43 protein-coding genes, 1 pseudogene and 1 riboswitch are annotated in these 48,255 nt (G+C 51.0%); of the genes and pseudogenes, 16 read left to right on the top strand and 28 right to left on the bottom strand.

Going from position 1 to position 48,255, the window contains the following annotated elements; genetic code table 11:
* The 7 genes from AC1DWB_RS06845 to AC1DWB_RS06815 all read right to left on the bottom strand — a co-directional run.
* Nucleotides 1-889, bottom strand: an 889-nt coding sequence (locus tag AC1DWB_RS06845) for an NUDIX hydrolase (RefSeq protein WP_477540286.1), incomplete at its 3' end; no start/stop codon positions are given.
* Between the two features lie 74 nt (nucleotides 890-963).
* Nucleotides 964-1,464 carry a hypothetical protein gene (locus tag AC1DWB_RS06840; RefSeq protein ID WP_477540285.1) on the bottom strand — a complete coding sequence of 167 codons (501 nt, stop codon included), beginning with the start codon at nucleotides 1,462-1,464 and terminating at the stop codon, nucleotides 964-966.
* A gap of 161 nt (nucleotides 1,465-1,625) precedes the next feature.
* Nucleotides 1,626-2,585: an acetylxylan esterase gene (locus AC1DWB_RS06835; protein WP_477540284.1), complete on the bottom strand. Its 960-nt coding sequence runs from the start codon at nucleotides 2,583-2,585 to the stop codon at nucleotides 1,626-1,628.
* The gene (locus AC1DWB_RS06830; protein WP_477540283.1) at nucleotides 2,582-3,427 is read right to left on the bottom strand and encodes an amidohydrolase family protein; all 846 of its coding nucleotides are present in this window, start codon (nucleotides 3,425-3,427) and stop codon (nucleotides 2,582-2,584) included. Before AC1DWB_RS06830 ends, AC1DWB_RS06835 begins: the two co-directional genes overlap by 4 nt.
* Before the next feature lie 190 nt (nucleotides 3,428-3,617).
* Nucleotides 3,618-4,367 (bottom strand): YebC/PmpR family DNA-binding transcriptional regulator, encoded by a 750-nt coding sequence (locus AC1DWB_RS06825; protein WP_477540282.1) that lies wholly within the window; start codon nucleotides 4,365-4,367, stop codon nucleotides 3,618-3,620.
* A gap of 105 nt (nucleotides 4,368-4,472) precedes the next feature.
* A complete protein-coding gene (locus AC1DWB_RS06820) occupies nucleotides 4,473-5,237 on the bottom strand; it encodes a methylase (RefSeq protein ID WP_477540281.1) in 765 nt (254 codons plus the stop codon).
* 132 nt (nucleotides 5,238-5,369) lie between these two features.
* Complete coding sequence (locus tag AC1DWB_RS06815) at nucleotides 5,370-6,518, bottom strand: Gfo/Idh/MocA family protein (protein WP_477540280.1); 1,149 nt, start codon at nucleotides 6,516-6,518, stop codon at nucleotides 5,370-5,372.
* A gap of 179 nt (nucleotides 6,519-6,697) precedes the next feature.
* Between AC1DWB_RS06815 and AC1DWB_RS06810 the strand changes: the two genes are divergently transcribed.
* Nucleotides 6,698-6,937, top strand: a complete 240-nt coding sequence (locus AC1DWB_RS06810) for a hypothetical protein (protein WP_477540279.1) — start codon at nucleotides 6,698-6,700, stop codon at nucleotides 6,935-6,937.
* A 91-nt stretch (nucleotides 6,938-7,028) separates the two neighbouring features.
* Here the strand turns inward: AC1DWB_RS06810 and AC1DWB_RS06805 are convergent, their stop codons facing one another.
* Nucleotides 7,029-8,759, bottom strand: a complete 1,731-nt coding sequence (locus tag AC1DWB_RS06805) for an ABC transporter ATP-binding protein (protein WP_477540278.1) — start codon at nucleotides 8,757-8,759, stop codon at nucleotides 7,029-7,031.
* 200 nt (nucleotides 8,760-8,959) lie between these two features.
* Here AC1DWB_RS06805 and AC1DWB_RS06800 point away from each other — a divergent pair, with 200 nt between their 5' ends.
* The 5 genes from AC1DWB_RS06800 (at nucleotide 8,960) to AC1DWB_RS06780 (ending at nucleotide 13,968) form a co-directional block, all read left to right on the top strand.
* Nucleotides 8,960-9,199 (top strand): hypothetical protein, encoded by a 240-nt coding sequence (locus AC1DWB_RS06800; RefSeq protein WP_477540277.1) that lies wholly within the window; start codon nucleotides 8,960-8,962, stop codon nucleotides 9,197-9,199.
* Between the two features lie 236 nt (nucleotides 9,200-9,435).
* On the top strand, nucleotides 9,436-11,226 hold the full coding sequence (gene pepF, locus AC1DWB_RS06795) for an oligoendopeptidase F (RefSeq protein WP_477540294.1): 1,791 nt from the start codon (nucleotides 9,436-9,438) through the stop codon (nucleotides 11,224-11,226).
* A gap of 363 nt (nucleotides 11,227-11,589) precedes the next feature.
* Complete coding sequence (locus tag AC1DWB_RS06790; RefSeq protein WP_477540293.1) at nucleotides 11,590-12,495, top strand: HAD-IIB family hydrolase; 906 nt, start codon at nucleotides 11,590-11,592, stop codon at nucleotides 12,493-12,495.
* Nucleotides 12,496-12,755: 260 nt separating this feature from the next.
* On the top strand, nucleotides 12,756-13,523 hold the full coding sequence (locus AC1DWB_RS06785; protein WP_477540276.1) for a peptidoglycan-binding domain-containing protein: 768 nt from the start codon (nucleotides 12,756-12,758) through the stop codon (nucleotides 13,521-13,523).
* Nucleotides 13,524-13,674: 151 nt separating this feature from the next.
* A complete protein-coding gene (locus AC1DWB_RS06780) occupies nucleotides 13,675-13,968 on the top strand; it encodes a hypothetical protein (protein WP_477540295.1) in 294 nt (97 codons plus the stop codon).
* Here the strand turns inward: AC1DWB_RS06780 and AC1DWB_RS06775 are convergent.
* The 3 genes and pseudogenes from AC1DWB_RS06775 to AC1DWB_RS06765 form a co-directional block, all read right to left on the bottom strand.
* A pseudogene (locus AC1DWB_RS06775) lies at nucleotides 13,916-14,094 on the bottom strand (Rid family hydrolase); the annotation flags it as partial. The gene AC1DWB_RS06780 and the pseudogene AC1DWB_RS06775 sit on opposite strands and share 53 nt — an antisense overlap.
* Nucleotides 14,095-14,232: 138 nt before the next feature.
* The gene (locus tag AC1DWB_RS06770; protein ID WP_477540275.1) at nucleotides 14,233-14,745 is read right to left on the bottom strand and encodes a GrpB family protein; all 513 of its coding nucleotides are present in this window, start codon (nucleotides 14,743-14,745) and stop codon (nucleotides 14,233-14,235) included.
* A 125-nt stretch (nucleotides 14,746-14,870) separates the two neighbouring features.
* Nucleotides 14,871-15,296, bottom strand: coding sequence for a GNAT family N-acetyltransferase (locus AC1DWB_RS06765; protein WP_477540274.1), 426 nt, complete (start codon nucleotides 15,294-15,296; stop codon nucleotides 14,871-14,873).
* 200 nt (nucleotides 15,297-15,496) lie between these two features.
* Here AC1DWB_RS06765 and thrC point away from each other — a divergent pair, with 200 nt between their 5' ends.
* On the top strand, nucleotides 15,497-16,891 hold the full coding sequence (gene thrC, locus AC1DWB_RS06760) for a threonine synthase (RefSeq protein ID WP_477540273.1): 1,395 nt from the start codon (nucleotides 15,497-15,499) through the stop codon (nucleotides 16,889-16,891).
* Nucleotides 16,892-16,995: 104 nt separating this feature from the next.
* Here the strand turns inward: thrC and AC1DWB_RS06755 are convergent, their stop codons facing one another.
* The 3 genes from AC1DWB_RS06755 to AC1DWB_RS06745 all read right to left on the bottom strand — a co-directional run bounded on the left by AC1DWB_RS06755 (nucleotide 16,996) and on the right by AC1DWB_RS06745 (nucleotide 21,761).
* Nucleotides 16,996-17,694 carry a DNA alkylation repair protein gene (locus tag AC1DWB_RS06755; protein ID WP_477540292.1) on the bottom strand — a complete coding sequence of 233 codons (699 nt, stop codon included), beginning with the start codon at nucleotides 17,692-17,694 and terminating at the stop codon, nucleotides 16,996-16,998.
* Between the two features lie 38 nt (nucleotides 17,695-17,732).
* The gene (locus AC1DWB_RS06750) at nucleotides 17,733-18,350 is read right to left on the bottom strand and encodes a DNA-3-methyladenine glycosylase family protein (RefSeq protein WP_477540272.1); all 618 of its coding nucleotides are present in this window, start codon (nucleotides 18,348-18,350) and stop codon (nucleotides 17,733-17,735) included.
* A 108-nt stretch (nucleotides 18,351-18,458) separates the two neighbouring features.
* Nucleotides 18,459-21,761, bottom strand: coding sequence for a response regulator (locus tag AC1DWB_RS06745; protein ID WP_477540271.1), 3,303 nt, complete (start codon nucleotides 21,759-21,761; stop codon nucleotides 18,459-18,461).
* 213 nt (nucleotides 21,762-21,974) lie between these two features.
* Here AC1DWB_RS06745 and AC1DWB_RS06740 point away from each other — a divergent pair, with 213 nt between their 5' ends.
* Nucleotides 21,975-22,196 (top strand): hypothetical protein, encoded by a 222-nt coding sequence (locus tag AC1DWB_RS06740; protein WP_477540270.1) that lies wholly within the window; start codon nucleotides 21,975-21,977, stop codon nucleotides 22,194-22,196.
* Nucleotides 22,197-22,347: 151 nt separating this feature from the next.
* On the opposite strand, the gene AC1DWB_RS06735 is transcribed toward AC1DWB_RS06740, so the two are convergent.
* On the bottom strand, nucleotides 22,348-23,175 hold the full coding sequence (locus AC1DWB_RS06735; RefSeq protein ID WP_477540269.1) for a DUF92 domain-containing protein: 828 nt from the start codon (nucleotides 23,173-23,175) through the stop codon (nucleotides 22,348-22,350).
* A gap of 308 nt (nucleotides 23,176-23,483) precedes the next feature.
* Between AC1DWB_RS06735 and AC1DWB_RS06730 the strand changes: the two genes are divergently transcribed.
* Together AC1DWB_RS06730 and AC1DWB_RS06725 are read left to right on the top strand one after the other, a co-directional pair.
* Nucleotides 23,484-24,197 (top strand): response regulator transcription factor, encoded by a 714-nt coding sequence (locus AC1DWB_RS06730; protein ID WP_477540268.1) that lies wholly within the window; start codon nucleotides 23,484-23,486, stop codon nucleotides 24,195-24,197.
* A gap of 52 nt (nucleotides 24,198-24,249) precedes the next feature.
* Nucleotides 24,250-25,428: an HD domain-containing phosphohydrolase gene (locus AC1DWB_RS06725; protein WP_477540267.1), complete on the top strand. Its 1,179-nt coding sequence runs from the start codon at nucleotides 24,250-24,252 to the stop codon at nucleotides 25,426-25,428.
* Nucleotides 25,429-25,484: 56 nt separating this feature from the next.
* Here the strand turns inward: AC1DWB_RS06725 and AC1DWB_RS06720 are convergent, their stop codons facing one another.
* Genes AC1DWB_RS06720 through AC1DWB_RS06710 form a run of 3 tightly spaced genes read right to left on the bottom strand, consistent with a single transcriptional unit; the run spans nucleotide 25,485 to nucleotide 28,683 of the window.
* Nucleotides 25,485-26,663 carry a DUF2264 domain-containing protein gene (locus tag AC1DWB_RS06720; protein WP_477540266.1) on the bottom strand — a complete coding sequence of 393 codons (1,179 nt, stop codon included), beginning with the start codon at nucleotides 26,661-26,663 and terminating at the stop codon, nucleotides 25,485-25,487.
* A gap of 16 nt (nucleotides 26,664-26,679) precedes the next feature.
* Entirely contained in the window at nucleotides 26,680-27,309 is a 630-nt protein-coding gene (locus AC1DWB_RS06715) for a fumarylacetoacetate hydrolase family protein (RefSeq protein WP_477540291.1), read from the bottom strand.
* A gap of 24 nt (nucleotides 27,310-27,333) precedes the next feature.
* The gene (locus AC1DWB_RS06710; protein ID WP_477540265.1) at nucleotides 27,334-28,683 is read right to left on the bottom strand and encodes a CapA family protein; all 1,350 of its coding nucleotides are present in this window, start codon (nucleotides 28,681-28,683) and stop codon (nucleotides 27,334-27,336) included.
* A gap of 534 nt (nucleotides 28,684-29,217) precedes the next feature.
* On the opposite strand from AC1DWB_RS06710, the gene AC1DWB_RS06705 reads away from it, so the two are divergent.
* Genes AC1DWB_RS06705 through AC1DWB_RS06690 form a run of 4 tightly spaced genes read left to right on the top strand, consistent with a single transcriptional unit; the run spans nucleotide 29,218 to nucleotide 34,229 of the window.
* Nucleotides 29,218-30,543: a sugar phosphate nucleotidyltransferase gene (locus AC1DWB_RS06705; protein ID WP_477540264.1), complete on the top strand. Its 1,326-nt coding sequence runs from the start codon at nucleotides 29,218-29,220 to the stop codon at nucleotides 30,541-30,543.
* 42 nt (nucleotides 30,544-30,585) lie between these two features.
* Nucleotides 30,586-30,822 (top strand): hypothetical protein, encoded by a 237-nt coding sequence (locus AC1DWB_RS06700; RefSeq protein ID WP_477540263.1) that lies wholly within the window; start codon nucleotides 30,586-30,588, stop codon nucleotides 30,820-30,822.
* The gene (locus AC1DWB_RS06695) at nucleotides 30,819-33,179 is read left to right on the top strand and encodes a glycosyltransferase family 2 protein (protein WP_477540262.1); all 2,361 of its coding nucleotides are present in this window, start codon (nucleotides 30,819-30,821) and stop codon (nucleotides 33,177-33,179) included. The genes AC1DWB_RS06700 and AC1DWB_RS06695 overlap by 4 nt, the downstream gene beginning before the upstream one ends.
* A gap of 24 nt (nucleotides 33,180-33,203) precedes the next feature.
* Nucleotides 33,204-34,229, top strand: coding sequence for a glycosyltransferase family 2 protein (locus tag AC1DWB_RS06690; protein ID WP_477540261.1), 1,026 nt, complete (start codon nucleotides 33,204-33,206; stop codon nucleotides 34,227-34,229).
* A gap of 20 nt (nucleotides 34,230-34,249) precedes the next feature.
* Here AC1DWB_RS06690 and purN read toward each other — a convergent pair whose 3' ends face one another.
* The 4 genes from purN to AC1DWB_RS06670 are packed head-to-tail and all read right to left on the bottom strand — an operon-like array spanning nucleotide 34,250 to nucleotide 37,370.
* Complete coding sequence (gene purN / locus AC1DWB_RS06685; RefSeq protein WP_477540260.1) at nucleotides 34,250-34,852, bottom strand: phosphoribosylglycinamide formyltransferase; 603 nt, start codon at nucleotides 34,850-34,852, stop codon at nucleotides 34,250-34,252.
* The gene (locus tag AC1DWB_RS06680; protein ID WP_477540259.1) at nucleotides 34,849-35,811 is read right to left on the bottom strand and encodes a sugar phosphate isomerase/epimerase family protein; all 963 of its coding nucleotides are present in this window, start codon (nucleotides 35,809-35,811) and stop codon (nucleotides 34,849-34,851) included. Before AC1DWB_RS06680 ends, purN begins: the two co-directional genes overlap by 4 nt.
* 45 nt (nucleotides 35,812-35,856) lie before the next feature.
* Complete coding sequence (locus AC1DWB_RS06675; protein WP_477540258.1) at nucleotides 35,857-36,504, bottom strand: cyclodeaminase/cyclohydrolase family protein; 648 nt, start codon at nucleotides 36,502-36,504, stop codon at nucleotides 35,857-35,859.
* Nucleotides 36,501-37,370, bottom strand: coding sequence for a bifunctional 5,10-methylenetetrahydrofolate dehydrogenase/5,10-methenyltetrahydrofolate cyclohydrolase (locus AC1DWB_RS06670; RefSeq protein WP_477540257.1), 870 nt, complete (start codon nucleotides 37,368-37,370; stop codon nucleotides 36,501-36,503). The genes AC1DWB_RS06675 and AC1DWB_RS06670 overlap by 4 nt, the downstream gene beginning before the upstream one ends.
* Nucleotides 37,371-37,486: 116 nt before the next feature.
* Nucleotides 37,487-37,568: riboswitch (ZMP/ZTP riboswitch) on the bottom strand.
* Between the two features lie 140 nt (nucleotides 37,569-37,708).
* Between AC1DWB_RS06670 and AC1DWB_RS06665 the strand changes: the two genes are divergently transcribed.
* Nucleotides 37,709-38,932, top strand: coding sequence for an MFS transporter (locus AC1DWB_RS06665; protein ID WP_477540256.1), 1,224 nt, complete (start codon nucleotides 37,709-37,711; stop codon nucleotides 38,930-38,932).
* A 460-nt stretch (nucleotides 38,933-39,392) separates the two neighbouring features.
* On the opposite strand, the gene AC1DWB_RS06660 is transcribed toward AC1DWB_RS06665, so the two are convergent.
* From AC1DWB_RS06660 to AC1DWB_RS06635, 6 genes are all read right to left on the bottom strand, one after another.
* Nucleotides 39,393-43,082 carry an Npt1/Npt2 family nucleotide transporter gene (locus AC1DWB_RS06660; RefSeq protein ID WP_477540255.1) on the bottom strand — a complete coding sequence of 1,230 codons (3,690 nt, stop codon included), beginning with the start codon at nucleotides 43,080-43,082 and terminating at the stop codon, nucleotides 39,393-39,395.
* Between the two features lie 150 nt (nucleotides 43,083-43,232).
* Complete coding sequence (locus AC1DWB_RS06655) at nucleotides 43,233-44,084, bottom strand: C39 family peptidase (protein WP_477540254.1); 852 nt, start codon at nucleotides 44,082-44,084, stop codon at nucleotides 43,233-43,235.
* An 80-nt stretch (nucleotides 44,085-44,164) separates the two neighbouring features.
* Nucleotides 44,165-44,527: an ArsR/SmtB family transcription factor gene (locus tag AC1DWB_RS06650; RefSeq protein ID WP_477540253.1), complete on the bottom strand. Its 363-nt coding sequence runs from the start codon at nucleotides 44,525-44,527 to the stop codon at nucleotides 44,165-44,167.
* 1 nt (nucleotide 44,528) lies between these two features.
* Complete coding sequence (locus AC1DWB_RS06645) at nucleotides 44,529-44,951, bottom strand: SRPBCC family protein (RefSeq protein ID WP_477540252.1); 423 nt, start codon at nucleotides 44,949-44,951, stop codon at nucleotides 44,529-44,531.
* 207 nt (nucleotides 44,952-45,158) lie between these two features.
* Nucleotides 45,159-47,459, bottom strand: coding sequence for an ATP-dependent DNA helicase (locus AC1DWB_RS06640; RefSeq protein ID WP_477540251.1), 2,301 nt, complete (start codon nucleotides 47,457-47,459; stop codon nucleotides 45,159-45,161).
* A gap of 42 nt (nucleotides 47,460-47,501) precedes the next feature.
* Nucleotides 47,502-47,912 carry a gamma-glutamylcyclotransferase family protein gene (locus tag AC1DWB_RS06635; RefSeq protein ID WP_477540250.1) on the bottom strand — a complete coding sequence of 137 codons (411 nt, stop codon included), beginning with the start codon at nucleotides 47,910-47,912 and terminating at the stop codon, nucleotides 47,502-47,504.
* 181 nt (nucleotides 47,913-48,093) lie between these two features.
* Here AC1DWB_RS06635 and AC1DWB_RS06630 point away from each other — a divergent pair, with 181 nt between their 5' ends.
* Nucleotides 48,094-48,237 carry a hypothetical protein gene (locus tag AC1DWB_RS06630; RefSeq protein ID WP_477540249.1) on the top strand — a complete coding sequence of 48 codons (144 nt, stop codon included), beginning with the start codon at nucleotides 48,094-48,096 and terminating at the stop codon, nucleotides 48,235-48,237.
* The last annotated feature ends 18 nt before the right edge of the window (nucleotides 48,238-48,255 follow it).

Here is a 48,255-nt window from a genome sequence, read left to right as displayed (position 1 = left end):
CAATAGGGGTGCTATTGTTGTTCGAGGCCCACTTGGTGGCAAATGATGCAGCAATCGGGGTTGGACCGACTACACCAGGTACACTCATTCCGGATTCAGACAGGTAACTTACTGCAAATTCAATGGCACTGTCAACTTCAGTGCCCTCTCCATACACAAGCAAATTGATTCGGTTCATGAACACTACCAGAACAAGATTTCCCTCTGAGTCGTCCACGGCACCCAGGAACGTATCTGATATGTCCTCCCCCTTCAGTTCTTTTTGGTGAAGCAGATAAAGCAGTCCAAGGATCAGATTGTTGGCTGCTTCATTGCGCTCAAGAAAAGGCTCTACTTTCTTGATATACAGTTGAACGGAATCAAATCGTTGCACTCTCATCCCAACCTCTCCTCCCTCTGGGTCCGAGTCGTACCCACTTGTACCTGAACAGGCTTGTTTTGCTGCCCAGGCATGATGTTCATGGAACAATACTTCATCCACATTCCCTACATCGATCCATTCGAGAACATGATCGTCTTCTGCTGGGGTTTCGCTTTTATTAACGAGTTTAGCTATATAAAAGGTCCCCTCATTCAGTAGAGGTTCCTGAGTGGGGGATACAAAAAATCTCTCTGCCACACCAATACGAGAACCTATCACTATTGTATAGCCGGTTTCCTCCAACACCTCTCGCTTCAAACACGCTTCAGGCGTCTCACCATCTTCTATACCGCCGCCAGGAAAAAAATAGTTCCCATTGGCTGTTCGAACAACTGCCACTTGTTGTCTATCCTCGTCCATGATAACGGCATAACATGCCTTTCTTCTTTCATAGGAGAGATTAGCCTGTACTTGGCCGAATGTAAGCTTTTGATGGATGGCAGCTCCTCTAACTTGTATCTGATTCATTCAACAACCTTCTTTCTTGCCCATGAAATGGCAATAAAGGCTGCCTCTCGGCAGCCTGCTCCATGCTATTACAGCTATACTTCTCTCTTCCGCCCGACCAGCATCAAGGCTCCTGCCAATAGGATGGCGGTCGCAATGATCGGTTGACCCGATAGATGATTCAACAGCGCCCCGGTAGAGAACACCAGGAAGAAGATCAGGAACAGCACAAGCAATATATTGATCGGGATAAGCAACCATCGATTCCTGCTTCCGAACCAATAAAATTCGAGCAACCCAATGGCAGGAGCCAGTATAAATCCAGGCCACATATAACTCCAACCACTATACAGCATCGCGAGCTGACACACAATTCCGGCTGTGAGCAATACACCACCGGGGATTAGTAGTCCGATTCCCTTACGACCAACCATGTAAAAGCACATCCAGTGGAAGAACAATCCCAACGGAATTACGAACAAAGTGGGCCAAAAGTATGCGAAGATCGTCCCTGGTCCGAGCTCTCCTCCATGATTCAATAACAAGTACCCACCCATAAACAAGAGTACCGCTCCCATTATCATTCTTAACTTCATATCATACCTCCATGAGCGTATAGTGAGAAACGCATTTCGAAAGCATCCGCTTATCCGAGTTGCCTTTCGTTCATATATGTATATTAGCACACCCTCCTAGAAGCAGTCCTCCTACTGGGGGTAAATGTGAATCCTAGACCTAAGTCCAGTTTTGTGCGGAATTATGCTTGTACCCAGTTGGCGACAAATGTCATGCCCTTGTGCTGAAACGCACCACTTACGCTATGACCAGCGAACGGGTCGGTCAAGATCTCCTTATGCTGCGAACCCAGTTGGTTGAAGGCAGCGAAGATCGTTTCTGGCCAGCACACCATATCTTTCAAGCCTACAGATAGGAGTACCGGATTCCGGATACGTTCGGCCAAATTGTTCACATCGAAATAACTAAGCGTGCGCAAAATACCATCTAATTCATCAGGGAAGATCGAGGCAAGTTGCCCTACTTCTGACAACGTACCTGTCGAATGCATCACGCTATAATCCATCCAACACATGTTCGGGATGTGCGCCACAGTTGCCGCAACGGTTCCATACAGCGCTGTAGCGGACAAGGCCAACCCTCCGCCCTGGCTCTCACCATAGACGGCGATCCGACTCGGATCGACTTCCGGTTGTTCGGCAGCCCAGTCGATCGCGCGGACCGCATCGAGTACGACAGCCTTATAGTAGCTGTTGTCTCTGTCCAATATTCCTTGAGAATACCAGCCCCTTGTCATCCCGTGCGTCTGTTGCAGCAAGTTCCMCGTTTCCCCACCCTGACCACGGACATCAACAGCGAAGACAGCGACGTCCATCATCAACCAACGGGCATAATTCTCGGCGAACCCCTTCCCACCCGGATAACCGTGGTAGATGACGATACAAGGCAATTTCTTGCTCGTATCCATACGCTTCGGCACCAGATACCAGCCATAAAGCGGTGTTTCATCATAGCCTTGGAATTGGACGCGATATGAGTCGGTATGGCGCAGCAGCGTAGGCTCGAGAACACGTTCCGTCTGGAACGGATGGCTGCGGCATGTGTCGAGCGCATTCTTCCAGAAGCTGTCGAAGTCAGGCTGCTTGGTGAGCGGAGCCTGGGTTAAGGATAACTTATCAATTCGGTTCGTTACGGCATTCATACGATACGTTCCTTCCATTCATAAAATTGAAGGGCATTTCCGCCGAATACAGCTTCCCGCTGGGAGTCTGTCCATGATGAAGGCAACAGGGTGTTTGCCAAATCGATCACTTCGTTATATGTAGCACTTAACAGGCATACGGGCCAGTCACTGCCGTACATGACACGCTCTGGCCCGAATGTGTTCAACACATGACGAGCATAGGGTTCGATGCGCTGTAACGTCCATGTCTCGCCCTCCGATTCCGGTACCATGCCGGAAAGCTTGCACATCACACCGGAGTATGCAGCCAATTGCGTCATCTGGTCGGCCCATGGCTCAAGCTCGCCCTCTTGCATATCCGGCTTGGCCAAGTGGTCGATCACGGCCTTCAGTGTGGGTACTCGATTCAGCAGTTGGATCGCATCTTCCAACAACCGGGGACGTAGCTGCAGATCCACGGGAAACTGTTGTTGGGCCATATATTCAAAACTCCGTAACACCTTATCACTCAGCATCCAACCGTTCGGCAAATCTTGAATCATCGGCCGAACACCGACAAACCCAGGATGTTCTCTCAGAGCCTGAAACTCCTCTTCCAAGTGATCCGACTCGAAATCTAGCCAGCCCACAACTCCTGCTACAGATGGCTCCTTGTCGTATAGGCCCAGCATATACCACGTTTCCTCCACACTTGGAGCAGCTTGCACTAGAATCGTTCGGGCTATGTCATGTTGGATCAAGTGCGGCACTAGCTCCTCCGGCAAATAATCACGGTACAACAGTCCCGATGCTGGAGTAAGCCAGCCGTAATCCGTCCGCTGAATGCTCCAATAGTGCTGATGGGCGTCCACTCGTTGCATCTTCACTAGCTCCTCACTGGTACAGCATTTTATCCAAATTCTAGCACAAGCATGAATTATAGGGCAATGAAAAGGTTTGGCCCCGTGGGATCGAAACTTCTATCACTTATCCTCGATCGTAATGTGACCCAAATAAAGAAGATCAGGTCGTGAGTATGACTCACTGACCTGATCTTCCAGTTAATTCGTATTAAGAATTAAGCTTGTTCATTTCCTCATCGTCGATCTCGAAGTTGGCGTACACATCTTGTACATCGTCGTTATCGTCGAAGCCTTCCATCATCTTCATCAGCTTCTCGGCGTTCTCGCCTTCGGCCTTCACATAGTTCTGCGGAACCCAGCGAATACCGGCACTGTTGAACGTGAAGCCTTCGCCTTCCAAGTTCGTCTTGACCGTCTCGAACTCGTGCGGGTGGGTAATGAACTCGAAGCTATCTTCGTTCACCACCAAGTCCTCTGCTCCGGATTCCAACGCTTGCATCATAAGCGTTTCTTCATCATACTCGGTGTCCTCGTCGCGCTCTATCGTTAGAACGCCCTTCTGATCGAACATGTAGGAGACACAGCCGGACTCGCCCATATTGCCGCCGCGTTTGTTGAAGATCGAGCGTACATCGGCTGCCGTGCGGTTACGGTTATCCGTCAGGCATTTGACCATAATCGCTATGCCACCCGGTCCGTAGCCTTCATAGAAGATTTCTTCGTATTCGACGCTGTCATTACCTCCGGTCGCCTTCTTGATCGCACGCTCGATGTTGTCGTTCGGCATGTTAATCTGGCGAGCGTTCGTAATCGCGGTCTTCAGCTTGAAATTGCCTTCTATGTTCGCGCCGCCTTTGCGGGCTTCCATATAAATTTCCCGGGCCAGCTTCACGAACATATTGTTCTTCGCTTGATCCAGCTTGCTCTTCTTACCTGCAAAATTTTTAAACTTTGGCATATCCGTAAACGCTCCCCGATAGTAAAGTTGGCATTGTATAGTTTACCACTTCCCTAGGGGGGCGGTCAAAGCTTATCCGATTCTAATGGAGTGCTGAACCTGAATTCAGCTCTTGTGTCGCAAGGACAAGTAATGCGTGGACCCTGGGATGAAGGGTAGATGAGACTCGCTCAACCTGCACGCCATGCCCTTCTCTTCGAAAACACGCATGAGCTCCGCCAATTGAGGAAACGGCTCCCATCTAAGCGAGATAAGCGGGTACACCCGCACTTCACCGTCCAGGCGGCACACTCTCAATAGCTCCGATATCGCTGCATCATGAAAAGCGAAATCGAATTGCTCCTGATATAAAAACAAGAAATGACTGCACAATACTAGCGAGAAAGCACCATCAGCAAAAGGTAGATTAGGCAAATACGCAGGCACATAGTTAGGTGAATCTGTACCGCTCTCCGTGCGACCTGATTCGGCTGCTGACAACCGTGTTGAAGCGAAATGTTCGGCAAACTTCTCCAAGGCACGCTCTCTTCTAACACGATGCTGCTGTATGGAGCCGTAATAGCTCCAATCGAACTTATGTTGAATGGACGCCAGCTTGGCCGTCGATTGTTCGATCTCAAGATGCCCCTTGTCCCGGATCTGCTCAGGTGTTAAGGCGTATAACGGATCAGCAGCCGTAACATCGAAGCCGAATGCCGATGCTTCAGCCGCGAACGACGATGCCCCTGCAGCAACATCAAGAATCGGCCCATGTGCGAGTCTATCCGGCAACAAATCAAACATAGCCAAGTACTCTTCGTAGGAACGGCAAGTCATCGCCACTCCAATTTGCTCATACTGCTCCAATTTTCCGTTGTTCAATTCACTCATCTCTTCTCAGCTCTCCTCTTCTCAACTCAACTAACTCATCTAAACTTGGGTACGACACTTGCAATGCTTTGCAAGTTAGACATGATTATATAGCCATACACGGGACATTTCAATCTTTTTCCACAAATTTTCTTATATCTTAATGATCTGCTCACGGAACGTGTTCGCCTTGCGGAAATCCGGCATTTCCATGACACGACCGCCATTCATAATCGACAGCTCCGACAATAGCCCGACCGCCGTCCATTCACAAGCTTCATATACATCCACAGCCGGTGGCGTCCCATTACGGATAGCGTCGATGAAATCGTGAACGATGTAGAAATCCGAACCCCAGTGCTCAGCAGATTGCTGTTCCTCACTTGCTATCTTGTACCGCTCAGGCAGAAACTCAGTGAAGTCGGAAAGTGGTCTCCACTGGGCTTTGTCCGCCTTATCTCCCATCGAGCTCAGCCAAATTTTGTGCGTATCGCCCAAGCCCCGCGGCGCCTCATAACAACCCTCGGTTCCTTGCAATGTATAGTAGGCGGCATTAATCGGCCGGTTCGAGATACAATCCACACGCAGCTTGATCAGCTTGCCACTCTCCATCTGACACAGCGTGATACTCGTATCTTCTTGTCGGAACTGAGGCGCGGTGTGCCATCCCGTCCCCATGCAAAAGATCGACCTGATCCGGTCGCCCTTGAACCATTTCATGACAGGACCAAGACTGTGCGTCGGATAGAAGGCACCGCGCTTACCGAGTTGCCAGAAGTGTCTCCATGTCTTGGTCCGGATGTCCTTGTCTGGATTACGTCTATCTCCGACTGCCATGGATTTGATATCGTGAATATACTCGCCTTCGCCGAAATACACCGTGCCGAACATACCCTTCTCCACCATATTGTTGATGATCTGATTCTCAGGTATATAGCAGCAATTCTCCGCCATCATATAGACACTATCACTTTGTTCCACCGTTTCCTTCAACCACCACAACTCATCCATCGTCACGCCAGCCGTTACCTCACATAACACATGCTTGCCAGCCTGCAAGGCGGTAATCGTCTGCTGCACATGAAGCTGCATCGGTGTGGCAATAACTACAGCATCAATGTCGGACGCCAGCATGTCTTCATAGATCCGATACGTGTGCGGAATGTTATATTGCTGCGCTTGCTCCTTCAGCAGCTCCTTATCCAAATCACACAACGCCGCTACTTCCACTCCTGGAATCGAGCGAAACCCCATTAAAGCACTTAACCCTCGTACACCTGCAATCCCCACTTTGATCGTCAAATCATACAGCTCCCTTCCTCTTCCTACACCTATAATAACAAAACTAACAAAGTTTTTGTAATGCTAAATTTGTGTTTGTTATACGAAACCATTAACATTGGAAACCGCCGCGGCATTGATTTCCATACCCGATTGCGATATGATGCTACAAGAAGAATGTGCGAATGGAGCGGGATGGAATGGCCTCGATTAAAAAAGTTCAAGTGTACAAACAGGATAAATGGAACATGGTCAACGTGGAGGTTCACGGTACCCGGATCATCGTCCGGGAAATATCGGATCAGTGGGGCGAGGATAACCACGAGTTCCTCAGCCGTCCGGCTCTCATGCATTGGGCGGAGCACCGATTCAGCCCGGAACGCTTCAAGGGAACGGAAGAAGAACGGCAGAGCATTCTTGCTGGGTTCAAGGAAGTATAAGAGAGGCATTAGCTGATATTGCATCAATAAGTAAAGACAAACATAACGCCCCCGGCTTTCCTGATAAGGAATGCCGAGGGCGTTATTCGTGTTAAACTTCTACCGTCAGCCTTGCGAACTGTGCACTATGCAAGCGCGCATAGACGCCGCCCGCCGTAAGCAACTCCTCGTGCGTACCCTGCTCCTCTACTCCGTCTTCGGTTACGACGACGATGCGGTCCGCATGGCGGATCGTGGCGAGCCTATGTGCGATAATAAGCGTCGTGCGATTGACAGCGAGCTCCTCTAGCGCCTGCTGGATGACCGCTTCCGTCTCCGTATCCAGGGCAGAAGTCGCCTCATCGAGAATCAGAATCGGCGGATTCTTCAGGAACATACGAGCAATCGCCAGCCGCTGACGCTGACCACCGGACAGCTTGAATCCGCGCTCACCGATCATCGTGTCCAACCCATCCGGCATCGATTCGACTAGAGCACCTAAGTGCGCCCGACGTGCAGCTTCCGCAACTTCCTCATCGCTCGCGTCCAGCCGTCCGTACGCGATATTGTCTCGCATCGTCCCGTTGAACAGAAAAACTTCCTGCTGCACAATACCGATATGGGAGCGAAGCGAGCGCTGTGTCATGCGGCGTATGTCCAGTCCATCAATGGTAATGATCCCGTCATCCACCTCATAGAAGCGCGGAATCAAGCTGCACAGTGTTGATTTACCGGCCCCCGAAGGGCCGACGAAGGCAACAGTCTCCCCTTCACGGATGTTGAGATCGATGCGGCTTAACACTTTGGAGTGATTTTCATAGCCGAACGTTACCTGGCGGAATTCGATATTGCCCCGCAGTTGCTTTACTTCCACCGCACCCGGCTCGTCTTTCACATCCGGCTCGGTGTCCATCAGCTCGCAGAACCGTTTGAACCCCGCCATCCCTTTCGGATAATTTTCCATCAGCGCGTTAATCTTGTCGATCGGCTTCAAGAAGATGTTCACATACAGCAAGAACCCGACCAATTGACCATAAGACAACTCGCCTTTGTAGGCGAACCAGGCTCCGCACACGAGTACGATCAAGGAGATTAGACGTGTCAGCATGTAAATCCCCGACGAGCTGAACGATATCGCCAAGTAGGAACGCAATTTCGCCAGGCGGAAGGCCGCATTGTTCACACGGAACCGCGACACCTCGTAGGCTTCGTTACCGAACGATTTCACAACACGGATACCGGACACACTGTCTTCAACACGTGCGTTCACATCAGCAATGCTGGCGAACATCGTAGATGCGGCGCGATTCAGCTTCTTATTGAAGTAGACAATCAGCCATACCAGCAACGGTACAACGGTAAAGGTAATGCACGCCAGCTGCCAATTAACCGTCAGCATAATGCCGAATGCGGCGACGAACGTCATGAGTGCAATGAACAAATCCTCCGGCCCGTGATGCGCCAGCTCGCCGATCTCGAACAGATCATTCGTAATCCGGGACATCACATGTCCGGTCTTCGTATTGTCGAAGAATCGGAACGACAGCTTCTGCACATGGCTGAACAGCTGCTGCCGCATATCAGTCTCGATGTTAATACCCAGCTTATGTCCCCAATAATTGACAACAAACTGAAGTCCCATACTAACTAGGTACAGAGCCAGTAAACCGCATCCGGCGGCAATGATCGTCGACCAGTTACCAGTCGGCAACAGCGAATCGATCATCCATTGCACGGACATAGGAAATGCCAATTCGAGTAGAGCCGCTATAATAGCACAGCTGAAATCCAGCACGAAGAGTCGGGTATGAGGTACGTAATATGAGATAAACCTTTTTAACAACTTGCCAATACCTCCTTCTTTCCACCTCTTCAACCGCATCATTGTTTCATAGTATCGGTGCACGTGAACAATAGTCAAGTGAGAAAACAATTATAGGATTTCACTCAGGTCAGTCTGATACTTGCATCGTACGCAAGAGCGATATATTATTATTCACGCTGCCAACATATGCTAAGACCGAGCAGGAATTCGGGGCGTCCATGGAGAAATGGTCAATCAATGAACAACAGCAACAGCAACATCGGAAAGGGGAGCAAACCATGCTAGACGCTGGATCGGTCGTTCTGTTCACGATCGTGTCATTTTCACTGGGGGTTATACTTATCATGAAGAAAGACACGATTCCACCCCAGCTAAGGCGCTTCATGGCCATTATTACGATTATGCTGGTCAGTTGCGCGTTTTTCCTGCTGCTGTACAGTATGATAAGCTCTCTATAACCAAAGAAGCGGTAACGGTTGCCTATTGTGCCAACATTTTAATAAGAGAGCCGTCCGGCGGTCATACTATTGGGAAAAAAGGAGCAACGACGCTCATGAGAATCGTTCCCGCCGCCGTAACGGTATGTCTGTTAGCACTGTCTGTACCGATCGCCGTCCGACCCGTTGCTTCCGTTCATGCCATGCAGGACGCCGCAGCTCAAGATCAACCGAAATCATCCACTAGGAGGGTACCTATGAATCAAGTGTTGAAACGTTCTGAGGTTGCCGCTGAGAATCGCTGGAAAATCGAAGATTTGTTCGCCAATCAGAAGAAGTGGGATTCTGAATACGAGGAAGTTAAGAAGCTATTGAAACAAGTCGGCCAATTCGAAGGCAAGCTGCACGAAGTCAAAGCTGTCAAAGAGTGCTTCACACTCGAAGACGAGATCTCGTTACATACTGAACGACTATACGTATACGCCAATATGAAGCATCACGAGGATATGGCCGACTCCACATACCAGTCGCTGTCCGAGAAATCCAAGAAACTCAGCGTAGATGTGGGCGAAGCGCTCTCATTCGTCACTCCCGAAATTCTTGCGCTCTCTGATGAGCAGCTCAAACAACTGATAGATAGTCCAGAGCTGACCGAATATAAGAAGACCCTGGAGGATATGCTGCGCCAGAAGCCGCACATTCTGTCCAAAGCCGAAGAAGCGCTGCTTGCCCAAGTCGGTAACCTGTCTCAAGCACCAGGAACGATATTCGGAATGATCAACAACGCCGATATGAAGTTCCCTAAGGTAACGAATGAGAACGGCGAGGAAGTCGAGCTCACACACGGCAGATACATACAATTTCTGGAGAGCGGGAAGCGGGAAGTACGCGAAGCTGCCTTCAAGGCGATGTATTCGACTTATGCCAAACAGAAAAACACACTGGCCTCCACACTCAATGCTAATGTGACCAAAAATTTATTTTACTCCAAGGCTAGAAAATACCCATCGGCTCTGGAATCGACCTTGTATGGGGACAACATCCCGGTCAACGTCTACACGAATCTGATCGCGACGATCCATGAAAGCTTGCCACTCTTGCATCGCTATATGGAAGTGCGTAAGAAGCTACTGAAGGTCGATGAACTGCACATGTACGATCTGTTCGCCCCGTTAGTGGAAGAGTACAAGATGGATATTACGTTCGAAGACGCCAAGAAAACGGTTATGGAGAGTGTGAAGCCGCTTGGTGAGAAGTATCAGGATATTCTGAAGCACGGGTTCTCGGATGGCTGGATCGACGTCTACGAGAATGAAGGCAAGCGGAGCGGGGCTTATAGCTGGGGCGCCTATGGCACACATCCTTATGTTCTGCTCAATCACAAAGACAATCTGAACAGCATGTTCACCCTCACACATGAGATGGGACACGCGATTCACTCGTATTTGTCGGATGGGAATCAGAACTACCGCGATGCGCAGTATACGATATTCCTGGCGGAGGTTGCTTCCACGCTCAACGAAGCGCTTCTGATGGAATACATGCTGAAGAAGTCCACGGATCCGAAGGAAAAAATGTACCTGCTCACTTACTACGCCGATCAATTCCGGACGACGGTATTCCGGCAGACGATGTTCGCTGAATTCGAGAAGATCATCCATGAGACGGCCGAAGCTGGCCAGTCGCTGACCCACCAAGAGCTTAGTAAAATTTATTACGATCTGACGAAACAATATCATGGCGATTCGATGGTCGTGGATCAGGATATCGAGATGGAATGGGCACGCATTCCCCACTTCTATAACAGCTTCTATGTGTTCAAATATGCGACTGGCTTCTCGGCGGCGACCAGCTTCGCCAAGCAAATTCTAGACGAAGGCCAGCCTGCAGTAGATCGCTACCTCGGCTTCCTGAAGAGCGGGGGGAGCGACTTCTCGATCGAGATTCTGAAACGCGCAGGTGTCGATATGTCTTCACCGGAACCGATTCATCAGGCGATGAGTGTATTCAAAGGTTTGGTTGAGGAAATGGAAAAGCTAGTGAAGTAAGTTAGTTAACAGGCACGCCTCTTTGATTAGAGGCGTGCCTGTTGCTGTCATAGGGCCTTGTCCCGCAAGACTCCCCGTATTCTAAGGCAAACCTCGCAACTTCATGGTGTGCCCAAGAAGCTCCCTGTTCAGTGCCGATAATGACGTGTTTGACAGCTCACTTCCATGTTGGGGCTAATCTCGGCCAAGGTGACCAAACCCTGTTCCCCTCGAACCCTATGAGCACATCACGATTGGCACACAGACTAATGTTAGGTACGAATCATGTACACTAGCACTCCCCCTTCAGCTATCCCGTTACCATTCTCTGTCTGCCTGTCCTATAATAGGTGGAAAGACTGTAGGTCGGGAGGTTCAATAGTGATGGCACTCTTAGGTCAATCGAAATGGTCAGGAAGCGATCTCAAGTTGATTGCCTTGGATATGGATGGGACCCTGTTGAATCAGCGCGGGCATATATCCGGTGAAAACCTCAGTGCGATCGAGGAAGCGCGAAGCCGGGGCATCGAGATTACGCTCGTTACGGGTCGACACATCTCTAAGGTGCTGCCGTTCGTAGAACAGTTGACCTTGACTGTGCCCTTTGTCACATCGAACGGCTGCGAGGTTTGGTCGCCGGACGGGACATTGCTGCAGCGATCAACACTTTCGTTACTGGAGCGCCAGTGGATTCAGCAGTGGGCTGTCCAACATAATCTCGGCTACCGGGCTTATTGCGTCGATGGGGTGTTCGACTGGACACCGGAAACGATGGGTTCGGATGATGCGGCTGGAGGCTCGGAAGAAGTTAGTGACAGCCCGGGTTATACGGAGCGGGAATGGTTGAAAGTGCTGCTCGAGGATGCGAGAGCGAAGACGCCTGGCGTGGCGCAGCCGTCACGTGCCACAGCCGCGGCTGGCACAGCCGCCGCGGACACCGGGCTACAGCCCCGCTGTCTCAGCGGGCTGTACGCCCGGCTTGAGGCGGACCCGCGCTTCGCGCTGGCCGCCTACAGCATCGATCCGGCGCGAATCGACCGGATCGATGTGCACCCCGCCGGCGTCGACAAAGCCGCCGGCCTGCAAGCGGTGTGCCGCCTATTAGACGTCACCGCTGCACAAGTCGCCGCCTTCGGCGACGATACGAACGACATCGCCATGCTGCGCTGGGCCGGGCTCGGCGTGGCGATGGAGCATGCGCCTGCGGCGGTACTAGCTGCGGCGGACGCGATCGCGCCGCATCACAATCGCGACGGCGTAGCCGTCATGATCCGCAGGCTGCTATCCTGACTACTACAACTACTACACTTAAAATAGAACAAAATATTCATAAACTTTCGATGCATTGGGGAATAGTAAAGCGTGGGTTACTACATAAGTTCTCTACTCTGTGGGGCAATCAGAATTATGGATTAGCGCAGATAGCGCGGATTTTCCGCGTTGCAGCTGCCCTCAGTGAACCGAAATGCTGAACTGTTCCACAGATAACCGTCCTAAGTAGTAACGAGCGTTCTAAAATAAAAAATAGCTAAAGGCAGGTGTCGATCAAGTTGAAAGAATGGAAACAAGAAGTGCGGTATATCAAGCTCAGAACCAAATCCGGATCGATTATAGGCAAACGCATAGGTGTGGCGTTACTGGCCGTAATGCTTTTTATGTGCATGCCGAATACAGGTTTCGCAGTTGGCAAGGATGCCAATGGTCCAGATGTATTCGTCATCCAAGGAATGCAGAAGTCACTTGGCAGTTATGCAGGTGATATTTACGGCTACTACAATGAAACCGCAGTCAAGGGAGTAAAATATTTCCAACAAAAAGACGAATTAACTGTTACGGGCGCGGTCGATGGTCAAACCCATCAGTCTATTCTGTATTCATATAACCAACTGAAAGGGCCAGGCAAAGGTCGGGGCGGTAAAGGCGAAGAAGGCGGCAAACGCCAAGAAGGCGGTAAAGGCGAAGAAGGCGGCAAACGCCAAGAAGGCGGCAAAGGCCTAGAAGGCGGCAAGGGCCAAGAAGGCGGCAAAGGCCAAGAAGGCGGCAAACGCCAAGAAGGCGGCAAAGGCCTAGAAGGCGGTAAAGGCCAAGAAGGCGGTAAAGGCCAAGAAGGCGGTAAAGGCCAAGAAGGCGGTAAAGGCCAAGAAGGCGGTAAAGGCCAAGAAGGCGGTAAAGGCCAAGAAGGCGGTAAAGGCCAAGAAGGCGGACAAGGTCAAGGCGGCAGTGGAGCTAAGGGACAAGAAAACGCTCCGATTGGACCCAAGGGTCAAGAGAACGGGAAAATCCAAGGCGACAATGCGCCGATTAAAGGTTCCGAATAATATTACACTGTCAACAGAAAAAAACCTCTGGCGTAGATTGATCACACCAGAGGTTTTTGGCTTATAGTTTGGCGCGAGAGTAGGGTTTACTGATCGGTTTCATTTCTGTACTTGGATGTTTGGTTCTCAAGTTTAGTGGAGAGCATTCAAAATGCGAAGAAGATGTAAGGTGCCAAAACAGCTGGAAGACGAAAAAATCGGCTTGCAGCCCGAGAAGGCGCGCCTCGGAGCAGTGCAAGACGAAAAAATCGGCTTGCAGCCCGTGAAAGCGCGCCTCGGAGCCGTGCAAGACGAAAAAATCGGCTTGCAGCACGTGAAAGCGCGCCTCAGCCTAGGCTACAGTATCAAGAAAGATCACCACGAAAGTGATCTTTCTGCCCTTTCAAACCAGCTTAGTCGACAATCGCCTGTACTTCGATCTCGACTAACAAGTCGGGATCAATGAGTGCCCTTACTTCTACCATCGAGGATGCTGGCTGCACATCGCGAAAGAACTCCCATGCGCCCTACCTACTTCTTCCCAACGTGAAATGTCGGTCATGTACATGCGGGTGCGGACCACGTCGGTCATGCGGGCACCGACCTTCTGTAAGAGATCCGCTCTGCCACGACTAAAAATGGATGAACCCCTCGCTGCTCAAGCTCTGCGGTTCATACTGCTTGACATTCTGGACGGTATCCCACTACATGCGAGTAAAGATACGATAGATCATATCACGTCGCTATTCGCTTTCTGCAGGATACTCTGGATGAAGGACGTCTTGGCATTCGTATACCCGACACGATCGAATCGGAACTGCTCGGAGTTTCTTCGCTTCAACTGTTCGTATTCCGCACGTGCTTGCTTATGTACTCTCATGTAATCCCGGAATGTAAGCGGCAGCTGCCAATGCTCCGTCCCATATTCAACAAAGTGTACATGACGATTCCGCGGCTCCTTCTTCAGGAACAGTCGACCGCCTGGGACGCTCACCGCTTCCACATATTCATAGTTCATCTGTTCCAAGGCCGTCAGAGTTTGTTCCGCTACAGCGAACGACTTGAATCCGATAATAATATCTATAACTGGCTTGGCCGCTAATCCCGGTATAGAGGTGCTGCCAAAATGTTGGATATCGACAATTTCATTAAGGTTAAGCAAATCCGTAATGCCCTTCAGCTCCTTGATGTAATCCAACGGCCAGCTGCTGTCGTACTCACTTATTACGATTTCGTCTTTCATGCCTTGTCTACCCCTCACTTTTGACAGCTCATCTTTAATACTTAGAGCCTCTTCATACCTATCGCATACGTTTACAATATCAAACAAAGTATCCGTATCGTCAAGTGTATTATTTCAAAACGTCATCACTCCGCCTGCGTTTGACTGGAGAATAAGAGAATTCCGTCTCGCTTCTGCCACCCTGTCTTCGCCCAGAAACGGTTGCCTATCTCATTATCGGCGATGACCATGATGTGACATTTGCTAATTCCAGCTTCATTCAATGTGTTCAGGCTACGGCGTACAAGCTGCTTGCCGATCGACTTCCCTCGATAAGCTTGATCCACCGCAACATGATAAATATACCCTCGCCTTCCGTCATGCCCGCCCAGAATCGTACCAATTACGGCTTCCCCATCTTTGCAAACATAACTCATTCCTGGATTTCTTGCCAAATAATATTGAATCGACTCCCGTGAATCTGCATCACTTAAAGCTAACCCCTCGGTGTGCCGCCACAGTTCAATCGATTGATCGTAGTCTTCATTCGTCATTTCAGCGATCGTATACATGACCTAACTGTTGCCCCCTCGTTAGTGAGATGTTCCACATATTACTTATCGGGAGAAAATATAGTTTCGATTAGACCTCGGCTAACGGCGATCCATTCCAATCCACAAAATTATTTATGTCAATATTCGATTATTTGCGTAAACGATGATATGATCTAAACTAAATATAAAATGAAACAGCTATGCAGGAGGAGAACCAGATGGAGTATATTAGTACAAGAGGACATGTTGGCAAGATTGGATTTATTGATGCGTTCTTGATGGGACTTGGCGATGACGGCGGCCTGCTTGTCCCTTATGAAATTCCGGTTGTATCCGCGGAAACGTTGCAGAAGTGGCAGGACCTCAGCTACCAGGAGTTGGTGCTCGCTATATTCGGTCTCTATACGAATGGGGAAATTCCGGAGCAGGACCTGAAGGAATTAGTGTATGCCAGCTATTCCACATTCCGCGACCCGGCCATAACGCCTGTACGCAAGCTGAAGGATGACTTATACTTGTTGGAGTTGTTCCACGGCCCGACCTTCGCCTTCAAAGACATCGCCCTGCAATTCATGGGTCAACTATATACGTATGTAGCAACGAAACAGAAGAAGAAAATTCATATTCTTGGCGCGACTTCGGGCGATACCGGAGCGTCTGCTATCGAGGGTGTGAAGGGCAAGGAAGGGATTAAGATATGTATCCTGCATCCGCATGGAAAAGTCAGCAAGGTGCAGGAATTGCAAATGACGACTATTCAGGACGACAACGTGCTGAACTTATCGGTGGACGGCAATTTCGACGATTGTCAGAGGATGATCAAGGACTTGTTTGCCGACTTGGACTTTAAGACAAGCAATCATCTCGCCGCAATCAACTCGATTAATTTCGTACGAATCATGGCTCAGACCGTCTACTACTTCTATGCGTACTTCCAAGTTGCCAAGCAGACTGGGGCGAAGCAGGTCAGCTTCAGCGTGCCAACCGGAAACTTCGGCGATATATTTGCTGGATATTTGGCGAAACGGATGGGGCTGCCAGTGGGCAAGCTCATTCTCGCAACGAATGAGAATAACATATTGGAAAGGTTCGTTCTGGAGGGCGTGTACAAGCCGGGCAATTTCCAACAAACGTACAGCCCGTCGATGGATATACAAGTCGCTAGCAACTTCGAACGTTACCTGTACTATGTACTGGGAGAAGATCCAGCGCAAATTCGTACTCGGATGGAGCAGTTCAAGACAGCAGGCGAAATCGTCATTACCGGTGAAGCGCTCGCCAATGTACATGCAGATTTTGGAGCGCACGGTGTGCAGGGGCAGGAATGTCTGGACACGATCAAGCAGATTGAAGCCTCCACGGGCTACTTACTCGATCCTCATTCCGCCTGTGGTGTTGCAGCCGCTGACCGATACAGCAGCGGACAGGACATCATCGTGTCACTGGCAACCGCACACCCGGCCAAGTTCAACGAGGCGATTGAGCTGACTGGGATCGAGCAGCAATTCCCGGAGCAGATCACGGCTCTCTTCGAGAAGCCCCAGCGTCAGACTCGCGTGGACGGCTCGCTGCAGTCGATCGTTCGTGAGCTTGTAGCCTTTTACAACGCATAATACAGGAAGACAGGAACAGGCTGCAGTGGAAGGAATCCCTTCCGCTGCAGCCTGTTTGTGTAAGGAACACCCGGCGACTCTATGAGGCACGCTGACATTTTGCTTTACTGCTTCGGTGTTACCTTGCGTTTCATCGTACGAATCATGGCTTTGGTTGCCTCATCCACACGCAGTGATTCTGTAATTTTTTGCAGAGACTTGTTGTATGTGAAATCGTCCAGCGAATTATGGGTTAGGAACGCCAATGTAGGCTCCGGATGCTTTACATAACAGATCGATACGGCCCAGGCAACCGCCATCTTGACATAGTACCCCTCGTGCTTGATGCAATCCAGCCATTGCAGCACCTGATGAATGTACGCTTCCTCCACATAATAATCCAACAGCATGACCACGCCGAAGCGAATGTCATATTCCTGATCAGACTTTAGATAAGGCTGTAAAAACTCCCACACTCTCTCCCTGTTCGTTGCTGTAAACTTCAACCCGATACAAAAACTATCGCACACCGACCAATTATCGATTTTGGGGACGAATTTGGCTACATACGAAAGAACTTCCTCTATATTTGTTTTTACGTAGCCGATGACCAAGCCTTGCAGCATAATTTCTTCGAAATACACATCATCAGCTCGTTCGAGATAAGTACGCCAATCGGCTTGGGCTAGTTGTCGCGCCATCTTACGCAGCTCGGGTATTCGGACGCCCAGCACATTATTAATGTTCGGAATCAACGCCGAGGTGAATTGTCGATAGTTCTCATCCACCAATTCCATCAACTGCTCCCTAATCGTTCGTTCCACCATTACTCTCCTCTCCTTGATCTCGGCAACTAAGTTCGTTATTCGAATGATAGTTCCCATAAGTATATCGAGGCAACTGTACCAAGCGGGGAATACCTCTGCCGGTATTCCTCGAACTGCGCTCGTGTAATCGAAGGAAGACCATACAATTTCATCATGCCACGGCGAATAGCAATATCGCCCCAGCTAACGACATCGCGACGTCCCAATGCATGAATGAGCATCATTTCCGCTGTCCATTTGCCAACACCATGTAACGTGACCAGCTTGTTGACTACCTCTGTATCCGACAGTTCGTCCAGTTGTTCCAGATCGAATGCACCTTGTGCAATCATGGCGGCAATATCTCGGATGCAGACCGCTTTCTTCATCGTCATCCCGCATTGTTGAATATCATCAGCCGACTGCTTGGCAAGATTGCCCGGGGATATTTCACCGAATTGAGCTTGCAGCCGTTCCCATATTGTCTGGGCAGCCTTGGCTGAAATAAGCTGTCCCACAATAGCGTGGACAAGCGCTACGAACAGGTCAGGCATGACGATCCGCTCCACCTTACCCATCCTCAGCATGGCAGCCCCGAGCGTGACATCCGCGTTGCTTAAGTAGTCTATATCTTCTTGCCCATAGTCAAAATACTTGGTTGTCGTTGTTCGCAAGTGCCTATCCTCCGGTCCAGAAGTTGAACGCTGCCCCCTTACTATACCTCATCTCGCTACAAAAGTAAGGTTAGTAGAATATTATAGCAAGATATCAAAATAGAGTCCTTAATCTTCCTGAAGTCCTTGAATCGAGTTCATGACCCGCCTGTGCTCTTCCTCCATCGTCTGCAACAACCGCTTAAGTACGTCCTCCGATCGATCTCCGCTCGTAAGTGCCGATTCCACCTCTGTCGCTGCGGCGAGCAAATCGACAGCCGATAAGTTACCTGCCGCTCCCCGGAACGTATGGAGCATCCGCCTAGCTATTTCGAACTCTCCATTCGTCAATCTTTCCTGCAAATCCGTAACGAAGTGCATATATTCCTGCTTGAATCGTTTCAACAAATGAACCAAGATCATAACTTTGCCGTCCAGTCGGTGCAACGCCTGTCCCACCTGGATGCCGGACAATCGCGGCAACGCCGCAGCAGCGGCTAGCGACAACTGTTGCTTCACGCCTCCCCCGCCGGTCATTGGATTCATCAGGGTGCCTTCAGCTAACCATTTGCGTAAAGTGAGCCTCATCGCATCCACATCGATTGGCTTCGTAATAATATCGTTCATCCCGATCCGGTAGTACGTGTCCTGGTCGGACTTAATTACATTCGCGGTAAGCGCAATGATCGGCAACTGATCGTATTGTGGCTGCATGCGAATACGCCATGTCACTTCAAACCCATCCATCTCCGGCATATGAATATCCATCAGAACCAGGTCCCACTTGGCTTCCTCCAGCATCTTCAGCACTTCGACGCCGTTGTGCGCCACTTCGACATAGTAGCCCCATTCCTTCAACAATTCTGTTGCAACCATTACATTAATAGCATTGTCTTCGGCTAACAGAATACGTCCTGATGAATTCCGTCCGATTGACAACGTTTGGGCTTGAACAAGTAAATCGCTCTCATCATACACCCCTCTGTGATCAAGAACAGCCGATAACGTCACGAACAAGCCATTCCGGTTAATCGGCTTCACCAGGATAGCCTCGGGTCGGATGTCTTCCCCAAGACCTAACAGCTCATCACGCCCGCCTACCGATGTCATGGCTAGAGTAAGCGTATCCGACATATGCGCCGCGACCTTCAACTGCTGCCAAGTCTCTGCACCGTACATATCGTCCATTTCCATATCCGCAAGCACCAAGTCGAACGAATCTTCTCCCCAGCTTAGCTCGAGCAAGGCGATCGCCTCTTTCCAGGAGCGCACCCAGGCAACCTCCAACTGCAAGGATGCCAAATAATCCCGAAGCTGGTTGTACACGAGCGGACTATCCTCCAACACCATAGCCTTACGTCCTATATGACGTGGCAAGAGCGATAAGTTCTCCAGCTTCACATCTTCTGGCACTAGAAAAGACAATTCAAATCGGAATCGGCTGCCAAGCCCAAGTTCACTATGTACGGAGAGTTCGCCACCCATAAGCTCAATCAAGCTCTTGGAAATCACAAGTCCGAGTCCTGTACCCCCGTATTTGCGACTAGTCGAGCCATCCGCTTGTGAGAACGGCTGGAACAAATGGTGGATATGCTCTTGCGATATTCCGATGCCCGTGTCCTCCACCTCGAATCTCAAGGTCATGCTTCCTCCAGATTCAAACGACTTCACGACCGTAATCCGAAGCGCGACATATCCTCTTTCCGTGAATTTGATCGCATTGCCGCACAGATTGAGCAGCACTTGCTCGAGACGTTGAGAATCGCCAATCAACTCTTCCGGCAAGTTGGCCGGTGTATCGAAAATAATTTCAATTTGTTGCTTCCCCATAAAGATGCTCATCGTATCTGACAGTTTCTTGATCACGGTTGCAAAATGAAACCGGCCTGCTTCCAGGTCAAGCTTCCCTGCCTCCACTTTGGAAAAATCCAATATTTCGTTAATGATGTGCAGCAACGCTTGAGAAGAGGAATCAATCTTACTCACGTAATCTCGCTGAACGACCGTCAAATCTGTCTTGGCCATCAACTCCGTTATCCCGATAATGCCACTTAGCGGTGTTCGAATCTCATGACTCATCCGGGCCAGGAACTGGCTCTTGGCTGCATTCGCTTCATCGGCTTCTTTCTTCTTAATCATATCGGTCAAGTCGTGAATCGTGCCTGTCATGCTCTTGAACGAACCATCCTCACCGAACACGGGCGATAATGTAACCGAGAATGTGTGATCATGTTGATCCGGCATCTGCATGACGAGTTCGAACCACAGCTTGCAACGATCGGTTAAAGCTTGATTGAAGTAATGATTCCACAGTTGTTCATGCTCACCTGGGAACAGTTCGGGGAATGTACGCCCCATTATATGCTTGAAGGGGTAGTCCAACACATCGACGATTTTCTGGTTAGCGGAGATGACTAAGCCATTCTCTTCGAACCCGAATATCATATCTTCCGAGCTGTCCACGATCGTTCTGTATTTTAGCTCATTCTCCACTAACGTCTTCTCTGCCAGTTTACGTTCTGTAATGTTAACCGCGGAACAGATCACTTCAATCGTCTGTCCGTTCTTCCCGATGATAGGCTGCAGGGTAGCGAGAGCCGTGTAGCCTTTGAAGCTGATCTCAAAGGTGATCTGCTCGCCGCCCCACGCATTCTTGTAATGCTCATGCATAAAGACGGCTAGATCGTGAGGAAGTCTCCCTCCATCGAGGACAGAAGTTCCTACCATGCTCACAGGGTCGTATCCGATCAGATGCAGCAACTGTCCTTCGGCCATCGTGTATACCAAATTACCGTTCACTTCGCGGAACTTCAACGTATACCCCGGCTGCTGCTGTAAGATCTCGAGCAGCTCACATTGCACGCTGCGCACTTGATCTAGCAGCCCATTGGCGCGCTTGAGGTGTATCATGAAAGCAGCAATAAATAGTCCACACACGACGTTTATAATGAGAAAAGGTAGAACAACGCGAAAGAAGGGAAAATCATAGATCCAATACAGATCCACTATGAAGATGAAGATAAAGGAGCTGAGGAAGATCAACCATCGGTAGACGTCGCTTCGAATTCGCTGCACCGTAATTCCGCTCACAATAGCAATAAGCAACCCAGTTGCTACAGCAGGCAAGCTTGACGAGAAATCCATAATCATGCGGACGCCTATAATGACCATATACGCCGTAAGTGAAGCTGGAAGTCCCCCTAGACACGCGGCTACGAATACGGATTGATGGCGTAGATCGAGCAGAATGTTATAATCCACTTGGACGCCGGCGAACAATAGAACCATCCCGAATACACCCATCACGATGCCTACTTTTAACTTGTACCACAAAGTAGTACGGGTATCTGGATCCGCTTTCAAAAACCACTGCCCTGCGAAAAAAATAAACACCGTTAACAGGGCAATATTCACTAAAAAATCCCGAATCACGTGTACGCCCCTTCCTAGTTCCAGCCATATGCTGACTCGATTGCTTCTCTTGTTAGGTTACCACATCCACATCCACCTCGACCCGAGAAAGTAGCGGTCTAAATGTTAAGTAAGTACTAAGAAAATAAATTGAATACTAATCTGATTTTCATCGAATATTTATGTTTTTTTAGTAGATTAAGAGGGTAGTATATTTAGAAAGGATGATGAGCCATGACTACCGCAATAATTTCATATAAGAATAAATCAATCCCCGTGCATCAATACGCATCCTCAGCGATGCTTCCGGTTCTGAACGCCAAGCTGTCTGAGCTGGAGTACGATTTCGAATTCCGCAAGAAGTTCAAGCAAATCTTGTCCATCGAGCTGATGAGTCAAGTCGCCATCTTCCAATACCGCGATGGGACTAAGATGTATCTCGAGGTTTCGGCTTAGACGCGTTGGGCTGGCACACGGGCGATGCCGCAGCGAGAGCAAGCTTGGGCTGGAGCGCTGGTATAGCGAAGCAGCGTGTCGTAGCGTTGCTGCAGCAAGCGCAGCCAGAGCATAGGCGCTGCCGCAGCAAGAGCAAGCTTGCGCAGGCGCGCTACAGCAGCAGCGCGCCCGCGCAAGCGGCAACGGCTCCGCCCACGACGGAGCCGAGCACATTGACGGCGTCGTTGCCGAGCGCCGTCCACCCGCGCGCATGCGCGGTCGCTTCGCCGCAGTGGCGGCGCGCCTCGACTTCGCGGCCGCAGACGCGGCAGCGGTACATGCGCTGCCACGCGGCCCCGAGCGCGGAGTCCGCCAGCGAGCCGGCGGCACCGCCCAGCGCGCCGAGCGCGAGCAGCGGCGCCAGGCCTAGCTGCGCCGCAGCGGCAGCCCCAAGCGCGACGTCCAGCTGCTGCAGCAGCCAGGCCGCCGCGCCGATGAACAGGCCGCCGGCGACTGTCGCGGCGAAGCCAAGCAAGGTCACGCCGCCGGACGTGCCCGGTGCTACCTTGCGGCCGCTCAGGATCGAGCGCGGCGCTGAGCGGCTCAGGCTGCCGATCTCGGTAGCCCACGTGTCCGCATTCACAGCGGCCATCACGCCGATAAACGCGGCATACAGCACCGTATGCGGCCATACCGCATATGCAGCGCATACTGCAAGAGCCAGCCCGCCGTTAGCCCACACCTGCATCGCATCCCGTCGACCTGACTTCTCGAACCCACTTTCAACATCCTCTTTCGTCGTCTGCTTGAATTTGGACAGCAAGGTCGAAGATCCAAAAAAAGCAATCAGCGTCCCAAACCAAGCTGCACTCCCCAATGTGTATAGCGCTGTTCCTAGCACGACCGCGGACCATACGCCAGACACTGACAACGAACGCTTCCTATAAGCAGCACCTGCAATAATTACGCTTCCTAGCAATCCGACCCACCAGTAGTCCATCTGCCATCCCCCTTTATCAGGCCAGCCAGCCGACAATATCGTCTCATCTTACCCACTATATCATTCCTTTCACGAATACCATATCAAGAACTTCGAACTTCTGTCACCGTTCCTCATACATTTTTAACACTTTCTTGAACTGTCGAATCCTACCGCTGCCACGCGAAACCTTCACTCCATACTAGACGATCATTTTACCATATAGTATAGTAGGCAGAAGGATAGCTTTACCAATTATCGACACTATGGGACAAACAATTTCCTAATAGTTTCTTAACTATTACTTTATGATTAGAGGCGGTAGGTTCGTGAACAAAGTGATGATCATAGAAGACGATCCTATGATTGGTGAAATGTTAGCGATGTACTTAACCGAGGAAAGCTACGAGGTGAGACGGTCAGAGAACGGGTCAGATGGCTTAATAGAGACGATCGCGTTCAATCCGGATATTGTATTGCTCGATCTGATGCTGCCTGATATGCACGGTACGGAATATTGCCTGAAATTGAGGGAAGTTTCCTTAGTTCCGATCCTCGTCGTCTCCATGAAGACCGAAGTGAGCGAGCGGGTTAATGCGCTGGCAGCCGGTGCAGATGACTTCCTGTCCAAGCCCTTCAGCATGCGGGAACTTACCGCGAGAATATCTGCCCTTATACGCCGCAGCCAATTCCATCTGCAGCCATCAACACAGCTAGACCGCTTGCACCCGCAGCCCCCGCAAGTCCCGACCAGTTCGTACCAGGTACAACTGGATCAGGATCGCCGCTCGTTGTATGTGAGTGGTTCTTTTGTTGAGACGACATTTTCCGAATTTGAGATAATGAAGTTATTCACCTTGTTCCCAGGCAAAGTGTTCAGTCGGGAAGAATTGATCAACGCGCTTCGCGGATTCGAATCGTTCGTGACCGAACGATCCATTGACGTGCACATTGCCAATCTACGCAAAAAAGTGGAGCTCGAACCGAAGGAACCGCAATATATTAAAACCGTGTGGGGTGTTGGCTACAAATTTCAACCCTAATGGCTTGCCAGAGCAAGCCTTCTATATAGCTTGGGGCGAGGAGTGTTGATTGATGCACGAAATGTATGAATTTGAGACCCCGCGAATCAAGCGGGATTTGGAACCTGAGGAATTGCTCCAGGTCATTCTGGACTATGCGGCCAAGATCGCGAACGAACGTAGCCTGGATCATGTACTCGCGCTTATGGCTGATATGGGCAAAGAGATCGTAGTGGCGGACCGCTGCTCCGTATGGCTGCTCGACTCTCAGCGCGGACAGCTATGGACGAAGGTCGCACATGGGGTAAGCGAGCTGCGTATCCCAGTCGGTGCCGGTCTCGCAGGCCATTCGATCGCAACCGGCCAGCCGATCTTCATCGACGATGCCTATTCTAACGAGCCTTACCGGACTGTATTGAATAACGGCGCACTCAAGACCGATCAGCAAACGGGCTATCGGACGAAGGGAATGATGGTCATACCGTTCCGTAACAACGAAGGCGAGATTATGGGTTGTTATCAGGCTATCAACAAGATGACGCCGAGCGAAGTATTCTCCGATAGAGACTTGCGCAACTTGACACTCGCGGCTTCGTATTCCGGCAAATCGATTGAATCGGCCATGCTCGCGGAAGAGATCGAGGAAACGCAGAAGGAAATAATATTCACAATGGGTGAGATCGGGGAAAGCCGTTCGAAGGAAACTGGTAATCATGTGAAACGCGTAGCCGAATATTCCTATATATTGGCACAATCACTAGGCATGGCCAAATCGGAAGCAGAGCTGCTCAAGATGGCTTCCCCGATGCACGATATCGGCAAGGTCGCGATTCCTGATTCCGTCCTGAAGAAGCCGGGGAAATTAACCGAAGAAGAATACGAAGTGATGAAGACACACGCGGAGATCGGGTACAATCTGCTCAAGAACTCCAAGCGGAACATTCTGAAAACCGCTGCGATTGTAGCCGAACAACACCATGAGAAGTGGAACGGCAAAGGGTATCCGCGTGGATTGGCCGGAGAAGAGATTCATATATTCGGGCGCATTACCGGGATCGCGGACGTATTCGATGCGCTAGCAAGTGATCGGGTGTACAAGAAAGCCTGGGAGTTGGACCGGATTCTGAACTTGTTCAAGGAAGAGCGCGGCCATCACTTCGATCCGGCAGTAGTCGATGCCTTCATGGCGAGCTTGCCCCGAATATTGGACGTCCGCGACAAGTATGCTGATCACATGTTGGAAGCGCAATAATAGAAAAGCGGCCTTGCCACGATGCATACACATCGGCAAGGCCGCTTTCTTCATCCTCACAGCGTTCTTGGACTGCTCTTCTCCGCATGATCGATCGGTACCGACCGACCGCTCCAAGCTTTCTTGGCGGTCCAATCCGCCTCTCCTTGCCAGAACGGATCGCTCTCCGGCAATCCTAATGCCAGGAACACTGTGGAGCACAAGTATAGACTGCCCGTCGATATATAGGCTTCTCCGATATCCGGCTGGTGACCGCACAAGCCGATCGTCAGCCATCCCTCGCTGTCGAAGGTACCAGGCATCTCGATCGTTCGCCGGATCACTGCGGTTAGCGCTCCGCGTACTTGCGCCGGTTCCACATCTGCCGGCAACTCACCGCGGAGAGCGATCTGGCTAAGCAACTGGAACGCACCGAATCGGTATGCAAGTGATCTGCCGATGACCGGGAACGTCCCTTCCGGAGAGATAGAACGTTCCTGGACCGCGGCATATCGTCTCGCTCTAGTAATGATCGGTTCACGCATGGCCGACCAGTCTGGGGACAGATGTCCGACTGTCTCTACAATATCTAGCAGCATAGGCTGAATGACGAAACTGTTGTAATAGTCGGCATGATACTCGACACCATCGCCGTACATGCCATCCCCCAAGTACCACTGCTCGTGCTGCTTCAACGCATAATCGATCCGCATCGGATCCCAGTCGCTTTCCCCCATCCGATACAAAGCGGTCTCAACCATGGCCGCGAATAGCAGCCAGTTATTGAAGTAAGGCTTGCGAGTCCGGCTCCGCTTCAACGCATCGACTAATTGGCGTTGTACCCGCTCATCCAGCTTCTCCCACAGCTCGTTCGGAGCACGCACTACGGCAAGTGCTAGAAAGGCTGCATCCACAATCGGCTGGAAGCCTTCCGAGAAGTTCATGTAATCTGGCGACTGCGGGTCGGTTCCTGCATCGATAGCAGTTCTAGCCTGATTGGCGAATAACGCTCGCAGCTTGCCTTCTTCGCCGTCTTGCGGCCCATTCTCTAGCCATGGCGACAGTCCCGAGAGCAGCCGACCCATCGCTTCCAAATACGTGAAGGAAAAGCGATCTTCTTGCTTTCGCTCCACGGGCATCTTGTCCTTTAATTGCCGGTTCGACAGCGCGTGCAGGACCGGACTCGCGATCCGGAACATGACGTCTATCCAATACATCCGATCTGCTGCATGCACTCCTGTTGTTTCCGTTGCCATGTATGTTCAGCCTCCATTACCCGTTCAAGTGAAAAGTGGCAGCTCCCCATGAAGTGGTCGCCATGAACAGCTCCAACCGGTCTCCATCCGTTATCGGGCCCACTCCTTCTGGTGTTCCTGTGTAAATAATGTCGCCTTGCCCAAGTCCGAAGTGCCGTGCTGTAAAATCCACGATGACCTGCAAGTCGAAGATCATATTATTCGTGTTGCCGCGCTGTACTTCCACTCCATTCTTCAGCAGCGTGAAATCTGTCGCTTGAAGAGCGGATACGCCCGGGAACGGATGGAAGCCAGTAAGGGGTGCGGAATAGCGAAAGCCCTTGGCTGCGAGCCAGGGGTACCCTTTCTTCTTCAGTTCGCTCTGAACATCGCGCAACGTAAGATCAATACCAAGCGCATAATAGTCGATCAGGTCATCGACATCAATCCCCGGTTCATAGGGCCGAGCAATATGAACGACAAGCTCGGCTTCATAATGAATTTCTCCACGACCACCTGGTAGTGTTATGTCTCCACCGTTCATCTCGATCAAGGCATGCGTTGGCTTCCCGAACAGCATCGGCTGCTCGGGTATCGCATTCCCCATCTCGGCCGCATGTGCCTTGTAGTTTCTTCCTATACAGTAAATGTTGCGAATTTGCTCCATCATAGATAACTTGACCCCTTCGTGCTACGGATTCGTATTTGTTTTATTGCTGGCTGCTCGTATCGTTCCATCCTTGTCAACTATAGCGCTGAACGAGATGTGGGACAATCGCTCGAACAGCTTGAGACTTTCCGGTTCCTTCATAATGTCCGGCAGCGCCCACTTCGTCAACACCGGAACTAGCTTCAGCTCGCAGCCCCCCTGCTTCGTACAGGCAGCTTGCAAAATACCGGAATCCCAAGTTTTTGGTGCGTCCGCTCTAGTGGTGAACAGGAAATTACCGGTACTATACGCAATCCACTTGCCATTATATGGCTCGAATCCTTGCAACACATGAGGATGTCCGCCAATAATCAAGTCTGCACCTGCATCGATATATTTCCTCCCGAACTCCCGCTGGTAGCTCTCCGGCAAATCGTTGCGTTCGACGCCCCAGTGGGCAATGACAACAACGAGATCGGCCTTGCTCTTCGCTTGCTTGATCGCTTCGAGCGGCATTTCCAATGCATACGTATCCGCTACCCCCGGACGATCTTTGCCATCCTTATATTTGCCAACTTTCCATTCGGCTGTAGGAACAACCTTGCTGAACCCGAGGAAGGCGATCTTAATCCCCTTCTTCTCGATAATTACAGGCTGGAACGCCTCAGTCACATTCCGTCCAGCGCCTACATACTTGATTCCCGCTTGGTCCAAATGATTGAATGTGTCCAGTAACCCGTCCACGCCATAATCAAGAATGTGATTGTTGGCCATGTTCACCAGATCGAAGCCGGCCTCGGAGAACGATTTCAGCGCCTCCGCTGGCGAACGATACACATACTCCTTCTTCTGCTCTTCCCCTCGAGATGTGATCGGGCTTTCCAAGTTGGCGATCGTTAAGTCTGCGTTCTGCAAATACGATTTCACATTCGTGTAAGGATAGTCAAATCCATTCTTCCTCAACGCCGTCTCGACCGTACTTGCGAAGATAACGTCCCCTACAAAAGCCAAATTCACCTTGGAGTCATCGCCCGGCTTTGCAGCCCCTCCTGTACCTTCAGCTCCATTGCTGATTGGTGAAGGTGTTGGTGTTGGTGTTGGTGTTGACGAAGACGTTGGTACGGGCGTTGGGGTGCCAGGCTTAGTCGTATTAGACGGTGCCATGGACGGTGAGGGTGTCGTCCCTATTCCCGCATTGTTACTTGGGCTCGCTGTGGGTAACAGCTCGGATGCGTCCGGTTGCTCACTGCGATTGTTCATCGCCCAAACAGTCAATAAGATTACCGCCAATAGCAGCAAGGAAGCAGCGATTGGAATCTTCATGTTACGGCTCCATAACCGTGTATGTTTGTTCTTGTTGTTCTTATGTCGTTCGGATCTCGATTCTCTCATTTGTGACTCCTTGTTTATCAATATCACTACTTATTATAGCAGATTTATGCGAGAAGCAGGCTACAAAGCGTTGCGCCTCTTTTATACCCGGAGCTCATCGAAAAACGGTTCTAAAGACCTACACAAACAAACCCTCCCTTTTCTTTCCTGAGCCGTATCCAGGCGGGCTGATGATTATATGTTTATTCATCTTTAATTTCCAATATATAACATTATCGGAATATTCCATATTAATTATTTTCACCCAACATGTACCAACCCACAGTTTTCAACAATTTGTTACAATTGATGCATGTTTGGGACGAATCCTTTTGTTAAGATTGTAGTGTACGTGATACATTTCACATATTTCCGTTCAGAAATTGTTCAAATGCGTGTGCTAAAATTAGGTAATTAGACTCATTCTCTCCTGTTGCCAGTAACTCGCCGCTATTCGACTCTTGCCGTGCTCCACCCTTACTCGTACGAATACACACTAACCTTTTCTCAACCGTACACTTGGAGGATGAATCAATACTCGATTAAGAGGTGTGTATGCGCATTATATTATTATCCGGCGGATCTGGAAAACGACTATGGCCCTTATCCAACGACACTAGATCCAAGCAATTTCTGAAAATTTTACCGGCTGAAGATGGCACACGTATTTCCATGGTTCAACGTGTCTGGAGACAGCTGCAAAGCTTGAATCTGCATCATTCTACGATTATCTCAACATCTGAATCTCAGCAGGATATGATTCGCATGCAACTGAGTCCCAAGCTTCCGTTGGTGCTGGAGCCCCAGAGACGGGATACGTTCCCGGCCATTGCACTAGCTTGTGCTTATTTACACACGGTCGAGCAAGTCAATCCTCAAGAATCAGTTATCGTGATGCCGGTCGACAGCTATGTAGAGGATGCCTTCTTCCACAAGTTGATGCAGCTTCCCGCTATGTTGGAGCAGACGAAATCTAATCTTGCCTTGATCGGCGTCAAGCCGAATCATCCTTCAGAGAAGTATGGATACATCGTTCCTCACCATCATCAGAGCCCTATCGGCCCCATGAGGGTACAACGGTTTGTAGAGAAGCCACCTACAACTGTCGCCGATCAGCTCATTCAAGAGGGAGCTTTATGGAATTGCGGTGTCTTCGCCTTCCGTATACAGTACTTGCTGTCACTTATGGAAGAACGCGGACTTCCCGTCCAGTTCGATGAGCTGCAAGCCCAATACGACGACTTGCCAAGCCGCAGCTTCGATTATGAAGTCGTGGAACGTGAGCCGAATGTAGCCGTCATCCGCTATGAGGGGGATTGGAAAGACTTAGGGACATGGAGCACGATAACGGAAGAGATGGCTGATCCTATCTATGGTGAAGGGTATATAAGCGAGGATAGCAGCCGAACTGTCCTGTTCAATGAATTGGGTATTCCGGTTGTCGTACTGGGCGTGCAAGACGCTGTTGTAGCGGCAAGCCCTGAAGGCATTCTTGTCTCGAACAAGGAGGCCAGTGTAAGGCTGAAAGATATGATCAAGAGCATTCCGCCGGATCGGCCCCGATACTTAGAGACTACATACGGCTGGTCTTGCGTAGTCGATAAGGTAAACATCCGACCTAACGTGGAGGCGGTAACAAGACGAATTCACATTATGACGGGGGAGAGTATTTGTCATACATCCACCGACGACTGCGAATGGATCGTCTGGACGATCGTCAGCGGAATCGGCACGATTCATCTGGACGGTGTTGAGAAATCGGTACAAGTAGGAGCCATAATTACGCTCCACGATGCGAATGCTGTGATGTTAATTGCTGAATCCAATCTGAATCTGATCGAGATTCGACATGAACATCGACACAGGCATCGCGGAGAGTGAGCACACATCTAATCCAAGTACGTTAAAGGGAGCGGTAGTCCAATGAGAGGAAGAAGAAGCTGGTTAGGCTATTCGCGAGCTAGCGTTGAACAATACATCAGTTTACTTGAAACCGAACACCTCCTGATCGAGCAGCAATTGGAATTGCAGCGACAGCAATTCGCCGAACAATCGCAGCCATCAAGACGTTCTCTGGATAAGGTCAAGCAAGAACTTCAGCAACTGGAAAGGCTAGAAACCCGATTATCCGATTGGATTTCGCAATATGAGAATCGATGAGACGTTTTGATACCGTATTATTCGGATTAAAGAAATCGACTGTCCATCAGCGCATAGACAAACTGGGTCATGAATTGATCTTACAGAGAAGACGACTTGAACTGGAGAGACTGGGTCACGAAGCGAAACGGAAGCAACAGCAGACGGAAGCTGAGCATCTACTCTGGAAGCTGGAACAGAAGAAAGCAAATGTGGACCGCCTGATCCTTCGCAAGATGGATATGATGGCTGAACTGGATGCTCGACCTGCACTCACACTGGAAACCAGTGAATCACCCACTCCCGCAAGAAAGGGTGGAGGTAAGCTTGGCGAGAAATTGCTGGAGGAAAGTCTGATTACCCCGGAGCAGCTTCAAGACGCGATGGAGCACCAGGAAAAGTCAGGGGGTCGTCTCGGCGATATTCTGGTAGAGATGAGTGTGGTGGACCGCAGCGTTGTCGAGCGTCTGCTTCGCAAGCTGCCGCCCAAAGGACGACTTGGTGATATGTTGGTGGCGAATGGTCTCATCTCGCAAGACCAACTCGACCAAGCGTTGGTGTTCCAACGGAAGAGCGGAGGTTTGCTGGGGGACATCCTCATGTCGTTACAGCTTATCGAACCGGAGGAACTGTACCGGGCTGTCGCTACACAGAGCAGCATCGGTCGAATCGGGACCGATCTTGACTTCGAGAACATCGTCAAACTGCCCGAATACATGGCACGCCAATATGATGCTGTAGTCGTCAAAGAAGATGGTAGCCGATTCCTGGTGGCTGTCGGGTCCCCCTTAACCGTGGAACAGATCAAGGCAATCGAAGCTGTACTGAACACCGCAATGGAGCAGGTGTTGGCTACACGGGACGAGATGGAATTTTTCTGGAAATCGATCTACGAAGATGAATTGATGCACGAGAGTACGAATAAGCTCGCCACGGAAAAACCGGAAAATTCAGCGCACATCACTTTTATGAAAAGCCAGTTAGTGTTCGGGGGAATAGTAGGTGTTGCATTGACGATTGGATTGTTATGGAACTGGCTATATACACTAGTTTTTCTCAACATAAGCATACAGTCCTTTTACTTCATCATGACGGTATTCAAGTTCACCATTATTATGAAGGGCACTCGATCCAACGCCCAATTGCGTTTTACGCCAGAGGAGCTGGAAGCGATTGATGAGAGAGAGCTGCCGATCTATACGATTCTGGTTCCGATGTATAAGGAAAGTCGAGTTATCCCCCACCTTCTGGATAATATAGAACAGCTGGACTACCCGAAGGCGAAGCTGGACGTACGCTTGCTCATTGAAGAGGACGACGTGGAAGCCCAAGAACTCTTGAAGAGCTTGAAGCTGCCGCCCTACTATACGACAATTGTTGTTCCCCACAGCTTGCCCAAGACGAAGCCGAAGGCGTGTAATTTCGGCCTGATCCGGGCCCGTGGCGAATATGTGGTCATCTATGATGCCGAGGATCGACCAGATCCTGATCAATTGAAGAAAGTGCATTTGTCGTTTCAACGACTGCCCGAGCAGTTCGTCTGCGTTCAAGCGAAGCTGAACTACTTCAACAGCGAACAAAATTTGCTGACCCGATGGTTCACACAGGAGTACAGCATGTGGTTCGAGCTATTACTTCCGGGTGTCATGCAGCTTGATATTCCGATACCGCTCGGAGGCACGTCGAATCATTTCAAGATAAGTGCCCTGAAGCATGTCAATGCATGGGACCCTTACAACGTTACCGAGGATGCGGATCTAGGCATCCGCCTGTACAAGGAAGGTTATAAAACCGCGATCGTCGACTCCCGTACTTGGGAAGAAGCGACTAGTCGTGTCGGCAACTGGATTCGTCAACGATCACGCTGGATCAAAGGATATATGCAAACATGGCTCGTGCATATGCGCAATCCGATCCGACTGTATAAGGAGCTTGGGCTCAAAGGCTTTCTCGGTTTTCAGGTTATGGTGCTAGCTACGCCGCTCTTGCCACTACTCAACCCTGCCTTCTGGATTATGGTGCTGCTATGGTATGGGTGGAAGCTGCACGCTATCCCGATGTTTTTCCCAGGGATCATCTATTATTTGTCGGCTGTCGAGCTGTATATCGGAAATTTCTTCTTCGTCTTCAGCAATCTGATCGGGATGTACTGGATCATAGTAGAGATGGGCAACAAGGGCCAACACGCATTCTCCTATAGCTTGATCCGGTATGCCTTGTTTACCCCTATCTACTGGGTATTGATGAGCATCGCCGCTGTCAAAGCAGCTTGGCAGCTAATTACGAAGCCATTTTATTGGGAGAAGACTACCCATGGGCTTACGAATATGACCGCTGTCCCGGGAGCGGCGCAGAAGAATGAAGAGCTTGGAACGTAACTGTAGGTACAGGAGTGAAGGAAAATGAACAAGTATACGGAATTAACCGTCGTGGTGCCTGCCTATAATGAGAGTTCGCACCTTGAATATGTCCTGCTCACGATCGCGGATGAGATTCGCAAGGTGACAAACGATTATGAAATCTTGGTCGTGGACGACGGTTCGAGCGACAATACGTGGGAGAGAATCGAGTTGTGCACTCAGACGATACCTTGTGTGCACGGCATTAAGTTAAGCCGAAACTTCGGCAAGGAAATGGCGTTATGCGCCGGGTTGGAGAACGCTCGAGGCGACGCCGTCATCTTGATCGACGCTGATCTGCAGCACCCCCCCTCCCTCATCCCCCAGATGGTCGAGATGTGGAGGAGCGGAGAAGCCGATATAATCGAAGCCGTGAAACGAAGCCGCGGGAAGGAATCCCTCCGAAACAAGGTCGGCTCTATCGTTTTCTATGGACTGTTGAATAAATTGACCGGGTACAACTTGAAAGGCGCTTCGGATTTCAAGCTGCTGGACCGTAAAGTCGTGCAAGCCTGGACACAAATGCCGGAACGCAGCACGTTCTTCCGCGGGATGTCCAGGTGGCTTGGATTCAACGTGACCAAGATCGAGTTCGACGTTCCTGAGCGTAAGGTAGGTAAGAGCCGTTGGGGAATAATCTCCCTCATTCGTCTTGCCATCCAGGCGATTGTCGCCTTCTCGTCGCTGCCGCTTAGGCTGATCAGCTTCATCGGCCTTCTGTTCTTTGTCGGGGCGACGGTGCTAGGTGGTCAGACATTGTATTATAAGCTGATCGGCAATGCCGTGACCGGATTTACTACCGTCATCTTATTGCTGCTGATTATTGGTGGTGTCATTCTGTTCAGTCTGGGCATCATCGGCGAATACATCGCCTCAATCTATAACGAAGTGAAGGGCCGTCCGAGATTCGTGATCAGCAGTCGTTGTTCTAGCGAAGACACGGAGTTGGAGCACGCAACTTGGCTGAGATACGGTCAAGGAAGCCGCAACCGCAGCCGCGATGAGGTTCGCAGCAGCTTATTACCTTAATTGCGAACATGGAGACGACGTCAGTGAGGCTGCGGTTGCAGTTCTCCTCGGCATAGCCGGTTCAGCGTCTCCACATATAATTCGCGTTCCGTCTCCTGCACACGAGCACTTAACGTGTGAACCGTGTCGTCCACCAGGACGGGAACCTCGCATTGCGCCAGAATCGCTCCTTCATCATATGCCCCATTCACCAAATGTACCGTAACGCCGGTTACGCTCTCCTTCGCATCCAATACAGCTTGATGCACGTGTATGCCGTACATCCCTCTCCCTCCGTATTTGGGCAGAAGAGAAGGATGGGTGTTGACTACTCGGTTGCTATACCGTGCTAATGTTGCAGGCCCGAGCTTCTTCATGTAGCCCGCTAGGATGATCCAATCGGCCTTTTGATGAATCAATGTTGCCAGGATCGCCTTGTCCAGTTCCGCTTCATCCGGGTATGCTCTGGAGCTCAAATGAAAGACTGGTACCTGTGAGGCCCGGGCCCTCTCTAATGCATAAGAAGTCGAATTGTTGCTGATGACCGCACACACCTGGGCATCGAGATTACCATCCCGGCATGCATCGAGTATCGCCTGGACGTTGGAGCCGTTATGGGAGGCGAATAATGCTAAGTTAATCATCTTGCAGTCACGTTCCCTTCTGCTTGTCGCATCATGATCGACACGGCGGAGTCATAGCACAACGCCAGCTCCTGCTTCGACACTCGCGCCGGATTGTGCTCGAACGTCACATGGAACGTATCGTTGCGCTGCGACAGAAAGTCCAAGTACCCGCTGGCATCCCCGTATTCGGGGTCGGATAGCTGACCCGGAAGCACAGGCAAATGGCGATCCATCTTGTCCGGTTCATATTTGACATTGCTATAGTGAATCAGATACACATACTTGGCTGCAGCATTCATGAAAGCGTATGGATCGAAAGCCGGGAACACCCGTTTATGAATATCGAGTCGTTGCAAATCAAGAACAAGCTTGATGTCTGGAAACTCCTCGAATAAGCTGATCCAGCTCTCCTCCAAATCTCCGAAAAAGTCATACTCCAACACGATCCGCTGTCCATGGCGAACTTGCAGCTCGCTGATCTGATTGAACGCCCTACGACTGAACTCCACAAAATCGCCGGGATGCACCTGATTCATCTCATAGCGGTCGAATTGCGGCAAGGTCGCCAAGTACCGTTCGTCCTTAACTGTCGGGAAGATGGATGGGTAAGGATAATGAGTAAGCACATAGTCCGCCCCGAATCGGGAGGCCAGCTCCGCTTCCTGTTCCAGCCGAGCATAGGCCAATTCCCGCTCTTCACGATCAATCGCTGTAATGCCTGGCAACGAATAGCCTTGCCCTCCAAGAACAGGGGTATGAATCCCATATGCCAGCTTATGCGTCTCTATGAACGTGGCCAATTCCTCCAACTGAGTAGTACTCAAGAATTGCGATATTTCCAGACCTGTAATACGCTCTGTCGCATACGCCGTCCAGCGCTCCAGATCGAATCCGTTCCACATCCCGATTTGTAAACGACGACTCCCCAGAATCAGATTCCCTTGCTTCACCTGGTTGTTATGTTCTCCTTGGTCCATCCTGCTTGCTCCTCTCACCCATCCATTGCCAAGCTGATCTGAATCTCAGATTACCATATTTCTAATCCTATGTCGTACTTGTTCGACTGCGCTTTCTTTGCGACATATAATGTCCCGAATTAACTCAAGGGTTGATAGTTCGAATTGCTGACGTTGCTCAGAATCCGGCATAGCTGCCAGATTGATTTCAACAGTCAGCAATGCGGATTGAGCCGCAGCCTCGAACAATAGTGCACCGATCCCAAGATCGGAGATGACGTTCTTGTTGGCACAAGGGGCTAGCTCACCAGTCAGGGTAAGCGCATCGCGGCACACCTCCATCAATCGCATGGGAATCGCGATCGCTTCCAGAGAAGCTTCGTGCAACGCGTGCTTGCGGATCGCCTGTTCCTCATCTGTCGACTTCGGCAGCTTCATCGCTTGCATATACCGCTCGAATGATACGATGTCTGCCTCCAGCAAATCCTCGCATTGCAAGGAAGTGTGCTGCAGCCTCGCTAATGCGCTCTCTACTTGTTCCGCCAACGCGGCGAACTTCACGCCCTTGGTGAAATTCGCCGCCATTGAGGCCATTGCTGCCCCTAACGATCCGACAAGCGCGGCTACGCTGCCACCACCGGGAGTCGGGGTAGCCGCACCTGCTTCCTGAAGAAAATCCTGCATGCTTCGATCCAATGTACGTTGACGTATCATAGCGATGCCCCCTGTTCCATATTGGCAATCTGCAACTCGTATGCTTTCAGTACGTTATGGAATAACAGAGCTGTTGTGAGCGTACCGATTCCGCCCGGTGTGGGGGTAAATGCAGCAGCAGCTTCTCCAGCAGACGGCTCTACGTCACCTGCAATCGTACCATCCGGACGCTCGTTCATACCTGCGTCGATCAATACCAGATCGCCGTGAATCATTTCCCGGGTGATAAGTCCCGGGGAGCCTACCGCTGCGAAGACGATGTTGGCACGGGCAACGTGCTGTTGCAGGTCACGTGTACGCGAGTGGCATACGGTCACGGTCGCCTGCTCCCGCTGGAGCAGATGGAACAGCGGCATGCCAACGGTCTGTCCACGGCCGATGAGCGTTACGTTGCTCGCCTCCAGCTTGTAGCCGTAATGCTTCACTAGACGAATACAAGCTTGAGGCGTCGCAGGCACAAGACCCGGTGCACCTGTCAGCAGCGCGAGCTTGTTCGCAGGCGTAACCCCGTCCACGTCCTTCAGCGGTGTAATTGACTCGGTCACACGCCGAGTAGACAGATGCTTCGGCAACGGCAGCTCAAGCATAATTCCGTGTACGGATGCATCTTTATTTAATCGGTCGATGCAGTCGAGAAGTTCCCGCTCTTTGCCTTGTGCGCTGAATTCGTGTACCTGGAACCCAATCCCGATTCGATCCGCCACCTTGCGCTTGGCCTGCACGTAGTAAGCTGATGCCGGGTCACCTGCAACTACTATAACGGCGAGATTCAATTGGCATCCGTCCGCTAGAAGCTGTACCGTTTTTTGCTTGATCTGCTCGTAAACTTCGTCGGCTACAGGCTTTCCTTTCAACAACAAGTTCATCCTTAATCCTCTCCTTTGAATACCTCGATATAATCGAAAATAAACAAAAAAACATTCGGAGTTGATGACCTACGGAACTTGCAGCTAGTCGCTGCATCCGTCCAATCAACTCTAAACGTTTTCACCCAGGCGAACGGTATGTATGACAGTCCAGGCTCCCCCGTGGTGCTCCACGCTTCGCCAGTTACCTAGACCGGAATTGAAAATTTACAATGTGTTACATCCTCATCATAGCAAATCACTTAGCGGTTTGTCCAAAGTAATGTGCTGACTCCATACAACTTTCGTAATTGAAACAAGTTCTGCTATAATAAGGGTCATAATTGTGGAGGTATCGGATGGGTAACTGGAAAGCTAACTTAATTGTTTTGTGGTTCGGCCAGTTTCTGGTCATGGGAGGAATGACAATGGTCATTCCTTTTCTGCCCCTGTATATTCAAGAATTGGGGATTACAGATACGAATGATGTCTCCTTATGGGCGGGCATCATATTCGCTGGTAACTTCGTCACCTCGTTCTTCTTCCAGCCGCTGTGGGGCAAGCTCGCGGACCGGTATGGACGCAAGGTCATGCTGTTGCGTTCCGGCTTCGGCATGGCTATCGTGATGGCTCTGATGGGCCTCTCCGGTAATGTGTGGCATTTGCTATTCTTGCGCATTCTGAATGGAACGATCGCCGGTTTCATCCCGGCTGCTGTCGCGCTCATGTCTGCCACTGCTCCGAAGAACCGCATGGGCTTCGCGATGGGAACTCTTCAGTCTGGCAGCGTGGCCGGGACGATTCTGGGGCCATTAATCGGAGGCTTGCTGGCGGAATGGATCGGATTCCGATCCATCTTCTACATCACAGGTGGATTGCTGTTCTTCGCCTCACTGCTTGCCATGATTGTCGTCAAGGAAACGTTCAATGCTGAGGAAGCGGCGAAGAAACCGAGCCTATCGATCATCGCAGGGTTCAAGCAACTAGGGAAAATCCCGCAATTGATGGCGTTGTTCACTGTTACTCTGCTCATTCAATTCGCCCTGCTTAGCTCCATGCCGCTGATCCCGTTATTTGTACAGGAGCTTCATGGCAAGGGCGAATATCTCGCCTTCTTCTCTGGACTGGTGGGGTCCGTAACGGGATTCTCGAATATGATCGCGTCTCCCTTGCTTGGTCGCTTGGGCGATCGAATCGGACAAGCCAAGATCCTATTGTTTTCCCTGCTGGGCGCCGCCCTAATCTTCATTCCACAAGCATGGGTTCAGAATGTATGGCAGCTGTTCGCGATCCGGTTCATGCTTGGGGTATTCATGGGAGGCTTGCTCCCCTCGGTCAACGCGCTCATTCGCAAGTATACCCCCGATGGGATGGAGAGCCGGTCCTATAGCTTCAACAGCAGCTTTCTAAGCCTTGGCAACATGATCGGTCCCGTCGTAGGTGGAGCGCTATCTGGCTTCATCGGGATTCGCGGCATCTTCTACATAGCAAGTGCGTTGCTAGTCATGAACGCCATCTGGGTGAGCCAGACGTTGCTCGTTAACAAAAGAACCCCAGACCCTAGAAATAACCCCACAAAGTAAATTGGATCCATCGTAGCTTATTCCTATTACTTTGCGGGGACCCCGATTAAGAAAAACCCGGTCAGAGGCCGGTTCCTTGGTGGTTGAGTTTCGTGTGGCGCGTGGGAGGGCAGGCAGATGGGTTCCGACCGCTGTTGAAATCATGGCCCTTGGATTATAGGGTTTTCGATGTTGGACCATGATTTCAAAGGCGGACGCTGCCGCTTCTTCACTCCCTCTGCCTGCCCTCTCCTGTCCTACTTTCCTTTAAAAAATTAAGTTTCCCGTACACTTTTGGGCTTAACTTCACGGTGGGGCCTATGATTTCTGCTTGAATTGCTTCTAAGCGAGCGAACTCTGACTAAAATTGATGTACTATTGCAGGATTTCCTTCAGAAACAAGCTGTATCGATAAAAAATACTGCACTTTCGCGCAGGATTTTCGGTCCCCCCAGCACCCCTATCCGCTTTTCACTATTCGTTATCCTTGTTCCTGCGTTCGCTTCAATCGCTCAGCTAATACACCCATCATCCCCTTCATCACCTCGATGTGCTGGAAGCAGAAAGACAGCACTTGCTCGCGTGTCAGCTGCAACAGCACGAGTCGCTCTTCAGCCGTACAATCCGCGGAACGCAGCTCATTGTCGATAATCGACATTTCCCCAATATACTCGCCTTCACCGAGCAGCGCGAGCGTTTCCGTTCCATGATGCACCCGGACACGACCTTCGATAATCCCATGCATCATCCCGCCTTCTTCTCCAGCCGAATATATTCGTTCACCTGGTTCGTAGTGGACCTCTTCTACCATTCTGGCCAATCTTACGAAATCGTCTTGCGAAAAATTGGCGAATAACCTAATCTTCTGCAGCACGAGAATCCGCCGTAATATCGTTTGGTTATCCGTAGACAAACTCGAGTCCGTACGCACTACTTCCTCTGCTCCTGTGGAGCGCGGTGATGGTCTCGTGTCGACCGCAACGTTATCGTTGGATGTCGCTGCCGCCTCGTTCATTGCAGGAATCGCGGTTTCTGGACGGTCATGGACTTTACGATCAATCGCTCCCCGCAGTCGCTGAGACAGAAGTCTCATCATCTCTAAGGCAATCTCCGACTGATTGAACATCATTTCATAGAATACGGCCGTATCCAACCTCCACAAGCTGCACGGTTCATCCGCAATTACGGTAGCCGTTCGCAATCCGCTTGTCAGTACCGCCATCTCGCCGAAGCAATCCCCATCCTGCAGCTTGCCGATGACAGCCTCACGTCGAATCACATTCGCCCTGCCTTGTCGGATCAAATACAAGGAGTCGCCTTCCTCCCCTTCGCGAATAATGACCTCTCCCGCCGCCTTATTCACTTCACGGAGATGCTGGGCGATCACGGATAAGTCTTTCCCTGACAACCCTTTGAACAATGTGACTTGATGTAGCAGACGGACTTGCTCCATCTGTTGACCCACATCTGATGGATGTTGCTTCGAATCCTGTCCTTCAACGTCACGCCACTTATTGGACGCGGCCGGAAGTTTACTGAGGGCATCCGTAATGCAGCAATCCAACCAGCGATCTCCATGCGGGAGAAGACGTAGAGCAAGCATCCGGGTCACCATCACCTCCGCATCAGGCGGTTTCGCAGCACGGGCTGAACCCGTCATAGCCATCACGCGGGTAATGACCGAACGCATCTCCCCATGAACCAGTTGATCGATGACTTCAGCCGCATTCGCTTGTCGACGCGCATCTCCATTCGCCCAATTGGTATAAACCGCCTTGATGGTCTTGGAATCGTACATGAAGGAGAGCAATCCGAATATGCGGAGAGCGGTTTGTTTCTGCAGTCGAGTTACCGCTTCCGCAACGTTCGCAACCTCCATTGCCGCCTCGAAACCTCTTGTATAATCAATCAAATGGCCATACAAGTCCGCTTCCTCCACGATCAGCTTCTCCACAGCTGCAGAAGCAGCATAACGCCCTCGTTCGTTCATACGCATCATCGAGTCTAGCATGCTTGTGCGATTATCTCCCTGAATCAGGGCATAGTTGCGTAGCATCCTATCAAATGTCCACTGCGTCCCGATCCGCTCGTATACTTTAGGTACGTGCTGCGAGATCGCTCCCTCTGACAATAGGTAGGGTTCAATCAGCGGAACTATGACCTGATCCTCGTAACCTGCCAACGCTTCGATCGCAAGCTGTCGAGTGCTACTGCTGCCGAGCAGAGGGACGATATGAGGGACAAGCGCCGGTACGCGCAGAAGTGCCGCAGATTCCAGGGCACGTGTTCTCACTTGATGAGAAGGGTCGGACAATAGCGGAATAATCGGCTTATAGAAGCTTGATACTCCAATTTGTCCGAATAAGGAAGCTACCGCTACACGGTCCTCTTCCTCTTCACTATCGATTAACTGCTTGATCGTACCTACAGCCTGAAACATCCCTTCGACTCCATAATGACTAATTAGTCCGGCAATCGCGGCAGACTTGGCCTGTACATGCTCATCCACCAGATAAGAGCTGATTCGTTCCAACTGAGCCTCGTGTCCGTAGGCAGCCAACGCCAATATAGCATGTGATTTCTCCAGCGGCTGAGCGGACAGCAGGAATCGCTCCAGTTCCTCTTCGCCGTCTTTTGGAACAAGCCGCTGGACTACTTTCAACCCCTCTACCCTGACTTCCATGGACGCGTGCCGCAATAGCTGTGGGATATGTGGGGTTAGATCGTAAGCTTTGATGCTTTGCAATATTCGAAGTGCATATAAGGCCTGCAAGGGATCAGGGCTTTGCAGCGCTTCGACCAACGCTTTCAAACTAGCCGCGTCCATGATGTCCCACTCCGCATCCAATACGTCTCCTCTCGTCTGCAGAGTGGACATGAGCAGTTGCATATAAGCTTTCTTAATCCGGAGGGCTCCGAATATACAACAAATTAAAAGCACGACAATGATGATGCTGAATTGTTGGATGGATAAGATCGGCGACAAGATGATGAGGCTAATGGCAGCAAGCCCCTTGGCACCATTCTTCACAGTACCGTCCAGCCAACTCTTCGCCCTTGCCCTGTAATCCGGAGGGATGGGGAACATTATCAATTGGCTAACCGAAGAATAGATCGTATCGCCCAGCACCTTGTCACTGCCTTTAACGAGAACGGATAACGCCAGAATCGGCGCAATTAGAACGCCAATCGATCCAGTGAGCAGAGCAACCGGCAGCACTAGCAGCGACGTCATCACGCCAAAGTTGGATATAACTCTTCCTGTTACAAAAAACTGAACCCCCAAAGCGAGAATACCCGCATAGCCATAAAAGCTGCCCATAAACCCAGCCAATGCTTCATCCTGCAGCGTATCCCTCAAAATGATCTTGAACTGGTAATCAGCGAATGTTAACGATAACGTAATGGTCGCCGCAATGAGAGCGATGTACTTCAAATGAGGAACATGGCGGAATATTCCGCCTGATTCTCCCGGATTCCGAGATCTTCGCTTCTCGCCTGCCGCTTGTTTCTTGCGATTGCCGGATACCACATCAAATGTTGCTTTCTTATCCGCGACCTTGCGGATGATCATTCTCACGAATACAAAGCATAGCAGCTGCAACCCGGCATAGACGATAATCAAGTTCAAAGTTCCAATCGGCTGAACGAGCAGCTTGAGACCAAAACCGCTTACGATCCCCCCAACGATACTCCCGCTACCAACCCAATTGATCAACTTCTTCGCCTTACGCTGATCCATGACAGAAGTGGCAAACTGCCAGAAGCAAACGATCATCAGGAAATTGAACATGTCGAACGCCACATACATAACAGCGTAAATCCAGTTCAATCCTAGTCCGGCTACCAACCGGGAACCAAGGCTAAGTACACCTACTCCAATCGTAACGATCGTGCACAACAGATCGATTCGTATTCGTTTGCAGAGCTTCTGGTACACAAGTCCTGCTAATAGAAGAATTGCTGCTTGCGGCAAGTACATCAGCGACAGCTTGGATGCCGAGAAATGAGTTAAGAATAACGTGTCCGCCGCCGTACGTCCGACCGTGGATGCCGACGCCACACAGAACAAATAAGCGAATAATAGTATGATTTTGACATATTCTTCTTTCTCGTCCAAGAACCGTTGCTTGACCGCCCCAAATCTATTACGGGATAACAAAGAATCCATTGTATACACGCACCTTCAACTGTTCATTAAGAGGTAATGAAAGACTTGATATGTATTCCATACCATATGGCAAAGTCCTTCTCGTATGAACAAAAACCCTATATCAGGAACAAAATGAATAGACAAAGGCTGCCCCCAAAGAGACAGCCTCTAATCCTTATATGTTAGTGCCTTGCTTCCCATCTGCTCCCAAGCTTCGATGAACGACCATTTGGCCACCGCTTGTGCTTGAATCCCTTCGAACGGGTTGTTCACATACACGTAGTCATCATCGAACCCGACCATCAATACACAGTGCTCCTGGAAAGTCGCCTCTACATCTTTTCCAGCCGGCGTCTTCCAAGTAACCCATGCATCGCTTTGCTCGAATGACGCTATGTTCCATATGATGACGGGCTTGCCTTTGGCGATTGTCTTCTCAATCACGCTGAAATCCCGTCCGGTCAAATCGAGAGCCCCAGGCGCATATAGTTGCTCGAGCACATAAGCAATCGGTTTCACATTGACACCATAACCGAGGTCATCCCCGTAAATGTTGCCTACGAAGCCTTGATCCGGGTCGCCCCATACGAGAATTGTACCGTCTTCATCCAGCTGTGCGGGAGTCTCATCCTTCGGCAGCATCTCGGCCAAATCCAGCTTATCGACCGGGTGCTGCAAATACTCTAGCAACATAGCGAGACTCGTAATCTCGCAGCCATTGTACAATTCGGGTAGCTGGCTGATGAGCGGCACGTCTATGAAATGCGACTCATCCGACGCTTCGTCTTCTGTGCCGAGCGGAGCTTGTTCAGGTTCGAGAGCCGTCCCACTAGTAGAAGTGGGCTCGGCCGGGGGGTCGGCGATCGACTCGTAAGCCGTCTGTACCGGTAGAGTCTTGCTTGTCTTCCATTCACCGGGGAGCGGTTCTGGCGGTCTTTCGGCTCCTCTCGACGCATTGTGGACGATGAGCCAGATAAGCAAGCTCAACACACATCCAAGTGCTGCGAATTTCCGATTCATCCATCTCCCCTCCTCAACTGAAGCTATTATAGCACATCACTATTTCAATGTGAGATTAGCCGAGTACGGGAGGCTCCAGTTTATTCTAATTTCTTCTCATGTCGCCCCTCTTGCACTTCGTCGAGGTCAGCTTCCACGAATCGCTTGAGCGCGGCCAGCTTGTTCTCCCAGAACCGCTCGTAGAACGCAAGCCAACGCTTCAGTTCCAGAAGCGGCTCTGGCTCGAGGCGATACCGCGTTTCGCGTCCCACCTTCCGCTCCTTCACTAGACCAGCGTCCGCCAGAATGCGCAGATGCTTGGATACGGCCGTACGGCTCATTGGATAGTGGCCGCTAATAACGTTCACTGGCATCTCCTTATCGACCAAAAGCCGGATCAAGCTGCGGCGGGTCGGGTCTGCAATCGCTTGAAACACGTCATGCTTCGGTGAGGTCGCTGCCATCTTAGCCCTCGACGAACACGCGGAGCTTCTGACCCATGCCTTCCCAGCCTTGGGACATACGCTCGCGAACGACGGCGTGCGTTTCCCCGAATTCCGTGACCTCATCGGCGCTCCACCCGGAATGAATCAACGTGAACTCGGTCTGCCCTTCCTGCTCAACCAGCTCGAAGGTGAGCACCCAATCTTTGCCCCATGTGAAGCTCAGCTTGTTCGGAGGGTCCAACTCGGTTACTTGGCAAGGGGAATCGCCGAACGGACCGGCTTTCAGAACGAATTCATACCCGGCGATCGGTTGGAACGTATTCGGCATGAACCAGGCTTCGATCCCTTCGGATGTGGCAACCGCGTTCCATACTTTTCGGATCGGTGCTTTCAATAACTGGGTCTGGCGAATATCCGGAATTGCAGTAGGTTTGTTGGACATCTTCTTCACACCTCTTAGGTTTATTTAGGTTTTACAACACGAAACCATTTGGTTTCCATTCAGATTATAAGACACCATTTGGTTTCGCGTCAACTGGAAATCCGATACAAAGGAAGAGACAGTACGCCTATCACGTACTGTCTCCAATTTATTGTTCGCTTACACCAACCTGTTCGACCTTCTATCCATAAACTTCCGTTACTTATGCTAACGCCAAGCCTCCGGTAGAAGTTGTCGATACTTGGGCTGGTAATACCGGTCGTCTACCAGCACCAACATGCCCCGATCGTCCTCGGATCGAATGAGGCGCCCGCCTGCCTGCAGCACCTTGTTCATTCCCGGATAAACATAAGCATAGTCGAAGCCGTTTTTCCCCAACCCATTGAAATAATCCCGGATCACATCGCGCTCCAGTCCTAGCTGTGGAAGTCCGACTCCGACGACAACGACGCCGGTCAATCGATCCCCGACCAGATCGATCCCTTCGGAGAAAATCCCGCCCATCACGGCGAAACCGGCTAACGTCGTCTCATTATCGGCGTCGAAGGCCATGAGGAACCGCTCCCGCTCCTCCTCCGTCATGTCGGCGGTCTGGAGCAATGTCCGAACCGGATGGACGAGCCCGGCCTCGCGCCGCGCCAATTCGAACGCCTCATACACGTCGTTCATATACGCATACGATGGGAAGAAAATCAAGTAGTTGCCGAGTCGCCCCCAAGTCAGCTTCAACAGTAGCTGGACGAGCGGTTCCCGAGTCCGCTCCCGATCCTGATAGCGGGTGGACAGCGGCTCGATGCGCACATCGAGCTGCTCCTTGGCGAACGGAGACGGCACGGACAGCGAATAATCGTCCGGCCCCCCTCCCAGCATGTCCAAGTAATAGGTGCCCGGGGACAGCGTAGCGGAGAAGTACGTGTGCGACCGATAGCCCTTACCCATCATCTGCAAGAGATAGGAAGGATCGAGGCAGAACAGCTTCACCCGCACTTCGCTGCGGTTCGTCTCCATATAGGTGACGTAACGCTCGTCATACAGCTTCCCGATCCGGAGGAACGCCTGAGCGGTGTAGTAGGTATCGAGCAGCAACTGCGACGCCGCACTATCCCCCGCTCCAGCTCCGGTTGCCAGATGCTTCTCCGCCTGCACGACGAACACCTCCAGCAGCTGCATCAGCTCTTCCGGACAGGACTTTTCCACGCTTGGATGGTCCCCGATTCGTTTGCGAACTGCTAGCAGATAGTTGTTCACGTCCTTGGCCGCATGGTACAGCTCCGGCCTTGCCGCCTTATAGGCCCGCTGCATGTCTAGATATTCCGACTTGTTTATTGCAGCGGAGTACATGTCCCGGCCTCGGTCTACTAGATTATGCGCCTCGTCGATCAGGAGCGCCGTCATTCTCTTCTGCTCGCCGTACTGACGCTTCAGCGCAACCCGCGGGTCGAAGATGTAATTGTAGTCGCAGATCACTGCATCGGCCGCATAGGCTAGGTCCAGGGAGAACTCGAACGGGCACACCCGATGCTTGCGGGCATACTGCTCCACGACCGGTCTCGGCATAAGCGTCTCGTGGGAGAGTACATCCAGCACCGCATCATTGATCCGATCGTAATATCCGTCCGCGTAAGGACAGTCCTCCTTCGTGCAGCTCACATGCTCCTGGAAGCATATTTTCTCCTTGGCCGTAAGGGTCACCGCATGTAGACGAAGCCCCCGCGCTTGCATGCGCGAGAACGCTTCCTCCGCAGCCGTCCTGGCAATCGTCTTGGCGGTCAAGTAGTAGAATCGTTCCAGCAGCCCGCCCCCGATCGCCTTGACCGCCGGGAAGGCGGTGGACATCGTCTTCCCGATGCCGGTAGGCGCCTGTGCGTACAGCTTCCGGCCTTCCTCGATCGTCCGGTACACCGCCCCAGCCAGCTTGCGCTGCCCCGCGCGGTAGCCTGCGAACGGGAACTCCAGGTTCGCGATGCTCGCGTCCCGCTCCCGCTTGTGGCGCACGAACATTCTCGCATAGGGCGCATACCGCTCCGCAAGCTGGAGCACGAACGCCTCAAGTTCACCGAATTCCGCTTCCTGCACGAACCGCTTCTGCTCCCCTGTCTCCACATGGACGTAGGTCAGCATGACTGACATCCGGACAGCCTGATGCTCCAGAGCATACATGTAGGCATAGCATTTCGCTTGCGCCCAGTGGACGGGATAACTATGTTCCTCCACATGTGACAGATCCCGCGCGGTCGACTTAATCTCCTCGATCATCATGCCCTCGTCCCGTCGCAGCAGCCCGTCGCAACGGCCGTCGATCACGAGCGTCAAGCCATCCCCCAGCAACACCTCGACGGAGAGGTACACTTCCTTCGCATCGTGCTCGGCATATTGCCGCTGGATGTTCTGGTGAGCCTTCGTCCCTTCTGTAAGCGAACTGGTTGAGCGATAGCCCGACTCAATGCTGCCGCTGCGGTAAACATATTCGACTAAATGCCGCACAGCGGCCTGGACTTTGACACTCATCGACTTGTGATCCTTCCACGAACAGAACGTTTGTTCCGTATATTATACCATACGTCTGCGGCTCACGCCCGTCCAGTCCCCCGAAAGTATCGGCAAGAATTGCGAATACATCTCGGGTGGGTACACATACGTCCATGCTTGGACCTGCTGACCCGTTGCGCCGTCCGTTATCAACATCTCTACCCGCTCGTACTCATTGCGCGGATCGCCGGGGCCGTAATACGTCTCCAGCTCATCCAGCCCTGCACCCGCTTGGTCCCAATCAACCGTGTACAGTTCGCCCACTACAAGTCCATCTCCGGTTTGGAAGAGGGCAGGGTACCCTTTCCCTGTATCCGCCAGCGCCCCGCGTATGAATGCGTCCCGCGACAAACATGTGGCTCCTCGCAATACTTCGTGATTGCACTCCCCTATGCGTAACGTACCATAGACGAACAAATTCCTTGGGTTCATCGCTCTTCAGTCCCCTTTATCCAAGAATGCATGCCGCACATCGAAACTGGCTCTAGCGTACCACAGGCCCGCTCATAACTTCTACACAATCTTGGCTTATCCTGGGAAGGCAACTTTGATAACTGGAGGACTCCATATACGTATAAGAAACTTGTACAAATCGGCTGAGGTGGTGGGAGCCATGGCGATTGTGTTGGCGGGTTTGGAACCAATCGCCATGGATAGTTATGGCACACTCAGGACATGCTACAACAAGAAATTTCGCGCCAAATGTATAACAAATAATTCCTATGAGTTTACAATGAATAAAAAGCTTGATTTCTGAAACAATGTTGCTATACTT

It is taken from the genome of Paenibacillus sp. P4_E11 (assembly GCF_056401635.1).
The sequence above is the reverse complement of the archived record's forward strand: the minus strand, read 5'-3'. Positions and strand labels throughout refer to the sequence as shown.

Bases quoted from the DNA above. Each gene is read 5' to 3' on its own strand.
- AC1DWB_RS06840 (WP_477540285.1), bottom strand. From the start codon at position 1,464: ATGAAGTTAAGAATGATAATGGGAGCGGTACTCTTGTTTATGGGTGGG.
- AC1DWB_RS06830 (WP_477540283.1), bottom strand. From the start codon at position 3,427: ATGCAACGAGTGGACGCCCATCAGCACTATTGGAGCATTCAGCGGACG.
- AC1DWB_RS06825 (WP_477540282.1), bottom strand. From the start codon at position 4,367: ATGCCAAAGTTTAAAAATTTTGCAGGTAAGAAGAGCAAGCTGGATCAA.
- AC1DWB_RS06820 (WP_477540281.1), bottom strand. From the start codon at position 5,237: ATGAGTGAATTGAACAACGGAAAATTGGAGCAGTATGAGCAAATTGGA.
- AC1DWB_RS06810 (WP_477540279.1), top strand. From the start codon at position 6,698: ATGGCCTCGATTAAAAAAGTTCAAGTGTACAAACAGGATAAATGGAAC.
- AC1DWB_RS06800 (WP_477540277.1), top strand. From the start codon at position 8,960: ATGGAGAAATGGTCAATCAATGAACAACAGCAACAGCAACATCGGAAA.
- pepF (WP_477540294.1), top strand. From the start codon at position 9,436: ATGAATCAAGTGTTGAAACGTTCTGAGGTTGCCGCTGAGAATCGCTGG.
- AC1DWB_RS06790 (WP_477540293.1), top strand. From the start codon at position 11,590: ATGGCACTCTTAGGTCAATCGAAATGGTCAGGAAGCGATCTCAAGTTG.
- AC1DWB_RS06780 (WP_477540295.1), top strand. From the start codon at position 13,675: ATGCGAAGAAGATGTAAGGTGCCAAAACAGCTGGAAGACGAAAAAATC.
- AC1DWB_RS06770 (WP_477540275.1), bottom strand. From the start codon at position 14,745: ATGAAAGACGAAATCGTAATAAGTGAGTACGACAGCAGCTGGCCGTTG.
- AC1DWB_RS06765 (WP_477540274.1), bottom strand. From the start codon at position 15,296: ATGTATACGATCGCTGAAATGACGAATGAAGACTACGATCAATCGATT.
- thrC (WP_477540273.1), top strand. From the start codon at position 15,497: ATGGAGTATATTAGTACAAGAGGACATGTTGGCAAGATTGGATTTATT.
- AC1DWB_RS06740 (WP_477540270.1), top strand. From the start codon at position 21,975: ATGACTACCGCAATAATTTCATATAAGAATAAATCAATCCCCGTGCAT.
- AC1DWB_RS06735 (WP_477540269.1), bottom strand. From the start codon at position 23,175: ATGGACTACTGGTGGGTCGGATTGCTAGGAAGCGTAATTATTGCAGGT.
- AC1DWB_RS06725 (WP_477540267.1), top strand. From the start codon at position 24,250: ATGCACGAAATGTATGAATTTGAGACCCCGCGAATCAAGCGGGATTTG.
- AC1DWB_RS06720 (WP_477540266.1), bottom strand. From the start codon at position 26,663: ATGGCAACGGAAACAACAGGAGTGCATGCAGCAGATCGGATGTATTGG.
- AC1DWB_RS06715 (WP_477540291.1), bottom strand. From the start codon at position 27,309: ATGGAGCAAATTCGCAACATTTACTGTATAGGAAGAAACTACAAGGCA.
- AC1DWB_RS06710 (WP_477540265.1), bottom strand. From the start codon at position 28,683: ATGAGAGAATCGAGATCCGAACGACATAAGAACAACAAGAACAAACAT.
- AC1DWB_RS06705 (WP_477540264.1), top strand. From the start codon at position 29,218: ATGCGCATTATATTATTATCCGGCGGATCTGGAAAACGACTATGGCCC.
- AC1DWB_RS06700 (WP_477540263.1), top strand. From the start codon at position 30,586: ATGAGAGGAAGAAGAAGCTGGTTAGGCTATTCGCGAGCTAGCGTTGAA.
- AC1DWB_RS06695 (WP_477540262.1), top strand. From the start codon at position 30,819: ATGAGACGTTTTGATACCGTATTATTCGGATTAAAGAAATCGACTGTC.
- AC1DWB_RS06690 (WP_477540261.1), top strand. From the start codon at position 33,204: ATGAACAAGTATACGGAATTAACCGTCGTGGTGCCTGCCTATAATGAG.
- purN (WP_477540260.1), bottom strand. From the start codon at position 34,852: ATGATTAACTTAGCATTATTCGCCTCCCATAACGGCTCCAACGTCCAG.
- AC1DWB_RS06680 (WP_477540259.1), bottom strand. From the start codon at position 35,811: ATGGACCAAGGAGAACATAACAACCAGGTGAAGCAAGGGAATCTGATT.
- AC1DWB_RS06675 (WP_477540258.1), bottom strand. From the start codon at position 36,504: ATGATACGTCAACGTACATTGGATCGAAGCATGCAGGATTTTCTTCAG.
- AC1DWB_RS06670 (WP_477540257.1), bottom strand. From the start codon at position 37,370: ATGAACTTGTTGTTGAAAGGAAAGCCTGTAGCCGACGAAGTTTACGAG.
- AC1DWB_RS06665 (WP_477540256.1), top strand. From the start codon at position 37,709: ATGGGTAACTGGAAAGCTAACTTAATTGTTTTGTGGTTCGGCCAGTTT.
- AC1DWB_RS06660 (WP_477540255.1), bottom strand. From the start codon at position 43,082: ATGGATTCTTTGTTATCCCGTAATAGATTTGGGGCGGTCAAGCAACGG.
- AC1DWB_RS06655 (WP_477540254.1), bottom strand. From the start codon at position 44,084: ATGAATCGGAAATTCGCAGCACTTGGATGTGTGTTGAGCTTGCTTATC.
- AC1DWB_RS06650 (WP_477540253.1), bottom strand. From the start codon at position 44,527: ATGGCAGCGACCTCACCGAAGCATGACGTGTTTCAAGCGATTGCAGAC.
- AC1DWB_RS06645 (WP_477540252.1), bottom strand. From the start codon at position 44,951: ATGTCCAACAAACCTACTGCAATTCCGGATATTCGCCAGACCCAGTTA.
- AC1DWB_RS06640 (WP_477540251.1), bottom strand. From the start codon at position 47,459: ATGAGTGTCAAAGTCCAGGCCGCTGTGCGGCATTTAGTCGAATATGTT.
- AC1DWB_RS06635 (WP_477540250.1), bottom strand. From the start codon at position 47,912: ATGAACCCAAGGAATTTGTTCGTCTATGGTACGTTACGCATAGGGGAG.
- AC1DWB_RS06630 (WP_477540249.1), top strand. From the start codon at position 48,094: ATGGCGATTGTGTTGGCGGGTTTGGAACCAATCGCCATGGATAGTTAT.